The 57,300-nt window shown below is 46.9% G+C and carries 55 protein-coding genes (2 of these 55 running past the window's edge); 26 read left to right on the top strand and 29 right to left on the bottom strand.

The annotated features are described in order from the left end of the window. The 9 genes from ABUE20_RS06080 to ABUE20_RS06040 all read left to right on the top strand — a co-directional run. Window positions 1-1,356, top strand: the 3' portion of a protein-coding gene (locus tag ABUE20_RS06080; protein ID WP_408618967.1) for an alanine/glycine:cation symporter family protein. 123 nt of this gene lie to the left of the window's left edge; the window shows 1,356 of its 1,479 coding nt (coding positions 124-1,479); its start codon lies off the left edge, out of view; the stop codon is at window positions 1,354-1,356. Between the two features lie 237 nt (window positions 1,357-1,593). After that, window positions 1,594-2,733 carry an alpha-hydroxy acid oxidase gene (locus ABUE20_RS06075; RefSeq protein ID WP_408618966.1) on the top strand — a complete coding sequence of 380 codons (1,140 nt, stop codon included), beginning with the start codon at window positions 1,594-1,596 and terminating at the stop codon, window positions 2,731-2,733. Between the two features lie 460 nt (window positions 2,734-3,193). Continuing rightward, window positions 3,194-3,640: a hypothetical protein gene (locus ABUE20_RS06070; RefSeq protein WP_408618965.1), complete on the top strand. Its 447-nt coding sequence runs from the start codon at window positions 3,194-3,196 to the stop codon at window positions 3,638-3,640. 139 nt (window positions 3,641-3,779) lie between these two features. After that, on the top strand, window positions 3,780-4,175 hold the full coding sequence (locus ABUE20_RS06065; protein ID WP_408618964.1) for a hypothetical protein: 396 nt from the start codon (window positions 3,780-3,782) through the stop codon (window positions 4,173-4,175). Window positions 4,176-4,337: 162 nt separating this feature from the next. Further along, a complete protein-coding gene (locus tag ABUE20_RS06060) occupies window positions 4,338-5,633 on the top strand; it encodes a hypothetical protein (protein ID WP_408618963.1) in 1,296 nt (431 codons plus the stop codon). Then, a complete protein-coding gene (locus ABUE20_RS06055) occupies window positions 5,626-5,796 on the top strand; it encodes a hypothetical protein (RefSeq protein ID WP_408618962.1) in 171 nt (56 codons plus the stop codon). Before ABUE20_RS06060 ends, ABUE20_RS06055 begins: the two co-directional genes overlap by 8 nt. Before the next feature lie 660 nt (window positions 5,797-6,456). After that, complete coding sequence (locus ABUE20_RS06050; RefSeq protein ID WP_408618961.1) at window positions 6,457-6,804, top strand: DUF3024 domain-containing protein; 348 nt, start codon at window positions 6,457-6,459, stop codon at window positions 6,802-6,804. A gap of 621 nt (window positions 6,805-7,425) precedes the next feature. After that, window positions 7,426-8,244 (top strand): reverse transcriptase domain-containing protein, encoded by an 819-nt coding sequence (locus ABUE20_RS06045; protein ID WP_408618960.1) that lies wholly within the window; start codon window positions 7,426-7,428, stop codon window positions 8,242-8,244. 214 nt (window positions 8,245-8,458) lie between these two features. Next, window positions 8,459-10,297 (top strand): asparagine synthetase B family protein, encoded by a 1,839-nt coding sequence (locus ABUE20_RS06040; RefSeq protein WP_408618959.1) that lies wholly within the window; start codon window positions 8,459-8,461, stop codon window positions 10,295-10,297. 488 nt (window positions 10,298-10,785) lie between these two features. Here the strand turns inward: ABUE20_RS06040 and ABUE20_RS06035 are convergent, their stop codons facing one another. From ABUE20_RS06035 to ABUE20_RS06015, 5 genes are all read right to left on the bottom strand, one after another. After that, window positions 10,786-11,754: a hypothetical protein gene (locus tag ABUE20_RS06035; RefSeq protein ID WP_408618958.1), complete on the bottom strand. Its 969-nt coding sequence runs from the start codon at window positions 11,752-11,754 to the stop codon at window positions 10,786-10,788. A gap of 230 nt (window positions 11,755-11,984) precedes the next feature. Further along, a complete protein-coding gene (locus ABUE20_RS06030) occupies window positions 11,985-12,506 on the bottom strand; it encodes a phage tail protein (RefSeq protein WP_408618957.1) in 522 nt (173 codons plus the stop codon). A 44-nt stretch (window positions 12,507-12,550) separates the two neighbouring features. Further along, window positions 12,551-13,078, bottom strand: a complete 528-nt coding sequence (locus tag ABUE20_RS06025) for a phage tail protein (protein ID WP_408618956.1) — start codon at window positions 13,076-13,078, stop codon at window positions 12,551-12,553. Between the two features lie 52 nt (window positions 13,079-13,130). After that, window positions 13,131-13,655 (bottom strand): phage tail protein, encoded by a 525-nt coding sequence (locus tag ABUE20_RS06020; RefSeq protein ID WP_408618955.1) that lies wholly within the window; start codon window positions 13,653-13,655, stop codon window positions 13,131-13,133. Between the two features lie 103 nt (window positions 13,656-13,758). Then, window positions 13,759-14,067, bottom strand: coding sequence for a DUF6916 family protein (locus tag ABUE20_RS06015; protein WP_408618954.1), 309 nt, complete (start codon window positions 14,065-14,067; stop codon window positions 13,759-13,761). A gap of 352 nt (window positions 14,068-14,419) precedes the next feature. Here ABUE20_RS06015 and ABUE20_RS06010 point away from each other — a divergent pair, with 352 nt between their 5' ends. Then, entirely contained in the window at window positions 14,420-14,917 is a 498-nt protein-coding gene (locus ABUE20_RS06010) for a DinB family protein (RefSeq protein ID WP_408618953.1), read from the top strand. 157 nt (window positions 14,918-15,074) lie between these two features. Beyond that, complete coding sequence (locus ABUE20_RS06005; RefSeq protein ID WP_408618952.1) at window positions 15,075-15,539, top strand: ASCH domain-containing protein; 465 nt, start codon at window positions 15,075-15,077, stop codon at window positions 15,537-15,539. Between the two features lie 111 nt (window positions 15,540-15,650). On the opposite strand, the gene ABUE20_RS06000 is transcribed toward ABUE20_RS06005, so the two are convergent. Genes ABUE20_RS06000 through ABUE20_RS05970 form a run of 7 tightly spaced genes read right to left on the bottom strand, consistent with a single transcriptional unit; the run spans window position 15,651 to window position 22,710 of the window. Next, window positions 15,651-16,406 carry an SDR family NAD(P)-dependent oxidoreductase gene (locus ABUE20_RS06000; RefSeq protein ID WP_408618951.1) on the bottom strand — a complete coding sequence of 252 codons (756 nt, stop codon included), beginning with the start codon at window positions 16,404-16,406 and terminating at the stop codon, window positions 15,651-15,653. Between the two features lie 55 nt (window positions 16,407-16,461). Next, window positions 16,462-17,445: a zinc-dependent alcohol dehydrogenase gene (locus ABUE20_RS05995; RefSeq protein ID WP_408618950.1), complete on the bottom strand. Its 984-nt coding sequence runs from the start codon at window positions 17,443-17,445 to the stop codon at window positions 16,462-16,464. An 8-nt stretch (window positions 17,446-17,453) separates the two neighbouring features. Beyond that, window positions 17,454-18,746 (bottom strand): hypothetical protein, encoded by a 1,293-nt coding sequence (locus ABUE20_RS05990; RefSeq protein ID WP_408618949.1) that lies wholly within the window; start codon window positions 18,744-18,746, stop codon window positions 17,454-17,456. Further along, window positions 18,736-20,067, bottom strand: a complete 1,332-nt coding sequence (gene hisD, locus ABUE20_RS05985; protein WP_408618948.1) for a histidinol dehydrogenase — start codon at window positions 20,065-20,067, stop codon at window positions 18,736-18,738. The genes ABUE20_RS05990 and hisD overlap by 11 nt, the downstream gene beginning before the upstream one ends. Before the next feature lie 20 nt (window positions 20,068-20,087). Then, a complete protein-coding gene (locus ABUE20_RS05980) occupies window positions 20,088-20,852 on the bottom strand; it encodes an ABC transporter ATP-binding protein (protein WP_408618947.1) in 765 nt (254 codons plus the stop codon). A 2-nt stretch (window positions 20,853-20,854) separates the two neighbouring features. Continuing rightward, window positions 20,855-21,712, bottom strand: coding sequence for an ABC transporter permease (locus tag ABUE20_RS05975; protein WP_408618946.1), 858 nt, complete (start codon window positions 21,710-21,712; stop codon window positions 20,855-20,857). Between the two features lie 11 nt (window positions 21,713-21,723). Continuing rightward, on the bottom strand, window positions 21,724-22,710 hold the full coding sequence (locus ABUE20_RS05970; RefSeq protein ID WP_408618945.1) for an ABC transporter substrate-binding protein: 987 nt from the start codon (window positions 22,708-22,710) through the stop codon (window positions 21,724-21,726). Window positions 22,711-23,208: 498 nt separating this feature from the next. Here ABUE20_RS05970 and hutI point away from each other — a divergent pair, with 498 nt between their 5' ends. From hutI to hutH, 3 genes are all read left to right on the top strand, one after another. Then, entirely contained in the window at window positions 23,209-24,426 is a 1,218-nt protein-coding gene (hutI, locus tag ABUE20_RS05965; protein ID WP_408618944.1) for an imidazolonepropionase, read from the top strand. A gap of 63 nt (window positions 24,427-24,489) precedes the next feature. Next, window positions 24,490-26,187: a urocanate hydratase gene (hutU, locus tag ABUE20_RS05960; protein ID WP_408618943.1), complete on the top strand. Its 1,698-nt coding sequence runs from the start codon at window positions 24,490-24,492 to the stop codon at window positions 26,185-26,187. Window positions 26,188-26,198: 11 nt separating this feature from the next. Continuing rightward, window positions 26,199-27,731, top strand: a complete 1,533-nt coding sequence (hutH, locus tag ABUE20_RS05955; protein WP_408618942.1) for a histidine ammonia-lyase — start codon at window positions 26,199-26,201, stop codon at window positions 27,729-27,731. Window positions 27,732-27,817: 86 nt separating this feature from the next. On the opposite strand, the gene oxlT is transcribed toward hutH, so the two are convergent. The 3 genes from oxlT to ABUE20_RS05940 form a co-directional block, all read right to left on the bottom strand. Further along, the gene (gene oxlT, locus ABUE20_RS05950; protein WP_408618941.1) at window positions 27,818-29,092 is read right to left on the bottom strand and encodes an oxalate/formate MFS antiporter; all 1,275 of its coding nucleotides are present in this window, start codon (window positions 29,090-29,092) and stop codon (window positions 27,818-27,820) included. A 564-nt stretch (window positions 29,093-29,656) separates the two neighbouring features. Next, window positions 29,657-30,964 (bottom strand): guanine deaminase, encoded by a 1,308-nt coding sequence (gene guaD / locus ABUE20_RS05945; RefSeq protein WP_408618940.1) that lies wholly within the window; start codon window positions 30,962-30,964, stop codon window positions 29,657-29,659. Window positions 30,965-31,322: 358 nt separating this feature from the next. Beyond that, complete coding sequence (locus ABUE20_RS05940) at window positions 31,323-31,877, bottom strand: helix-turn-helix domain-containing protein (RefSeq protein ID WP_408618939.1); 555 nt, start codon at window positions 31,875-31,877, stop codon at window positions 31,323-31,325. A 118-nt stretch (window positions 31,878-31,995) separates the two neighbouring features. Here ABUE20_RS05940 and ABUE20_RS05935 point away from each other — a divergent pair, with 118 nt between their 5' ends. Then, window positions 31,996-32,664, top strand: coding sequence for an AzlC family ABC transporter permease (locus ABUE20_RS05935; protein WP_408619062.1), 669 nt, complete (start codon window positions 31,996-31,998; stop codon window positions 32,662-32,664). Further along, window positions 32,661-32,978 (top strand): AzlD domain-containing protein, encoded by a 318-nt coding sequence (locus ABUE20_RS05930; RefSeq protein WP_408618938.1) that lies wholly within the window; start codon window positions 32,661-32,663, stop codon window positions 32,976-32,978. Before ABUE20_RS05935 ends, ABUE20_RS05930 begins: the two co-directional genes overlap by 4 nt. 131 nt (window positions 32,979-33,109) lie before the next feature. Here the strand turns inward: ABUE20_RS05930 and ABUE20_RS05925 are convergent, their stop codons facing one another. Then, entirely contained in the window at window positions 33,110-33,343 is a 234-nt protein-coding gene (locus ABUE20_RS05925; RefSeq protein ID WP_408618937.1) for a hypothetical protein, read from the bottom strand. A 480-nt stretch (window positions 33,344-33,823) separates the two neighbouring features. Between ABUE20_RS05925 and ABUE20_RS05920 the strand changes: the two genes are divergently transcribed. The 6 genes from ABUE20_RS05920 (at window position 33,824) to ABUE20_RS05895 (ending at window position 41,605) form a co-directional block, all read left to right on the top strand. Beyond that, on the top strand, window positions 33,824-35,407 hold the full coding sequence (locus ABUE20_RS05920) for a methyl-accepting chemotaxis protein (RefSeq protein ID WP_408618936.1): 1,584 nt from the start codon (window positions 33,824-33,826) through the stop codon (window positions 35,405-35,407). A 1,032-nt stretch (window positions 35,408-36,439) separates the two neighbouring features. After that, window positions 36,440-38,023, top strand: a complete 1,584-nt coding sequence (locus ABUE20_RS05915; protein WP_408618935.1) for a methyl-accepting chemotaxis protein — start codon at window positions 36,440-36,442, stop codon at window positions 38,021-38,023. Window positions 38,024-38,260: 237 nt separating this feature from the next. Then, complete coding sequence (locus ABUE20_RS05910) at window positions 38,261-39,115, top strand: SDR family oxidoreductase (RefSeq protein WP_408618934.1); 855 nt, start codon at window positions 38,261-38,263, stop codon at window positions 39,113-39,115. A gap of 147 nt (window positions 39,116-39,262) precedes the next feature. Beyond that, a complete protein-coding gene (locus ABUE20_RS05905; protein WP_408618933.1) occupies window positions 39,263-39,793 on the top strand; it encodes an LNS2 domain-containing protein in 531 nt (176 codons plus the stop codon). Between the two features lie 518 nt (window positions 39,794-40,311). Continuing rightward, complete coding sequence (locus tag ABUE20_RS05900) at window positions 40,312-40,929, top strand: LysE/ArgO family amino acid transporter (RefSeq protein WP_408618932.1); 618 nt, start codon at window positions 40,312-40,314, stop codon at window positions 40,927-40,929. Between the two features lie 259 nt (window positions 40,930-41,188). Further along, window positions 41,189-41,605 (top strand): hypothetical protein, encoded by a 417-nt coding sequence (locus ABUE20_RS05895; protein WP_408618931.1) that lies wholly within the window; start codon window positions 41,189-41,191, stop codon window positions 41,603-41,605. A 155-nt stretch (window positions 41,606-41,760) separates the two neighbouring features. On the opposite strand, the gene ABUE20_RS05890 is transcribed toward ABUE20_RS05895, so the two are convergent. The 9 genes from ABUE20_RS05890 to dsdA form a co-directional block, all read right to left on the bottom strand. Beyond that, window positions 41,761-42,498 carry a phosphatase PAP2 family protein gene (locus tag ABUE20_RS05890; RefSeq protein ID WP_408618930.1) on the bottom strand — a complete coding sequence of 246 codons (738 nt, stop codon included), beginning with the start codon at window positions 42,496-42,498 and terminating at the stop codon, window positions 41,761-41,763. Further along, window positions 42,470-43,981, bottom strand: a complete 1,512-nt coding sequence (locus ABUE20_RS05885; protein WP_408618929.1) for an ArnT family glycosyltransferase — start codon at window positions 43,979-43,981, stop codon at window positions 42,470-42,472. The genes ABUE20_RS05890 and ABUE20_RS05885 overlap by 29 nt, the downstream gene beginning before the upstream one ends. A 194-nt stretch (window positions 43,982-44,175) precedes the next feature. Next, a complete protein-coding gene (gene gstA / locus ABUE20_RS05880; RefSeq protein ID WP_408618928.1) occupies window positions 44,176-44,775 on the bottom strand; it encodes a glutathione transferase GstA in 600 nt (199 codons plus the stop codon). A gap of 70 nt (window positions 44,776-44,845) precedes the next feature. Further along, on the bottom strand, window positions 44,846-45,664 hold the full coding sequence (locus tag ABUE20_RS05875; RefSeq protein ID WP_408618927.1) for a shikimate 5-dehydrogenase: 819 nt from the start codon (window positions 45,662-45,664) through the stop codon (window positions 44,846-44,848). Window positions 45,665-45,750: 86 nt separating this feature from the next. Then, complete coding sequence (locus ABUE20_RS05870; protein WP_408618926.1) at window positions 45,751-46,194, bottom strand: hypothetical protein; 444 nt, start codon at window positions 46,192-46,194, stop codon at window positions 45,751-45,753. A 5-nt stretch (window positions 46,195-46,199) separates the two neighbouring features. Next, entirely contained in the window at window positions 46,200-46,442 is a 243-nt protein-coding gene (locus ABUE20_RS05865) for a hypothetical protein (protein WP_408618925.1), read from the bottom strand. Window positions 46,443-46,560: 118 nt separating this feature from the next. Then, window positions 46,561-47,286, bottom strand: a complete 726-nt coding sequence (locus ABUE20_RS05860) for a DUF2589 domain-containing protein (RefSeq protein WP_408618924.1) — start codon at window positions 47,284-47,286, stop codon at window positions 46,561-46,563. A 50-nt stretch (window positions 47,287-47,336) separates the two neighbouring features. Continuing rightward, complete coding sequence (locus ABUE20_RS05855) at window positions 47,337-47,954, bottom strand: DUF2589 domain-containing protein (protein WP_408618923.1); 618 nt, start codon at window positions 47,952-47,954, stop codon at window positions 47,337-47,339. A gap of 162 nt (window positions 47,955-48,116) precedes the next feature. Beyond that, window positions 48,117-49,454 carry a D-serine ammonia-lyase gene (gene dsdA, locus ABUE20_RS05850; protein WP_408618922.1) on the bottom strand — a complete coding sequence of 446 codons (1,338 nt, stop codon included), beginning with the start codon at window positions 49,452-49,454 and terminating at the stop codon, window positions 48,117-48,119. Window positions 49,455-49,848: 394 nt separating this feature from the next. Between dsdA and ABUE20_RS05845 the strand changes: the two genes are divergently transcribed. Continuing rightward, entirely contained in the window at window positions 49,849-51,171 is a 1,323-nt protein-coding gene (locus ABUE20_RS05845) for a Na+/H+ antiporter family protein (RefSeq protein WP_408618921.1), read from the top strand. Between the two features lie 472 nt (window positions 51,172-51,643). After that, window positions 51,644-52,072 carry a DoxX family protein gene (locus ABUE20_RS05840; protein WP_408618920.1) on the top strand — a complete coding sequence of 143 codons (429 nt, stop codon included), beginning with the start codon at window positions 51,644-51,646 and terminating at the stop codon, window positions 52,070-52,072. 52 nt (window positions 52,073-52,124) lie between these two features. Here ABUE20_RS05840 and ABUE20_RS05835 read toward each other — a convergent pair whose 3' ends face one another. Continuing rightward, window positions 52,125-52,916 (bottom strand): helix-turn-helix transcriptional regulator, encoded by a 792-nt coding sequence (locus tag ABUE20_RS05835; protein WP_408618919.1) that lies wholly within the window; start codon window positions 52,914-52,916, stop codon window positions 52,125-52,127. Between the two features lie 107 nt (window positions 52,917-53,023). On the opposite strand from ABUE20_RS05835, the gene ABUE20_RS05830 reads away from it, so the two are divergent. After that, a complete protein-coding gene (locus ABUE20_RS05830) occupies window positions 53,024-53,794 on the top strand; it encodes a class I SAM-dependent methyltransferase (RefSeq protein WP_408618918.1) in 771 nt (256 codons plus the stop codon). A gap of 47 nt (window positions 53,795-53,841) precedes the next feature. On the opposite strand, the gene ABUE20_RS05825 is transcribed toward ABUE20_RS05830, so the two are convergent. The 3 genes from ABUE20_RS05825 to ABUE20_RS05815 form a co-directional block, all read right to left on the bottom strand. Then, window positions 53,842-54,540 carry a dienelactone hydrolase family protein gene (locus ABUE20_RS05825; RefSeq protein WP_408618917.1) on the bottom strand — a complete coding sequence of 233 codons (699 nt, stop codon included), beginning with the start codon at window positions 54,538-54,540 and terminating at the stop codon, window positions 53,842-53,844. A gap of 98 nt (window positions 54,541-54,638) precedes the next feature. Further along, on the bottom strand, window positions 54,639-55,391 hold the full coding sequence (locus tag ABUE20_RS05820; RefSeq protein ID WP_408618916.1) for a molybdate ABC transporter permease subunit: 753 nt from the start codon (window positions 55,389-55,391) through the stop codon (window positions 54,639-54,641). Then, a complete protein-coding gene (locus tag ABUE20_RS05815; protein ID WP_408618915.1) occupies window positions 55,392-56,330 on the bottom strand; it encodes an extracellular solute-binding protein in 939 nt (312 codons plus the stop codon). It lies immediately after the preceding gene. A 546-nt stretch (window positions 56,331-56,876) separates the two neighbouring features. Here ABUE20_RS05815 and ABUE20_RS05810 point away from each other — a divergent pair. Then, on the top strand, window positions 56,877-57,300 hold the 5' portion of the coding sequence (locus tag ABUE20_RS05810; protein ID WP_408618914.1) for a sodium:solute symporter family protein. 1,379 nt of this gene lie beyond the right edge of the window; 424 of the gene's 1,803 nt are visible here — the first part of the coding sequence; its start codon is at window positions 56,877-56,879; its stop codon lies beyond the right edge, outside the window.

Here is a 57,300-nt window from a genome sequence, read left to right as displayed (position 1 = left end):
GAGATGTTTAAGTTAATTAAAGAAAGTGATGCGTCGAAAGCGGGTGTTTCGCCTTTTCAGGCGCTCTGGATTTCGGTAGGGAGCCGGGTCGGAACCGGGAATATTGCCGGGGTGATTACCGCAATTGCGCTGGGTGGTCCGGGTGCTGTTTTTTGGATGTGGGTGGTCGCATTTATTGGCGCAGCCAGTGCATTTATTGAATCGACGTTATCGCAGATCTATAAAGTGAAACATGCCGGACAATATCGGGGCGGCCCGGCTTTTTATATCGAAAAAGGGATTGGTTCTAAATGGTTTGCACGGCTGTTTGCTGTGGCCGCGATCATTGCTTTAGCCATCCTGTTACCGCAGATCCAATCCAGTACCTCCGCGATTGCCGTCGAAAGTGCATTTGGGGTAAATCCGTATCTCACCGGCGGTATTTATGCCTTGCTGCTGGGTTTTGTGATTCTAGGCGGCGTGAAACGCATTGCCAAAACATCGCAGGTGATCGTGCCGTTTATGGCGTTCGGCTACATTGCTATCACGCTCACGGTATTAGCTGTGAACTATGATGCGATCCCATCGGTGCTGCAATTAATCTTCAGCAGTGCTTTTGGTTTAGATTCAACCTTCGGTGGCATTATCGGTTCTGCGATTGCTTGGGGGGTTAAACGCGGGATTTATTCGAACGAAGCCGGGATGGGCACCGCCGCGCATCATGCCGGGGCGGCCGAAGTCTCTCATCCGGTTAAGCAAGGATTGATTCAGGCCTTTTCAGTGTATATCGATACCTTGTTAGTTTGTTCCGGAACCGCGTTTTTAGTCCTTTCAACAGGTATGTACAACATCTTTGCCAAAGATGGCTCTTACCTTGTGAATCATGTTCCGGATGTAAAAATGGGGCCTGCTTATGCACAATCGGCCATCGATTCGGTCTATCCGGGATTCGGCTCCGCCTTTTTAGCTATTTCGTTATTGTTTTTTACTTTTACCTCCGTGATCGCATTCTTTTATATTGCCGAAACCAACCTTGCTTTTTTAATCCGAGACCAGAAATTTAGTTTAGGAAATAAAATCTTAAAAGTGGTGATCATTGTTTCGACCTTTTATGGCGCTACGATTAGCACCTCAGAAGCTTGGGCCATTGGCGATGTCGGTATGGGGCTGATTATCTGGATTAACTTTATTGCGATTCTTATTTTGGCCAAACCGGCGGTGATAGCTTTAAAAGATTATGAATCTCAGCGAAAGCAGGGGCTCAATCCGGTATTTCATCCATCGAAGTTAGGTATTAAAAATGCTGATTGCTGGAGCGAGGCTACAGCAAAACCCAACGATAAAGTACCATCAGCAGCGGTAGAGCTACTCAATTAACCGTATTGAACGCAGATTGATCTATCAATTTTGATCAGAACTCTCATCCGTGGGAGTTCTTTTTTTATAAAGAGCATTCTAGTTCTATCAGGCTGGGAGCAACTCGTCGGACGGTATTGAGCCGTATCGGGCTGATTTTCCATGTATTTGATTGTATAGACAATCAAAAATCGGACTTCTAATATAGAGGCTATTGGCCAGCTTATCGTGGTAAACCCATCGCTATAGGGACGTATGATGTTACTGAATTTAAATGATTATCGCCAAGCCGCACGGCGAAAACTCCCCAAATTTGCCTTTGATTATGTCGATGGGGGCGCTGAAGATGAAGTGACCATGACCGAAAATCAACGCGTTTTTGATCGCTGGCAATTTATTCCTCCGGTTCTGCGCGCTTCTACCGAACGTGATTTGAGTGTGAATTGGTTGGGGCAGCGGTTTGAATTGCCGCTGGCTGTGGCTCCGACCGGGTATAACGGGATGTTGCATGTCCACGCGGATGAACTGCTGGCACAAGCGGCGGCCGATGCGGGCATGCCGTACATTCAAAGTACCGTCTCAACCAGTTCGGTCGAGCAGGTCGGGGCGCTGGGTCATCAGAATCATTGGTTTCAGCTGTATGTTCTCAAAGATAAACGGGTGACGGAAGATCTGCTAAAACGCGCGAAAGCCAGTGGTTGTAAAGTGTTGGTGGTTTCAGTGGACGCCGTGCATTTTGGCAATCGGGAACGCGATAAACGCAACTATGCGCGGCCAATGAAACTCTCACTGAAAAGCTATCTGAATATTGCCTGTAAACCCAACTGGGTTCGACGAGTTATTTTACCGCAGGGTATCCCCGGTTTTGGAAACTTAACACCGTATCTCCCCCCGCAATATCAAAAAGGCGTCGGTGGGGCCGCGTATTTTGCTGAGCAGATGGAAACCCACTTGGACTGGGATTCTCTGGCGTGGATCCGCGCATTGTGGGATGGCCCGATGCTGGTGAAAGGCTTGGTTGCCCCTGCGGATTGCCAAAAAGCGATCCAATTAGGCTGCGATGGCCTGATGTTATCCAATCATGGTGGACGGCAATTAGATGGAACCGTCAGCCCCGTTTTAATGCTCTCTACCATTCGGCAATTGATTGGCCCTGAGCCGCTGGTTTTTATCGATAGTGGTTTTCGCCGGGGCACCGATGTTGTGAAAGCACTGGCGCTGGGAGCGAATGGCGTGTTACTGGGCCGACCGCTGTTATATGCGATGGCCAGCGGTGGCCCACGGGCCGTCTCGCATGCGATTCAACTGATACAATCCGAAATTGATCGGACATTGGCCCAGTTGGGCTGCCGTCAGCTAGCCGATCTGAGCCCGGAACTGCTTTACGCTCGCCCCTAATATGATAAAAATATCATTTAAAGCCATTGTCAAAAATCCCCGCTCTCGTTATGGTTAGTTGATGACTCGACTCAAATAACGATCATCTTAGATTGACACTGGTTTTAGCCATCAGTGCGGTAGTGTGGCTATACAGTTGTATCGGTTTTGTTCAAAAACTGCGCGCATTTTGCTGCAAAGCACGCGCACTTTGTTCTGATAATATTTTAAAAAATATATTTAAATCAAAGGACTATGAATAAAACAAGGGAGTTATTGCGCAAGGCTTGAGTAGATATTGCGCGCGCTCATTTTGCAACCTAGGTATATCGAGAGAAATCGGTATACCTTATTGATAAATATGGTTTTATTGGGTTTTGGGATAAAAGTGCGCAGGTAGTTTTTGAGCGTGCGTAATATACAGCTGTTAGGACTACTTATTACAACATAGAGCAATATTAATTATTGAGATAGGCAGAACATGGATATATTGCAAGGTGTGGTTTCTAAGCTAAAAAGTACGATAGAAATCAGTGGTGGAGGTCGCAATAGAAGTGTGACAACTACTCATGTAACGATTTTTCATTTGGATGGACAGCCCGTAAAGATTAAATCTCGCGAAGCTGTATTAGTAGATGATAGTGATAATATCACTGTCGCAGGCAAGGTAAGTAATGGAGTCTTTAACACCTATGCATATATAAATAATACGACAGGTGTTTCGGGCAATATAGGATTGGCGATTCATTATTTTTTTGGGATAGTTTTTCCTTTTGTTGGAGCATTTGCAATAAATACATTTTCAGACCCATTCTTTGGTGTTATGCCCAAAATTCTGGGTGCAGGTTTTATTGGCGTAGGACTGTATATGTTTTATAAAGGGACTCAAATCTCAAAGGCATCTAAACTATTGCGTGTGGCGCGGTAGTCCTAACAAACGCTTCAAGACGGATTCGCAACGCTCGGCGGTTTTAGTTTGATTTGGCTGGGGTGTTTATGGAGCAATAATTGAGTATTGTAGTAGCGTTGCTCACCGCTTAAGCGGGCGTTAGTGGGCAAGGAGAGTCATGAATAAAGCCATACACTTTAAGACATCAATGTTCGATGTTTCTAAAGAAAGGGAGAATCCCATAAACCCGATCTACGGAATATCCCTGCTTGCTTGGCTAAAATCAGAGTTGGCGGGGAGCATCGAAATTTCTGAACCAGATGCCGAAGATTGGGGCTGGTACAGTGAATTAGATTTTGAAGGCAACAGCTACTTAATTGGTGCTTGTGCCTACTTGGAACAAGGCGATAATCCAGAAGACGAAATAGAGTGGGTGTTTCAGGTTGACAAGCATCGAAGCTTCAAAGAAAAGCTCCTTGGCAAGAATAAAATGAGTGTTTCGGATAGTTGTTTTGTATTTTTTAAAAAACTACTAGAAGAAAACCCAAATTTCAATGAGGTTCAAGTTGCATAAGCCACTAACAAAGCCAAGCACATTCGTGCAATGCAAAAAGCGCATTGCACTGGACCTCGCTACGCTCGGCCTGTGTTGGCGGCGTTAGAAAGAAATATAAAAAGTTTTACGATGTTATATATTGCTTTAATAATTTAAGTATGGGTAAACAAGGAATTAAATATGACGGCTGAAATTGCGGTATTTAATAAAAGTGGGGTTTCGCTAGCTGCTGATTCAGCTGTTACGGTAACTTCTGGTATAAAACAAAAAATTTATAATGGAGCTGAAAAATTATTTGCGTTAACTAAATATCATCCTGTTGGCATAATGGTTTATGGAACAGGATCTTTGTGTCATGTCCCTTGGGAGTTGATTGTAAAAACATATAGAAAAAGGTTAGGTAATAAATCATTTAGCACATTAGATGGCTACGCTGAAGATTTTTGGACATTTTTATGTGAGTCTGACACATTAATTCCTCGTGATTTACGTCGCGATAGCTTATCTGGAACCTTTGTACAATCAGCTATTCATATAGCTAACTTATTGGAAAGAGAATGTAGTTCTTATGCTGATATAAATGGTAGTTTACCTGATACGATTACGAGTTTACAAATATTAGAAGAGTGCTGTGAAAATGTTATATCTGAACTTGCTGTAAGTGACTATTTTAATGGGTTTGATAGTAGTTCTATAGATGAATTAAAAGCTACAGCAAAACCATTTGCTGATGAAATATTGCCCAATGTTTTCAATATTACTTTAAGTGATAATTTAAAACAAAAATTTTGTGATGTATTTGCATACATTGCATGTAAACAAAATAATTTGGGCGTAAATACTGGTGTAGTATTTGCTGGTTATGGCGAAGATGAATATTTCCCTGTAATTTTAACGTATAAGGTACAAGGTTATATTGAGGACAAGTTGAGATATGCACCAATACCGGAAAAAAGTGCAGCTGCAGGGTTGTCAGGCATCGTAGCCTATGCTCAAGAAGAGGAAGTCGTTACTTTTTTAAATGGTGTAAATCCAATCCTCAAAAATAGGATTGAAAATATATACAAAGAAGCTACAAATTTGCATCTTGATAGTGTAAAAAAATTAATTGATGAGCTATCTCAAACAGAAGATGAAGCATTGAAAATGAGAGTTGTTGACTGCTTAAATTCGGTATGGGATGATGCAAACCAAAAAATAAATGTTGCTATTCGTGATGAACATACAGATAAAGTTATCCGTATGATTGAGTTTTTGAGTAAAGAAGACTTAGCCTATATGGCTGAATCTTTAGTGAATATCACGGCTTTTAAAAGAAAAGTTTCTAATGATAGCGAAACCGTTGGCGGTCCCATCGATGTTGCTATAATATCTAAAGGTGACGGTTTTATATGGTCAAAGAGGAAGCATTACTTTTCGCAAGACCTTAATCATCATTACTTCAACACATTTCTAAAAGGTAAATACGATGACTGATACTCTGCTAAAAGGAAGCATGGAGCTTAGGGAGTGGCGTAAGGTTTTCAACCCGTCAAAACTCAAACAAGAGCAGGACGATTCTCAGCAAGTAAAGAGCAGTTCGTTAGTAACGCTGAAACCAAAGACTAAAGAAGTCAAACAAGCGTCTTTTACCCTATAAGCACAAGCTCATTGTGTGAAGCCCCTAGTAATTAAGGGGATTTTGTTTGCAAAATCCATGAATAGCTTTTCTTATGCCTATCAAATATTCTATAGTATCAAGCGCTTAGCTCTGTCTGCTATGGTGATAGTATTCTTGCTAACAGGGTGAAAGTCCCTGTCAGGTAAGGTTTAACTCACCACCTGTATCAATAATAAATAGGCCGCCCACCTGATAAAGCCAGTATTCATGCGGATCTTATGATCTGAGAGGAAGTAAAATAGCCGAGACCTTCACTTTGCATTTTCATTCATTTTGTTGGTAAAGTTGTGGCGGCCTCGATTATTTGAATTATCTTTAAGACGGGAGGCTAAAGGATCCTGTTAGAACAGGGTTTATAAGGTGGGTGGCCTGCTTATTTTGTTGTGGGTGTCCTAATAATTCTTCAGCAGTATAAGATTTAATTTTCTGTTAGTGTGGCTGTCCTATTAATTTTTAATTTTGCTATACGATCTACTCCAAGTCCCCACAGATATGAACTTAAATATCTATTCTGAGAGCTCCAACAAGATTGTCATCATTTCATTCATTGAAATGGAGTGCGCAATATACAACTGTTATGTACTTTTCGTCTTAATAATTCGGTAGACTAGCGATAAATCATTTTGAACAGGGGTTTCTATGGCATTCTCCGAATTTGAGCAAAAGTGCTATGAGAAAGTAATTGGGTCATATATTGAAGCGCGAAGACCAGAGCCGAGTATAAGAAGGGAATTAGACCTCAGGTATAGGCTTTCTGGTCAAAGCATAGAAATTTTCGAGGTTCGTCCGCACTGGCAAGAACCTTCTGAAATCATCGAAAATCCAGTAGCAAAAGCAACATACGTTAAAACAACAGGGACATGGAAAATTTTCTGGATGAGAGCAGATTTAAAATGGCATGGTTATGAGCCAAATTTGTCTGTTAAAACGTTAGATGATTTTATCAAGGTTATAGATAAAGACGAATTTGGTTGTTTCTGGGGTTAGTTAAGCAGGTACATAACAAACGGCTCCAAGCGACAACCAACGACCGCGCCAGTTTTGGCACAAATCCCGCTCTGGTTGTTTGCGTCTGAGCCGGGCGTTAGTGCGTCAAGCGAAGCTTGATGCATCTAACAGGGTGAAAGTCCCTGTCAGGTAAGGTTTAACTCACCACCTGTATCGAGTGTTGCGCCTGTGGCGGAGCCGATTTTTTTTACGGCGAACAAAACAGGTGAAGCGTACACAGAGAATTATGTAGACCATAGGGGAAATCGTGTCCCTGAAGTGCTGGTATCGCTTCGATAAAGCCAATCTGACTGACGAGGTTTGTAACGCCACCGAAGTCCATGCAAAGCAACCGTTATGAGTGAGGTTGTGGCGAGTCAGCGGAGTTATTAAGCCGTGGTATACATAAAGAGATGCATCAGGAACTTGAGAGAGCCAAAGGATCCCATAAGGAAATGGTAGGGAAGTTAAGCCAAAAGCAAGACCAACGATAATCCTTTGGCAGTCAGACCAGTTCATAGTAGTCCGAGACGGGAAAGCCGATCACATGGCGAAGGGACTGGCAGTTATATCACGTGTTTAGCAGACACATAGACCGGACGATGTAGGGCTGGATACACTATGACAACCGAACTAAACGCGATCACATTAAAATCACATAGCCACCCCAAACACAGATTTCAAAACTTATATGGATTACTAAGAGAAGATTTACTGTATGAAAGTTGGGGGCAGCTCAATAAATATTCTGCACCAGGCATTGATGGTGTCACATTGCCTCAATATAAACAAAAACTGGTGAAGAATGTCACCCGATTGGCAGAAGCATTGAAGCAAAAGCGATATCGGGCTGACGACATAAAACGAGTCTATATTCCTAAAGGCAATGGCAAACAACGGCCACTCGGTTTACCGACCGTGGAAGATAAGTTAGTGCAGCAAGGCGTCAGTCAGATACTGCAAAGTATCTGGGAAGCGGATTTTCTGCGTAACAGCTATGGCTACAGACTGAATAAAAGTGCGCATCAGGCGGTACACAGTCTCACACTGAATCTCCAGTTCAGCGGATATGGGTATATCGTCGAAGCCGACATTAAAGGCTTCTTCAATAACCTAGACCACGATTGGTTAATGAAAATGCTAAAACTGCGTATTGATGATAACGCGATATTAAGCCTTATCAGTCAATGGCTGAAAGCACGCATCAAAACACCGGATAGACAGTATGAAAAGCCGATCAGCGGTTCGCCGCAGGGCGGGATTATCAGTCCGATATTAGCGAACATCTATCTGCATTATGCCCTTGATTTATGGTTTGAAAAGCAAGTAAAACCAAGAAAAAATAATAATAGGCCACCCACCTTATCCCACCTTATAGAGCCAGTACTCACGCTGTTTTTATGTCATTTAGAGGAAGATAAGTCGTTAAAAGTTGTTTAGTAAAGTAGTGGCGATTCAGTTGTTAAATTAAATATAGCTTACAGTGTTAATGACTGAGGTTATTCGCCTGATGATGGCTTTTCATTATTCTTCATTTGGGGGAAAATTATGTGTGCGGATCATTCGAAAGGTTCGTTAGCAGAATAAGAATGATGGGCGATTTCGTTGTCGTTAGCCCCCGATCCAGTTTATGCCATAAAATAAGGGATACCATATGTTTGCGGGTACGTTCCCCTTTCGGGATCACGTTTTTCATAGCAACCCCGATAGTGTTGGTAAAGCGCTCTCTCCATACTTGCCACCTCAGAAAACGGGCTATTGGCAATCGGCTGCGGGTTGGCTTTATGAACAATCCCGTGATGAAACCGATACAGCCATCCCCTTGGTCTCACCGGATGGTCAATGGGGGATTGCATTTTGGGGGCGGCTAGATAATCGTGAGCAGTTGATTCATGCGCTTAGCCTGCCGATGCATTGTGATGATGCCGCACTGATTCTGGCGGGATGGCGTCAGTGGGCTGAACAACTACCGCAGCATTTGATTGGTGATTTTGCTCTGGCGGTGCTCGATACCCGTTCCCACCTGCTGTTCTTGGCGCGGGATCCCATGGGAGTTAAACCGCTTTATTATCGCTTCGATGAGCAGGGCTTGGTTTTTGGTTCATCGGTGCCGGCGATCAATGCCATTCATCCACAACGACCCACACCGGATACGGAATGGATGGTCCGTTATCTGTGGGGGCTTTCTTTTCAGCCGCAAACGACCGCCTATACCGAGATCCAGAAACTCCCGCCCGGGCACAGCTTGACCCTGAAACTTCATGGCACCCCCCAGATCAGCTGTTGGCATCAATGGCGTGATGATGCGCCTATGGCCACGCGGCGCGACCCGCACTGGGTGAATGAATATCGTGCGGTGTTAGAGACCTCTATTCGTTGCCGGATGAGAGCATGTGAACGATTTGGCAGCGAAAGTAGCGGGGGTATTGATTCGTCGACGATCACCGCCTATCTGGCTAAATATCTAGCGCTTCCTACCGAGCAGCTCTATTGCTTCGGTTTCACGCTCAGTGAGCTGGAAGCGGAATATATATTGGAAACCAGTCGCTACTGTGGTGTTGCGCATAACTATTTGGTGACAACGCTGAATTACCTGGAAACATCGGTGCTCGAGCGTACGCTCCAGGTGCTGGGTTATCCCGATGAGCATGCCAATGCCGTATTGCATATTCCTTTTTATCGTGAATGTGCGCTACATGGTATTAATCGGTTGTTCTCCGGGTTCGGTGGCGACGAGGTGGTAACCAATCCCGGTAACCTGTTACCTTACGAACTGCTTGATGAAGGGCTTTATGCCGCGCTGTGGGACATTACCCCGGGTCATTATTTGAGCCGCCCTTTGCGCTTTGCCAAGCGATCATTCATACGAAAGAATCCAGCCTTCCATACCGGCCTGTTGTCGGCATATCAGCAACGTTGGCCAGATTGTATCATTCGCGCCGAAGTGGCTGAGCGCTTCGGTATCCGGCAGCGTTATATGGATAATGCCCGGTTTGACGCCCCCTTTCGGCGAATTAATGATTTCATTCTGAGGCATCATCTACACAGAATGCAGCTCACTGCACGATTGGAAAATTGCACCTTGGTTGCGGCCTCTTACGGTATTGATTATTGCTGGCCGCTATGGGATGTCCGTTTGGTTCAGCAGTATCTATCGACCCCGGCGATAGAAAAAGTTGGCCCTCACGGTATGGGGCGCTATTTACACCGCCGGGCTATCGATGGTACCGTGCCGCCTAAGGTGGCTTGGAAACCGACGAAAAATATGGGTAACGTTGTGACCGAGAGCGTTTCGGCCTGGCGCTATGGTCAACCGGAAGAGTTACTTGATTTAGATCCGCGTTTAGCTGAACTCATTGATCTGCCCAAATGGCATAAACAAGTCGATTCATTTGCACGAAGTGATGCCATTATCGATGACACACAGGCGTTTTCCTTGAAACGCAATGTCAATGCGGTAAGACGGCTTAATTTGTGGCTGCGATCACTCTGAATAGGCTGGAATATGATGATCGACTAAAGCGCATGGGGTGAGAGGAACCTTTATCAAATTGAAAATCACCCCAAAATCACCCACAATCTCGTTAATCTATCTATACTACTAAGTGGGATTCACTTGCGTTTTCTAATGATGCTTCACCCGAGAAGAACGGAGCGCGGATTAGAAAACGTTATTGAATTTTTATCTGGAGGAATCCATATATGGTAGGAGGCAAAGTGCAACACGATAAGCAAGCTATTCAAGCGGATACTATTGACGCTCAGTATACAACCAAGAAACGTCACTACGAGGCGCCGACGATAATCCCCATATCGGTCAACATGAGAACAGAAGGAAAACAACAGACGAGTGTTGAAGGGAGTATCAATAGCGGGACGGGTAGTTAATTATAGGGGCCATTATGGACTCCTCCATGACTGAACATAATAAATGACCCTCTTCTTTATACATTTTTCACGAAGCGGGTCTTAGTTCTCGGCTCATGTGGCTGTTGATGTCTTGAGTCCTTCCAATGTCTGATAGGGCTTTGCTAGCCATTTCTCTGCATAGTGCCGCAGTTCATCTGTTATTGGGGCTTGGTCGGTCTGATAGGCTTGGGTGTGGTTATAGCGTATGTCGGGAGCTTTGGCATCATATCGCAGCGCCGACTTCATCGCTTGGATCTCATCTGAGTTCACCGCCATATTGAAAAAAGAGAAGATAGCATCGGCGCGTGCAGCAATTTCGGCGTAATTAACACAGAGCAGTGGATGATGGGCCGCGTAGCCGATGGCGGCGTTGAACAACGCCGATAAAACCCAGGCCCCGTATTCATGAAAACTAAGCCCTTCTGCCGCTTGATCGAAGGGATTCCCTTTAAGCCACTGTGGGATCATATGCATCCCGCATCTTCGTTGGTGTGATACCAGTATTGCCAGCGGCTCGCGGTATAAAAACAACTTGGGCACATGTGGGTAAGCCTGTTCAATGAGTGGCCACTCGGCGATGTTCCATGCATCAAATTTGATAAACAGTCGTTGCTCGCTGGTGGAACGGCGTTGGCCCATGATGGATAGCACCGTCTTTAGCCGATGGATGCGAATCTCGCGGGGGATGTCTGGTTCAAAGGCATTGGCTCTCAGTGCCATATCAATGACCGGAGCTTCGGCGATCACAATATTGCTGCTTAGCCGAGCTAGCATCTGCGCCATCAGGGTGGAACCACAACGTGATGTATGAAAAATAAACCCAGTCGGTTCCCCTACAGAATGTAATGTCGCGGCAATTTCACTCAGTTGCTGCCAAGTACTCCACCTCGGTTGTGCCTTGGCGGTTCGTAGGGTGTCGCTGAAAAAAGGCTCGGTAAAACGCTTATCGGCTAAATAGCGCCATAACACACGGCCTTGGTTTCGTTGGTATCGGACCGTTTGGGGGTACCACATGTGCCAATCTAATCCCATGTTTTTCATGTGGTAGCCCCTTGATATCCCTTCTGTTTAATAAAATTTTTTTGTGCCTAAATAGTTGTTCCTCACGGTGCTCCATCCAAGGAGTCGCAGCTATTCCGATACATTGCCCCTCCGCGCCGGGAATGATGAGGAGGACAAGGTTGGAAAAGGCTTCTATGATCTGGTTTTAAGAACACTTATTTAGCACTTTTATCTTGAACCGTAGTTAATCTCCCATCAGACGCTATTATTTAGTTTCTGGAAGGATAGATGCCCTCAAGCGCAATGCAGAAGGGGAGCGTCAGGTATGGTTGTAAATTAAGATGAGTCGTATTTTTCCCTGTCTCCCCGACCATAGATGAACTCATTTCGGTGGCGGTATAAGGGATGTCCTTATACTCAGAAATACCGTCTGCATTGGCCAGATAATGTCCTTGGGGCGCGGTTTCCTCTCCGGCTAAACGGTAGGCACTCGCCAAATGCGAATGGGTCGGTAACATACTCTCACCCAACCCGACCTCGTCGAGCCCCGGCAGCTCTGCTATAACCCGATTAGTTAAGCCCGGCCCTTTCCCAGAATGCATCGGTGCGCGTCCGGTTAGGTTTGGTAAAGCGAAAGTGGTGCTACCGTTCCCGCCCCAATAGTCTGATATCACAGAGAATAACGCCGGGTTTTCGCCGACACTCATTATCTGGCCATTACAGTATGCCCAACCATTGGGTGGGAAGTTATAGGTAAAAATTCTTATCTCTCCGATGAATGGCTCTGCCATATTGCCTCCTTGTTTTTCAGATGAGTATTGGTTTTAAAAAGGCATTAGTTTCTGGGTGGATAGGCACCTCGCATGGCGATAATAAAGTTAAGCACCAGAGAAGGCATGATGTTGTAATGCTGCGGTTTATTACTGCCTGTTTTCCCGATCACCGAGTCGGGAAAATTCACTACCATCGAGGCCGTTTGTCCCTGACTATAAAATCCAGGGTTCGCTACTGCAGGAATATTATTCGAGGGAAAAGTATCCCTGGCAACATCGGTAGAAGCATTCATGCTGTGTCGGTGTGGCGGGATCTGTGCTTCTGTTAATTCAGCGGATTCCATCCCATATCGCTGACCGATTTGCCGGGTTGTCAGGCCTGTACCCTGACCAAAATGAACGGGGATCCGGCCTCGCATATCCGGCAAACCAAATGTCGAGCGCTCATCCCCGCCATAGATACTACTCAATAAGCTGGCCAAAGCTTCATTGTTCACGATATTCATAATCTGGCCATCGCAGAAGGCCCAGTGGTATGGAGCATAATTTCCGGCAAACATGCGTATTTCACCCAAAAATGGATCGGCCATAACCGTCTCCTTTTGAAAAAATATTCATAAGCTGATTGCAATCCAACGGCGGCTAATTCCGGGTTGGATACTCTCCTTTAAGTGCGATACAAAAATTGATCACCAAGCTAGGCTGTAAATTGGCATGGGCCTGCCCTCCGCCGGTTTCGCTGATACTATTGACGATTAATGGCACTAGATTGGTGGGGGGGCCATAAATAGCGCCATTGGCTTGAGCCAAAACCCGTCGATCCGGAGCCAAGAGCCCCTTATCGGCCAGCTCTTCAGTAGCATAGAACGCGTGCTGGTGTGCGGGCAGTTCGTCAACTGTTAATGTGACCACTTCTTGCCCGCCAAAGGCTCCCCGGGTCTGGGCATAAGTTGCTCCCCTGGCTGGGTTGAGATGGATCGGGGTTCGTCCGCGTAGGTCAGGAAGTTTGAACACGCTCCTGCCATCACCGCCAAAGGTTACGCCAAGTAATGAATAGAGTGCCGCGTTATCGGCGATGGGCATCTCTTGTCCATTGCATAGGGCCCAGTCTTTTGGCGGGAAATTAAATCCGAACATTCGGATTTCTCCCAGAAAAGGCTCTGCCATGATCACCTCCTTTTGCTTTTCCGATGTTGTTGATATGCCGTAGAACGTTCATCGTGAGCGGACGTTCCTGAGCGTCGGCACAGAATCCTAGTTTAGGCCGCCATTAAGATTGTTTGAATGTCAGTGTGGCGTTGTACTCGAAGGTGTCCTCTTTGGGACCCCCTGGCACCAGAAAAAGGCTGAATTCTCCTAGGGTGTCATTCTTCATCGGCCACTGTTTTTGCATTAAATAGCCTTCAGCTAGCGGCGCGACGAATGTCATGCCATAACCCGCAAAACCGCCCCCGATGGTAGAAACTTCTGAGATGTGTTTTAAGGTGAGTATTTCTGGTGGTTGTTCCGGATCGTATTCAACTTCGAAAGTCTTGTTTAACTGCGATTCGAACGCTTCGTGGGTCGGTAGCTCAGCCATGATCTGTCCTTGATGTACATGGGGAAATATGAATAGATGGGAGTATAGTTCGGCGCTATGGCAAATGCCAAAAATAACCGCTAAAACGGTAGGAATATCACGTTCTTGGGCTGCGGAACGTATGCCGATACAAGCTTTAAATTCCGCTCGTTAATCGAGTCATATCGTTGAACACAGAATATGCATAATGCGCATGACCAAACCAAGCGGGCGGAGCGTTTTCTGTATTGAATTTTTATCATGGCTTTGGCAATTTTATGGTAAAAATATTTGGTGGACAATCTGCCGCAGTTGCTGATGTCAGGTTCAGGTTGAGTTCTGCAAATTCCCAATGCATAGTAATGGAGACACAATGGATTTTTCTAAGGCGTTTCAATATAAAGAGTGGGCAAATAGTGAATTGCTTCATCTTGGAGAACAGCAGTTCTCAAGGCTTCCTGAAAGTGAGGCCACTTTTTTCATCAGGATCCTAAACCATACAACAGTCGTTGATAGCCTCTTCATCAGTCGAATTTTGGGTGAGTCTGAAAAATATAGTGCTGACAATACTGTTGAGACACCAACCTTATCGATGTTGCGGGAGACCATGAAGCAAAACGACTCATGGTTAGTTCAGTATACAAAAGCCGCATCCAAAGAAGAGCTAGAAAGGGTGATTCCGTTTAGGTTTGTTGATGGTGATACAGGACAGATGTCAGTCGAAGAAATTTTGCTTCATTTGTTAACTCATGGCAGTAATCACCGAGGTATGGCATCCAGAGTACTGGCAGCCAATAATCTAGAGCGTCCCAAAGACACATTTACACGTTATCTTCATCAATCAGAGCCTTCAAGAAGAAGTGGGATCTAAGGTAGACGTATTTAAGCGGAATTTGTCACGTGAGGCATTTTGAGTTCCAGATTGTTTGGTTCTATGCCTATCATCGTATTTCCCTTTGCTAAGGAAGGCTAACTTTCTGTTGAGGCTAACTGCGTTAAGTTAACTTTTGAATTAATTTGAGGATTTGATGAACGAACGATGTCAGGCTTATTTGGATCACTATTTAAATTCATTACCCTCTGAAATAGCCGCGCAGTACACCTCGTTTAGTTCGGACTATTTTTGTGCTGATGAGTACAATGCCAATGTTTGCGCTGAATTGATCCGGCGAGGAGAAAAGCGCGCGTCATGTAGCTTGGATGACGGGTACCACTATAAAGGTGAAGAACGACCTAAAGTCGGCCATTTGTTGGTGGTTACGAACTGGAGTGGCGAGCCTGTTTGTATCGTAGCCATTAAATCAGTCTCTAAGTGTAAATTCAAAGAGGTTACTGCAGAATTCGCGGCCGCCGAAGGTGAGGGGGATAAGACATTAACATGGTGGCGCAAAGTTCATTGGGAATTTTTCTCAAATGAATGCGCCGAGTTAGGGATCACCCCTCATGAAGATATGGTGTTAGTTTTAGAGCGCTTTCAGGTCGTTTACGCATAAAACATATCATTGCTTCTTAGAATAAAGAGTAAGCGATACACATATGATGAATGTCGTGTCCTGTAGATTTTTATTCCGAGTATCCGATTTAAAAGGTCGTGCCGCTCCTTGTCAGATAGACGCTAAATAACCGCCGTCAACATAGAGTACCTGACCACTCATATAGCGGGAGGCATCGCTGGCTAAAAAGATAGCCGTGCCGATTAAGTCGTCTAACTCGCCAAAGCGTTGCATCGGGATTTTCTCTAACATGGATTCACACCACTGCTCATCTTGATAGAACACATCGGTCATCTCGGTTTTAAAATAGCCGGGGCCGATGGCATTGACACGGATCCCCAGTTTGGCCCATTCGCTACTTAACGCTCGCGTCATGCCTAGCAGACCACTTTTAGAGGCGCCATAGGGGGTTGCTCCGGGGACGCCGACCTCACTGGTTAACGAGCACAGATTGATAATAACACCGTGGCCGTGCGGGCTCATGTGCTCGGCACAGGCGCGCGCGCAAAAGAAACTGCCTTTGAGGTTGGTATTGATAATCTGATCCCAGATGGATTCGGTCATCTTCAGCGAAGGGCAAACGTGTTCCGTGCCGGCATTGTTGATCAAAATATCGAAAGCAGGTTGGTTGGCAAAGAAAGTGTTGATTGCATGGATATCGGTGACATCCAAGGGCTGAGCCCGAACATGGGGATTGATTTTCGCCAGTGCTTGGCGGCTCTGCTCTAAATAATGGGGATCCCGGGCGGTAATGGTCACTTCAGCACCCGCCTCACAAAAACCACGGGCTAATGCCAGCCCGATCCCTTTACTGCCACCGGTAATAATGACGCGTTTGCCGCGTACCGAAAATAGGGATGATTGCATCTGCTAACTCCTTACGCATCAGCGCTAAAGCGCGAGGCGATCCACGCAATGTGGGTTATTGAGGACGACGATTCGGTTGGATCACGGCTTTCAGGTAATCGGCGCCGCCCTGACTCAGTTGTTCATAAATGCTGGGGATATCCTCTAACGCGAATGGTGGTGACACCAACTGTTTGAGTTTCCCGGCCAGTGGGGATAGATAGTCAATGGCCTGACGCTGCTCGCCATCAAAGACGCTGCAACCGATCAGCGTAATCTCTTTTTCAACCACCGTTAAAATGTCGATCATCTGATTTTGGTGCGGCAGACCCACGAGAGCAATGCGGCCACCGGGTTCAATCTGTTCGATTAATTGATTAATGACCGCAGGGATACCGGTGGCATCGATGGCATAGCGAAACGGTTGCTCATCGCTCAAAGCGATCAGCGCGTTTAATTTTTGATAGCGCTGGGGGTTGGGCTCACTCAATACGACCGGATGCTGAAAGATGTCACTCAGTAGTAATGCGGCCAGTCCGCCAATGGTTCCACCTCCGGCAATTTTGACCACTTCTCCTGCGGCGGCCGCGAGTTGATGGATCACGCGTAGCGAAACGCCCAGCGGTTCACTTAATACCGCCACTTCGGGCGGCAGTGATGCAGGTACTTTAAGTAATTGCCGCTCATCGTGTAGTACTTGCTCGGTCATTCCACCGGCACACACTTCGCCGACAAAAGCGAGCGATGCACAGTGGTTGTACTGTTGCCGCTGGCAAGCCGGGCATTTGCCACACCAAACCCGCGAATCGGCAACGACTTTATCACCGACCTGAAACGCATCGACATCAGCGCCGATTTCGAGCACAGTCGCGGTAAACTCATGACCCGGGATCATCGGGAGCTGTGACATCCACTGGCCGGTTTGATAGTTATGCAGGTCGGAGCCACAAATGCCGACGGCATCCACCTGTAAGCGCAGTTGTTTGGCTTCGAGGTTGGTTGGCGCGGCTATCTCATCAATGCGAATATCCCCAATCCCGTAAAGTTGTGCCGCTTTCATAAGGCTCCTTATGCCAACATATCTAATGGCGCGATCCAATCACCTAAACCATCACCGCCGTTACCGAGTGCGACGGCAATCGCCCAGCCTAAAGCCGAACTGGTCGGATTGTGCTGGCCAAAACCGCCGGTACGCAGATCGAGTACTAAAGTTGGACAACAAAATAATCCCAGCTGGATGATAGATTGCCAGTGCAAAGGGAGTAACTGACGTGCTTTCAGTTCAGTGAGCAGCGGACGCCAATAGTGATTAATTTTGCTCTCTAAAAATGCCTGACGAAGCTTACTGAGTTGCCAATTGTGATGAATGGCAATGAGCTGACGATCATGGTCCACGGCCACGGCAACCTGATAGTGTTGGGGAGCCAGTCCCGGTTCATACAGCCAATACGGATGGGCAAAAATATTGTGGAAAGTCGCTTTGACTTCAGCCAGCAACGCCGGGATTTGATCACCGGCAAAAGCGGGATCAAATAAGGTGAGCCGGGCATTTTGACCGGGTTCATCTTCAAACCAGACATTGGCATTATGAGCATCGCCATGTGCAACAATAACGCCCTGATCCGTGAGTTCGCTAGGCGCTAAATAGTGCGCCGCTTGGCGAAAGAGTGTGGCCACTGAATGCGGATAATGGATCCCATTGATGTGCCACTGATAGTTGGCAAACTGCTCCCAACTGAGTATTTCATCGCCCAGTTGCATCGGTTTATCCACATAAAAGCGCGCGACGCGACCGCCGAAACCGGCTTCGTGTTCGGTATCGATTAAGCGATTATAAAAGAGCTGGTGGATTGCCTCTTTTTGGATCTGCGCTGGATCACCGACGCGCAGAGTGCTGATGGCTCGCTCGAACGTCAATTGATCGAGTGCACGCTGCGCGGCGACCAATTTAGGAAGGGTGGCTGCATCGGGCGATGCTTCCCAGCGACGACAAACATCGGCAAAACGTTCAGTCTCCCGCTTGCGATATAAAAGCAACTGGCGTCCCGGCTCTTTACAGGCATACAACGGTAGATCGACCGGAAATCCATAGGTTTGCAGCAGCTCGGCCCGGTAATACTCCTCAATCGACTTCTCTTCGCCTTCCTCATGATGATATTTAAAAAAGAGCGATTCACCACGGCTTAGTTCCGCCAATCCATTCAGTGAATTAAGGCTGTATTGATCCCGATTGATGGTGAGCGAGACCGGTTGGGAACCGGTCATTTCGCGAATAAGCTGGCTGAGTTTATCGCTCGCGGCTTGCCACTGGCCTTGCTTGGCCAGGGTGTTGGCTTGGGCCGCAAGAGGTTCATGACTCATGTGAATCGCCTTTAAGCAATTGATCACGCAGCTTGGAAACGGCTAATGCGTGGCCGCTAAAGCCCTCATAATGCGCGAAGCGATTGGCGTGTTGAGCTAGTTCCGCATAGCCGGCTTCGGTGACATACCCGACCGAGATCCGCTTCATGTAATCGAATACAGAGAGCGGTCCGGCTGTTTTCGCTTTGGCATTGGTGGGTAATACGGCATTCGGACCCAACACGAAATTCCCCAGAGAAATGGGGGTGTAATTGCCCAACAAAATTTCTCCAGCATTGTGAATTTTGGGCATCACCGACATCGGCTCTTTGGCTAAAATTTCCAAATGTTCCGGCGCATATGCATTGACGAATTCAATCGCTTTTTCAAAGCTATCGGTCAAGATCACGCCGCCGTGATGGCCACATAATACGGCTTGCGAAAACTCCATGCGTTTGGGCTCAATCTGCTGCCAGTAATCGGGCAGTGCGTTGATCGCAGCATCGGCCACGGCTTTAGAGTGGGTGACCAAATAAGCTGATGAATCCGGGCCATGTTCCGATTCAATCAACAAGTCCAGCGCCGCTATTTTCCCATCGACCGTTTCATCGGCGAGAATAATACTTTCGCTCGGACCGGCAGGAACGCCCGGATCCAATAGATGCGTCAGTTGTTGTTTAGCCGCAACGACCCACGGGCTGCCGGGACCGACGATTTTCAGACATTTAGGAACCGATTCGGTACCAAAAGCCACGGCGGCCACCCCTTGAGCCCCGCCACATTTATAAACTTCTTCAATGCCGACTAATTGAGCGGCAACCAGCGTGGCCGCATCAACCGTACCATCGGGACCCGGTGGGGTGATGATAATCGGTTTTGGCACCCCAGCGACGACGGCCGGTACCGCGGTCATGATCAGTACACTCGGGAATGAGCCTTTGCCTCGTGGCACATAACAAGCCACGGCTTCAATCGGAACATGGCGGTCACCGGCAAAGGCTCCGGGTCGCATTTCTTTAAGCCACATCTCTTCGGGTTTTTGAGCTTCGTGAAAAGCGCGCACATTTTCAACGGAATAACGGATAGTCTCAATGACCTCGGGATCAAGGCTGGCGAAAGCCGCTTCAAATTCGCTCGGCTGCGCTTTGACCGAGAAGGTCGGAACGGTGACACCATCAAATTTGATGGCAAAATCGATTAAGGCCTGATCGCCATGGGTACGAACTTCTTCAATAATGGGGGTGACTTTTTCGCTAAAAAAGGACAGGTCTGATTCGGTACGTTGTAATAAGGCAGAAGGAATTTCGGCTTGTCCGCTCAGGTCATAGAATGAAACTTCCATGATGTAATGCTCCTCACTGGTTAAGCATGTTCTAAAGGTTGACTAATGCGTTCAAAAATCTGACTTTGAATATTGAGAAAATCAGGGTGATGGGTCACTGAAAAATCACGAGGACGCTCGATGGGAATATCGATACATTGGTCGATTTCAGCGGGTTTCATCACCACCACGCGATCAGAGAGATATATCGCTTCTTCAATATCATGCGTCACGAACATCACCGTCAGACGATGGGTTTCCCAAATTTCTAACAATAATTGCTGCATCTGGCGTCGGGTCATGGCATCCAGTGCGCCGAAGGGTTCATCCATCAGCAAAATTTTCGGGCGATAGGAGAGCGCTCGGGCAATGGCGACGCGCTGTTGCATCCCACCGGAAAGCTCTGCTGGCCATTTGTCGGCGGCGTGGGCTAGTTTGACCAGCTCTAAATGCTGCTGAGCGATCTCAGCTCGCTCGGTGTGTGCATAGCCGGCAGATTTCAGGGCAAATTCAATATTCTGCCGGGCCGTCAACCAAGGCAGCAATGTGTAGCTTTGAAAGACGACGCCGCGATCAATGCCCGGCCCTTGGATCGGTTGGTCATCGACCAGTACTTCGCCGCTATCAAATTCTTCTAATCCGGCGGCAATCGAGAGCAGAGTGCTTTTGCCACAGCCCGAAGCTCCGACGATAGACACGAATTCATTGCTATGCAACGTCAGGTCTATTTTATTGAGCACCAGATTGCGTGCGCCTTTGGCAAGCGGATAACTTTTGTCCAGCTGCCGAATTGTTAAACTGGCCATCTTTACCCCCGCTTATTGTATTTGAACAATAGTTTTTCGGCGGCTCGCATCACCTGATCGGTAATCAGCCCTAAAATGCCGAGCAACAGAATGTAGCCGATAATGGTATCGGTCTGAAAATAACGTTGGGACACGACGATTCGATATCCCAGACCGGAGGTTGACGCGACCAGTTCGGCCAATACCAACCAAGTCCAGGCCCAGCCTAAACTGATGCGCAGTGCATCCCAGATATTAGGCAACGCCGCCGGCAGCACAATGCGCCCTAAGATCGCCAAATCGCTCATGCCCAACGTGCGTCCCAACCCGATGTAATCTTTGGGGACTCGTTTTACGGCATCGATCATCATCAGCACTTGTTGGAAAAAGGTGCCGATCCAGATCACCAGAAATTTCTGAAAATCACCGGTGCCGACCCATAAGATGGTGAGCGGCACGAAGGCGACTACCGGCATGTAACGGATAAAGTCGACCAGCGGCTCGACAATCGATTTAAAAAAGCCATAGCAGCCAGCGAGAATCCCGATCACAATCGACATCGCCGAAGAGATCACAAAGGCGATCACAATCCGATACAAACTGCTCTGCACATCCGACCATAAGGTTCCGTTGTGGGCCAGCGTGACCATACGAGTCAACACGTGGCTTAAACCCGGTAAAAAGATAGGTTTGATTCGACCGGTCGCAGTTGCAAACCACCACAGCCCCAGCAGCACAATAAAAGTGGCCAGAGCCAAACCAATGGCTTGCCAACGTGTTGGCAAGCGGCCGATTGTAAACAAAGTATGGCGCTTTTTAGCGCCTTTTGGGGCAGTGACAAGCTCGGCATCAGTACGGCTTTGCGCGGTTGTCGTCGGCATTTTTGACCTCATTATTTCGCTTTTTTGACAAATGAGTCATCAAAGACTTGGTTAAATGTCACAGTATTGGGCACCAGCGAGGCCTCTTTCGCTGCTTTTAAAATATGAGGGAATGTCTGCGTACGAAAATCACCTTCCAACATGGTTTTGTTGGTGCTCAAATCGATATATTTGACGCCATCGAATGCGGTAGCCAGTTCCGCTGGTGTTGCACCCACCGCAGTGGAAACCACGGCGCGGTCATGTTTAGGATGCGCTTTATAATGCGCGACGGATTGTTGCCAAACCTGCACCAGTGCTGCCACTTGTTCCGGATGTTGATCGATCACGGATTGGCGAACAACTAACACGTCACTGATAAGGCCCGGATCGGAGGCACCGCTGTAAAGCATGTTCAGGTTAGGTAGATTCTTTTTCGCAACGGTCAGATAGGGTTCGTAAGTGACTGCGGCGGGAACATTACCGGTAATCAGGGCGCTACCGGCATTGGAAGCAGGCATTGGTACCGCAATAATATCTTTATCACTCATGTTGACGGAGCTGAGTGCGCTGTGGAGTAAGATATCGCTGGTGGTTCCTTCTTCATAAGCGACACGTTTACCTTTGAGATCTTTGAGTGATTTGATCGAGCTATCGACCAGCATCGCATCTGCCGTATTACTTTGATCCAATAGTAAGACCGCTTTCACCGGTAATCCTGCGGCAATCATTCCCATTGCGGTATGGGTGGCGATATTAGCGGCATCAATTTGGCCACTGGCCAGCGCGGCGTTGATATCCTTGTCTTCGGTGAAATTAACGATATCGACTTTGCTAAAGCCCTGTTTTTTGAACAACCCATCTTGGCTGGCAACATGCCAGAGCCCATAACCGAGCCAGGGTTCAATTCCCATTTTCAGCGAACCGATGCTATCGGTGGCGTGGGCACCCAGAGAACACAATAAGGTGACGGCACAGGTAAATTTAGAAACAGTTTTAGAAAGGTTACTAAACTTCATCGACTTTCACTCCCTGAACGATTAAATGGCAGATTTGCCCTAATGAGTAGATATGTATATACACTCAGGAATTGTGCCAGTTACAGTGGATTTTTAATTGATTGATTTTAAATGTAATTTATTGACCATCGGGAATGAGCTTTGCGTCGTGCATTAATATTGTGCAATGTCGTTGCGATTTTTGCGCACAAGTAATGCAATTTCTATTCTGAAAACGGAGTCGGGATAGCAATTTCAGCGTCAATGGAACATCGTGGCGCTATTTGTAGTATAGACAAAGCAAGTGACATCCATCGTCTTTTGAAATGCTTGGTTACCCTCGTTTATTTTTTATCTATCTGATTGAAAAATATTGAATTTAAATAAAATAAAAGCAGCGTGTTAGGGGCTTTTTTAGTTGTTATTTTTATCAAAAACAGAATAAAGACGGATAAACTTCTTGTCATTCTGAGCATTTTTTATTATTTGTATATACAGGTTGTATGTTGGGTAAATCATATGGATTGGGTCTTAACAAATGTGCATCTGGTCACGATGGAGACCGGTGCTATCGGATATCAGGTTCAGGGGCCGGTCAGTATTCTGATCCAATCGGATCAGATTGCGGCCATTGGGCCCTCCGGATTATTTGCCGAACGGGAGCGGCTTTGGGTTGACGGGAATGGCGCGTTAGTGACCCCCGGTTTGATTGATTGTCATACCCATCTTGTTTTTGCCGGAAATCGGGCGCAAGAATTTGAAATGCGCCTGCAAGGTGTTCCTTACACCGAGATTGCAAAACGAGGCGGTGGCATTTTGGCAACGGTGAATGCGACCCGTGAAGCCTCCTTAAGTGATTTGGTAACCTTGGCGCTGCCTCGGTTAGATGGCCTCATCCGCTCCGGAGTGACGACGGTAGAAATAAAATCCGGTTACGGACTGAACTTGGGGGATGAACTGAAATGCTTGGAAGCCGCGAATATTTTGGCTTCACAGCGCCGGATCCATATCGAACCTACTTTATTGGCCGCGCATGCTGTTCCTCCTGAATATCAGCATAAAGCGGATGATTATGTCGATTTTATTTGTGACACCATTATTCCTGAAGTGGCTCGGCGTAAATTAGCTACTGCCGTCGATGTGTTTTGTGAATCGATTGCATTTAATCTCGCCCAGACTGAAAAAGTTTTCCGCAGCGCAATCGATCATGGTCTGGCGATCAAAGGGCATACCGAGCAGTTGTCAAATATGGGCGGAAGTGCTCTGACGGCTCGGATGGGCGGTTTATCGGTCGATCATCTGGAACATCTGGATGTCGCCGGCGTTCAGGCATTAGCTAAATCAGGAACAGTGGCGACCCTACTTCCCGGTGCTTTTTATTTTCTGCGAGAAACCCAGTTCCCACCCGTCGAAGCATTGCGCCAGTATGGTGTTCCCATGGCATTGTCAACGGATGCCAATCCCGGAACCTCGCCGTTTTATGATCTTTCTCTGATCATGAATATGGGGTGTACGCTGTTTAAATTAACTCCTGAGGAAGCCTTGCGGGGGGTCACCTGTCATGCGGCGAAAGCGTTAGGGCTGGGCGCTGTGATCGGCCAGATCGCTCCCGGTATGCGAGCGGATTTAACGTTGTGGGATACCAGGCATCCGGCAGATATTAGTTATCAAGTGGGACAGAATAAAGTCATGGCGCGTGTGATCGCGGGCCAGTATGAGTCTGTGTGGGATTATTAGGTCTTAGCAGATTTTCTTATTCAATATTTTTCAGTGGCATACTGAAAGGACAAGGAGTAATTCATGTCGGAATCTATGAACGCCGGAAATCGGTTTGATCCGTCCCGGGAGATCCATGCACCGCGGGGCACGACGCTAAATGCTAAATCATGGCTCACGGAAGCACCGCTGCGAATGTTGATGAATAACTTGGATCCCGATGTTGCGGAGCATCCGGAATCGTTAGTGGTGTATGGTGGGATTGGTCGAGCGGCGCGTAATTGGGAATGTTTTGACAAGATCGTTGAAACGCTAAAACGACTCAATGAAGATGAAACCTTGTTAGTGCAATCCGGTAAGCCAGTTGGCGTGTTTAAGACCCATAAAGATGCACCGCGGGTGATGATCGCCAATTCTAACTTGGTTCCGAATTGGGCGAACTGGAAACACTTTAACGAGCTCGATAAAAAAGGGCTCATGATGTATGGCCAGATGACTGCTGGATCCTGGATTTATATCGGGGCGCAGGGGATCGTGCAGGGCACGTATGAAACCTTTGTGGCGGTTGCTAAAAAGCATTATGCCGGTGATACCCAAGGGCGTTGGATTTTAACTGGTGGTTTAGGGGGCATGGGCGGGGCTCAGCCGTTGGCCGCCACCATGGCCGGATTTTCGATGCTGGCGGTGGAGTGTGATGAGTCTCGTATCGACTATCGGTTGCGGACTGGTTACGTTGATAAAAAAGTCTATTCATTAGATGAAGCACTGGCTGAAATTAAAGCGGCAGATCACCCGATTTCGGTCGGCTTGCTGGGAAATGCAGCGGATGTGTATGTCGAGCTGGTGAATCGTAATATTACGCCGGATGTGGTGACGGATCAGACCTCGGCGCACGATCCTTTGAATGGTTATCTGCCTCAAGGCTGGACCCTGCAACAAGTCCGTGAAATGCGCCAGCAGGATGAGGCCGCCGTGGTTAAAGCCGCGAAAGCATCAATGGCGGTTCAGGTTACCGCGATGCTGGAATTACAAAAACGCGGTGCAGCGACACTGGATTATGGCAACAACATCCGGCAGATGGCTTTTGAAGAAGGGGTGAAAAACGCCTTTGATTTCCCGGGGTTTGTCCCCGCTTATATTCGGCCATTATTCTGTGAAGGGATTGGACCGTTTCGCTGGGCGGCGCTCTCCGGTGATCCGGAAGATATCTACAAAACGGATCAAAAAGTAAAAGAGTTGATCCCTGATGATCCCCATTTGCACAACTGGCTGGATATGGCCAAAGAACGGATTCATTTTCAGGGGCTGCCCTCTCGGATCTGCTGGGTGGGCGTGAAAGATCGGGTTCGTTTAGGTCTGGCTTTCAATGAAATGGTGCGAAATGGTGAGTTAAAAGCGCCGGTGGTGATTGGGCGTGATCATTTAGATTCTGGCTCGGTGGCGAGTCCAAACCGTGAAACCGAAGGCATGATCGACGGTTCGGATGCGGTATCCGACTGGCCTTTACTGAACGTGATGCTGAGCACCGCTGGGGGAGCAACCTGGGTGTCATTGCATCATGGGGGCGGCGTTGGAATGGGCTTTTCGCAACATGCCGGGCTGGTGATCTGTTGTGATGGAAGTGACGATGCGGATCGCCGTATTGGTCGGGTGCTATTTAATGATCCGGCAACCGGGGTGATGCGGCATGCCGATGCGGGTTATGACATTGCGAAAAAATGTGCAGCAGATGTCGGCTTGGATCTGCCGATGCTGAACGATGAATTGGCCAAATTGAAATAGGGTGAGCGGATATGTTCCAGTTAACAATTAATCCCGGAGCGATGACTCTGCCACAACTGCGTCGGGTCAGTCGTGAATCAGTGACGGTTTCACTGCCGGAAAGTGCCTATCCTGAAATTGAGAAAAGTACGGAGATGGTCAATAAAGTGATCACCGAAGGGCGCACCGTATATGGGATTAACACCGGTTTTGGGCTATTGGCCAATACCAAGATCGCGCCGGATGATCTGGAAACTTTACAGCGCAGTATTGTGTTATCTCACGCCGCGGGGATCGGTGAGTTTATGCACGATGAAACCGTGCGGCTGATGATGGTGCTTAAAATCAACAGTTTGGCTCGGGGTTTCTCCGGGATCCGACTGAGCGTACTGGAAGCGATGATCCAACTGGTCAATCATGAAGTTTATCCGTGTGTTCCGCAAAAAGGTTCGGTCGGAGCCAGTGGTGATTTAGCTCCGTTGGCACATATGTGCACAGTGTTACTGGGTGAAGGGCAAGCCCGTTATCAAGGGCAAGTCATTAGTGGTCAGCAGGCGCTGGATATTGTTGGATTAGAGCCAATTACGCTCGCTCCCAAAGAAGGGCTGGCGCTGCTCAATGGCACTCAGGCTTCCACAGCATTAGCTTTAGAAGGGCTGTTTGGTGCGGAAGACTTATATGCATCGGCGATTGTTTGTGGCGCAATGTCGGTGGAAGCGGCGCTGGGCAGTCGCCGTCCATTTGATCCAAAAATTCATGCGGTTCGGGGTCACCAAACTCAAATTGATGCCGCAGCGGCCTACCGGCATATGTTGGATGAAACCAGCGAAATCGGTCAATCTCATGCCGGTTGTGCCAAAGTGCAGGATCCTTACTCGCTGCGCTGTCAGCCGCAGGTGATGGGGGCTTGTTTGCGACAGATCCGGACCGCAGCCGAGGTTTTATTGACCGAAGCCAATTCGGTTTCGGATAACCCGTTGGTGTTTGCCGATGAAGATGACATTATCTCCGGGGGGAACTTCCATGCCGAACCGGTGGCGATGGCTGCCGATAATCTGGCGTTGGCCATCGCCGAAATCGGTAGTTTAGCCGAGCGACGGATGGCATTGTTGATCGATAGCGGATTAAGTCAGCTGCCTCCGTTTTTGGTGAATAATGGTGGGGTGAATTCGGGTTTTATGATCGCGCAGGTGACGGCTGCGGCGTTGGCCAGTGAAAATAAAACATTGGCCCATCCGGCATCGGTAGATAGTTTACCCACTTCGGCTAATCAGGAAGATCATGTATCGATGGCCACATTTGCTGCCCGTCGTTTGCGGGATATGGGTGAAAACACGCGGGGTATTTTAGCCGTTGAGTATTTAGCCAGTGCTCAGGGAATTGATTTTCGTGCCCCAAACCATGCTTCAGCACCGATAGAACAAGCGAAAGCGATGCTGCGGGAGCAAGTTCCGTTTTATGATAAAGACCGCTATTTTGCGCCAGATATTGCTAAAGCCAGTGAGCTGTTGTTAAGCGCGGTTCATAACCCGCTGATGCCACAGGGATTACTCCCGAGTTTATAAGGAATATTGCTGCTTTAAGCGCAAACCGCTACCGAATTTTCGTAGCGGTTTTTTTATAAATAGGGCAACGAATGTTGCCCCGCGGATCAACATGAGCGAGCAATAAAACGGCGGCGCATTGGTTTTAAGGCCAATAGCGCTAATGCAGCCGTGATAAAATCGGCACCGATAGCCAGTGCAAATACTGGAAACCAACTTCCTTGGCTTTGGTAAAGCAGTGCGGCCAGAGGTCCTCCCAAAAATGACCCCACCCCTTGAGCAATATACAGGCAACCATAGTTTGCTGTGGCATGGGTTGTTCCAAACGTATCGGTTAAGGTGGATGGGAAGAGTGAGAAAATTTCTCCCCAACCAAAGAAAACAACACCGGAGAGCAACACGAAAGCCAGAGCATGTTCTCGGCTTAACAGCCAGATTGTCATGGCACAACCTTCTAAGGCAAAGGCGATAAACATGGTGTTTTCCCGGCCGATATGATCCGAAATCCAACCAAATAATGGCCGAGTTAAGCCATTCGTAAACCGATCAATCGTCATCGCTAAGGGTAATGCCGCCATCCCGAATAATGTGATTTGGGTGATCCCAAAGTCTTCAGCGAAAGATGCCATTTGTGAAACGACCATTAATCCGGAGGTGGAGATGACCGACATCATGATAAACATCAACCAGAACAGCGGCTGTTTAAGCATTTCGGTGGGGCGATATTGTTTTTGAGTTTGCAATACATGAGTGGATTGTTCGAGCATTGCGGTACTATTTTGTGCTTCGGGAACTTTAAGCCCTTGACTGGCGATAAACCCCACAACGGCGAACAGTAGACCAAACACCCATAGGGTTTGTTCCAGCCCGTTGTTAGCCAGGCTTAACGAGATGGGAAAGGTGGTTGCAATCGCGCCCATCCCGTAACCAGCGGCGACCATGCCGGCGGCAAAGCCTCGATTTTGCGGAAACCAACGAACCATGAGCCCGACCACGCCCACATAGACAATTCCGGTTCCAAGCCCGCCGATACAGCCGTAAACCAGATAGAGCATGCTCAGGCTGGAGACCCATGATGTGAGCACCCAACTCATTCCGGAAAGAACGGTCCCGATGGCGATCAAGCGTCGCGGGCCAAACGAATCAATCAGTCGCCCCTGAAAAGGCGAGAAGAAGGTTTGTAAAATAATGAGTAAGGAAAAAGTGATCTGTAATTCGGGAAGTGTCACGCCGAGTTTAGCGGCCATAGGTTTGGTTAATAAGGTCCAAACATATTGAGGGCTGGCAATCGCTGCCATGCAAATCAGTCCTAATACGAGCTGGATCCATTTAGTTCTGGCAGGATTTGCCGTTGTACTGATAGGCATATCGATCATGGTCATGGTGAATCTCCTTTTTCTGCCGGACGTACCGAAAGTAATGTATGGAAAGGTCTGTCAAATCAGTCAATCTCATGATTTAGGCAAGGCGCAGATGGGCTGTAGAAATAATTAGGGAAAATCAACAGTCTCTGTCATAAATAAGAAATAATTGTGCCAATTTGATTTTTTCGAGAGGCTGGATCAATCCTTATATCAAAGGGGTCGGGGCGGTTTTGAGCATGAGAATGTGAGCTTTGAGTGCAGGATCAGATCCTCGATGGTGCAAATGCACTTTTTGTATACAATCGCCTGAGATAGGGGCTAAAGCAACGGATACATGCGTCAGCGTGAAGCGTTCGTGGATGGCGATCGCTAAATGATGACTCAGGCCAATGGATCTAAGTCATGACGCAGGGCGGACCTGCTCGTAAAGCTACCGGATCATGTTGTTGCGCGCAAAAGCTTAGGTCAAGGCTCCACCGCATCTTTGCGGATACGGTGGTTCATGATTGAAAGGATCGGTTGATCGTTAGACATCGTTCGAACGATGAATGTAAACAAAGCCCTCTCTAGGTTGGGTTTGAATTAATCTAATCGCACATGTAGAGACTGCTTTTCTCCCATAATCCAAGTGCCGCTAACCATGCGGTCATCGCCGAGCATCATCAGTGCAAACAGAATTTCTTCGATATTTTTACAATGGCTGAGCCGATATTTAAGAAATGGTGTCGCGACGAGATCTAAGGTGATGAAGTCGGCTTCCCGGCCCGGAAGAAAACTTCCAATTTTATCATCCAATGATAGCGCTTTGGCTCCGCCTAATGTGGCGAGATAGAAGGCTTCAAAGGCAGATAAACTCACCCCGCGCAGTTGCTGCACTTTATACCCGTCGCTGAGGTTTTTTAGCATTGAAAAACTGGTGCCGGCCCCCACGTCACTGCCGATGCCTACTGGAATGTTATGAGCTTGTATGCGGCGTAGATCAAATAGCCCGGAACCTAAAAATAAATTTGAACTGGGGCAGTGCGCAAGGATCGATCCTGAATCAGCGAGTCGGGTACAGGCCGATTCGTCTAAATGGATCCCATGAGCAAAGATGGAACGCGGTCCCAATAATCCGGCTTGTTGGTAAACATCCAGATAATCTTTGGCATCGGGGAATAATCGGTGAACCCAGGCCAGTTCGTCTTTGTTTTCCGAGAGATGAGTCTGTAGATATACATCTGGATAGCAAGCCCGCAGTTGCTGGGCCCGGAGTAGTTGTTCCGGGCTGCTGGTGGGGGCAAAACGAGGGGTGATGGCGTAAAGTAACCGGTCAACGCCATGCCAGCGTCGAATCAATGCTTCCGTTTGGGAAAAACCGGTTTCTGGGGTGTCACACAAGCTTGGGGGCGCGTTGCGATCCATCAGTACTTTGCCACTGATGATTCGGAGTTTTCGCGCCTGAGCACATTGAAAAATGGCATCGACCGATTGGGGATGAACGGTGGCAAAAATCATCGCGGTCGTGGTGCCGTTATCGAGTAGTTGATCGAGAAAGATATCCGCGACCCAGGCGGCATAGTCCGGATCAGCAAATTTCTGTTCGGTTGGAAACGTATAAGTATTGAGCCAACTGAGGAGTTGCTCACCGTAGGCGGCGATCATTTCGGTTTGCGGGTAGTGAATGTGAGTATCGATGAATCCCGGCATCAATAGTTGGTCCGGCAGTGTCTGAATGGGAACCGTTGGCGGCAGTTGCGATTTGATCGAAGCGGCATCCCCTGCGGCGACGATCTTTCCATCTCGGATCCATAAGATCCCATCGGCATGATAGTGCCAAGCCTGAGATCCCTTGAGTCGGGGATCGGCTACAAAATAGAAGAGTTGTCCCTGAAAAGCCTGTTGTGTCATAAAAGCTCCTGCTTATCAAAAGCATTTTTATCGTTATGGATCCAGGAGCTGTTGATCTTTCATGATTCCTTTTGCAGCCCTCTGAGCTTTATTTAGGTCAGGCAAACAGTGTGCCGTATCACGATGACTGGCTTTGAGTTGCTCAAAATGGGTTTCATTTGAACAGGATTCAACCACGAAAGGTCAACAGTTCCTAACAGGTCATTCACGGATGGGGGGCGCAGTATGGCTGTGCCGTGAAATCAACATCAACCCGTCTGTCCCTTTGGTAACGAGTTGATCTGGCTATGACTATCTAATGAAAAATCTCATGATGCAAGGAAAATAGTTGTTATTTCATTCGTTTGGAAACATCCGATTAGTTTTGTTCCAAGACCAATACGGCTACGGTGTCGGGTTCCAGAGCCTCAAAAATGTGGGGAAGATCCCCCGGATAGGAGATGTAGTCTCCGGGATATAATTGGATGGGATCCTCGGTTAATCCGACTCGTGCACGCCCCTGAGAGATGATGATATGTTCAATGACTCCATTGGGATGAGGCTCTGATTCTCGGGGAGTTCCGGGTTGTACCTGTAGCAGATAGATATCGCGTTTCGCTGACGGAGGACAGGTCGATAATAGATTGGCGACATAGTCGCTTTGCTGTGAAGTAACCGTGATACCTTCTCCCTTACGACGAACTTGTACAGCAGGTTTTTGAGGATCGATCAAACGGGTCAAGGGAATATCGAGTGCCATAGAAAGGGACCATAGTGTTTCCAGACTCGGATTGCCGCTGCCACTTTCGAGTTGGGATAATGTTGATTTGGCAATCCCCGCTTTTCTGGCTACTTCGGCGATCGAAAGGCCAGCCTTCCGACGTTCTCTTTCTAAGGCTGATGCAATGAGTGCTATCGGGGCGCTGTTTCCCATCTTTGGCGTAACCTCTCGTTATCCAGTGAGTGTTCGTTATATAAAACGATCGTTTTGTTTGACGTGATGCTCGTTCTTGTTCATTATATCATACATTCGTTTTTTATAAGGAGCTATGATGTTTTCGAGCTATGCCGGTCTGCGCCAGCGAAAGGTGATTCGAAATATTCTATTTGTCTGTCTGGCGGATGGGCTGGTCGGCGTGTCTTATGGCGCCGTTTCCGTCAGTTCCGGACTCGATTTGTGGGTGCCCGTCTCGCTCTCGATATTGGTGCTGGCCGGATCATCTGAGTTTCTGTTTATTGGGATTGTGAGCAGTGGGGGGAGTATGTTTTCTGCAGCATTGGCCGGATTATTAGTCAATGCTCGGCATGTCCCGTTTGGGTTATCCGTTCGGGATCTGATTGGTCGGGGGCCGTTGGCTCTCTTGGGGTGCCACGTGATGAATGATGAAAGCGTGGTTTTTGGCATGAGCCAGCCGTCAGCTGGAGAACGAAAGTTATCATATTGGCTGTGTGGCCTCGGTATTTTAGGTCTTTGGCCACTAGGGGTCTTTTTAGGGGGAACGTTGGGAAGTTTAATCCAAGATACGGCCTCGCTGGGGTTAGATGCCATGTTCCCGGCTATTATTCTGGCGCTGGTCTTGCCTCACTTTAAGTCGGCATCCGATATCATTACGGCCGGAGTTGGTGCAGGTATCGCCGTGGTGTCGGTGCCATGGGTCCCGGTAGGTGTTCCTGCATTGTTATCACTGGCTGGAACCTGTATTGGGAGAAAACGTCGATGAGCCAACATTTGATTTGGGGCATTTTGTTGCTGGCGGCAGGAACTTATCTCTTTCGGTTAGCGGGTCCTTTGCTGGGAAATCGATTCCAGTTTTCGGAGCCAATGCAGCACATGACGACTCGTTTTAGCACCGTGTTGTTATTTACGGTGGCAGTACTGGCGACATTTTATGATGGCAAGCTCTATGCCGGTCATGCGCATGTGATCGGTGTGATGGTCTCTGCCGTATTGGCTTATAAACGCTTACCGTTTTTAGTCGTAGTTCTGTCTGCGGCATTAGTGACGGCAGGATTGCGGTGGATAGGACTGCCTTAACATATTCGGGTGCTGAAGATTTGGATCACGAAGGGACCTCTGGCAAAGGATGTAGGAATAGAGCATTTTTGCCAGAGAGGTTGAGTGACTTAATCCATTGTAGCCATGGATCTTGGATGGGACGTGATGAGCTAATCATCGAACATTGGGCAACCGTTGCCGTGATGTCCGGAATGCATCCATTGGGACATTTCATGCCAATGTTCGCTCATCCATCCCGGATGCTGAGCATAACCGTGATGGCCAATGGATGTGCTGTATCCAGCCTGAATGCCGGGTTGATTATCGGCAATGGCACTGACACTGTATACGCCAACGACCACGCCAACTACGGCGGCACATGCGGCGATAGTAATTGATTTCATCTGATGCTCCTTTTGGGTTTCTCTACTTTGGGTCTGTTGTTCATTCATGGTTGTAAAAATAATCATGAAGGCTCAACGTCCGTTAAATTATGGCGCCTATGAATTCCATTATTTTTTGATGTATATCAAAGCTATTTTAACCATACAAAACTTTACAAAAATTGACCGATTGGCTGACATTTCATATCGGGATGAGCCGAGCTTGAACAAGTCTTTCCTGCATTTAAAACCGCTTATATTCCAATAATTGATGCACTGTATTTAAATTAATAAAACATCATTTCACTTTTGAGCCATCGATCACGACGGATGATAGGATGAATGCCTCATACTGTGGGTTCTAAGGACTGTGGACCTTTCGATGACCCCATCGGGCCGCACTGAGTCTGGTTGATTCGGCGTTAATCGCCGCATAACGGCACGGGATAATGTCAGCCTTGCCTAAATCAGGTTTGGTATCCCTTGAGTTAAGGACAAAACATGAATCTCACGAAACAGATGGTAATCCTCGTTGTGGCTAGTTTTTTAGGACTTGTGCTGACGGCCGTGTTTGGACTTCATTCGCTTAAAGATAATTTGGTTGAAAGTCGAAAACATGAAATTCAGTCCATATTGATGTTTGCCAGAGATCAGTCATTGAGTTACGTACATGCAGCTGATAAAGGGGAAATCTCTCGGGAAGAGGCCGAAAAACGAGTGGTCACCTTGTTATCTGCGATGCGACATGGCAGTTCCTATATCTGGGCTAATGATAACCATGCCATTGCTCGGGTGCATGTGAATCCTGAAAAGATCGGTCTGTTTCAAAAATTTTATGCCCAGCATATACAGCAATTACAGCATGAAATGGTGCCTTTTAGAGTTGTGACGAATGTAAAACCAGGCACGCAAACTGAAGTTCTGAAAGTGAATGGGTATATTAAACTGCCGGAATGGAACTGGGTTATCGGATATGGCGTGTATATGGATGATGTCGATTCGGCTTACTACAACTTTGCGAAGACCTTTTTGCTGGTGGCGATCCCTATCTTTATCATCGTGTTGTTTATTGCATTGAATGTGGCCCGCTCAATTTTAAGAAAACTCGGGGGCGATCCAGATTACGCTTTGGAAGTGACCCGACAGATCGCGGACGGTGATCTCTCGGAAGTGATTGAAGGCAAATACCGGGAAGAGAGTTTGCTCGGATCGATTGCGGTGATGCAGAAATCCCTGCGGCAGATGGCCATCGGGGTGCAGACCGGATCCAATCAGCTGAGTCAGGCGGCCTCCGATTTGACGCAACAGATTGCAACCATTACCAAAGCATCTAAAGGCTCATCCGATGCCTCGATGTCGACAGCGGCGTCGATTCAGGAGTTGTCGAGTTGTATTCGGGAGATTTCACATAATACGGAACGTACCGAAACCAATTCGGAACAAGCCCTTGAGGTTTGTACCAATGGCGAGACGGTGGTACATCGGACCCGTGATTTTATTCAGCAAATTTCGGCAGAAATTAGCCAGTCGATGCAGGACTTTATTCAGTTACAGGAACGGTCCAACCGGATTGGCAATATCGTGAATTCGATCCGAGATATTGCGGAACAGACCAACCTTCTGGCACTGAATGCGGCGATTGAAGCGGCCCGGGCCGGCGAGCAGGGTCGGGGATTTGCCGTGGTAGCGGATGAAGTTCGGACCTTGGCGGCCAGAACATCGCAAGCAACCACTGAAATCACCGATACCAATCAGGAAATTCAGAATGAAACCCAGGTGGTGGCGGATGCGCTGCAATCGGTGGTCAGCAAAGTTGAAAGCAGTGTGGCCAGTTCTACCGAAGCGACCCAGATGTTTAATAGTATCAAAGTCAGCTCCGGGGATACTTTAGATATGATCCGGGAAGTGGCGGTATCAACCAATGAACAGGAACTGGCGGCTGAAGAGCTGGCGAAACATATTGAAGCGATTTCCAATATGGTGAAAGAAACCGCAGATTCTATCGAATCATGTCATCAGACGGTATCAGAGTTACATTCGTTGGCGACAGAATTGGATGAATCGACTCGTGGATTTCGAGTCTAAAGCACGTTTTCAAAGGCGGTGAGTTCGGAGACGTCGGCGCAGTGGTGCAAAATCATTGCGCCGTTTTAGTTTAAATGACCGAGAGATTAGACGCGTATCATCGTCGACTCTTGTTTTCACGAGCTTTAGTTGAGTTTTCGGTGCAATTGCGTGGGATTGTTTTTTTATACTCGATGCGATCACGGAGCGTGAGTTTTATAAGTTATGTTTCGCATGAATTTTGTGAGTGAGATTTATTTTTTTCAGTGCTCATAATATTTTTATTATGAATATATGAGTGATTTTAATTTGACTAATTAGTAATCATTTTAGTTATAAAATGACCTCGGGTTAAAGGATGTATGGATATTACATCTTTACCAGAATGACCTATTATTTTTAGGCACGCTATCGATTTAAATAGATCATATAGATTGAATAATAGGTTAATTATTCAGCATTGAGCCATGGGGAAACGGATGTTCGAAATGCATCCATGAAGACATTCATACCCATGTGGACTCATCCTTTTTAATGAGTGAATATACTCGAACCACAAACGATGTTTGCTCTCTGGGCGGGGCGGACGAAGGGGTATTTGATCTCTGTATACCTCATGCATATCACTTTCAGCAGTGCGCCGGTAGTGCTGCTGAGAGCCTTTATCGTTGCTTTCCTTGCACGGCTTCGGGTCTGTTACAGGTTATTATGGCACCGGAGCCTCACATTATTTTTTGTAGATCTCGCCGCTGTTTTAACCATCCCAATCTTTACCAATGAGCAGATATGAAAATAGAATGAAGTCTGATCTTAAATAGGATGGGATTATGTTAGCGACACTTTTAATTTTTTTAGTTAATATTAAATAAGAAAATTATAAAACCATATTTTATTTTTTGAGTGATGGATCACGACGAATTATAGAATGAATGCATCATACTATAGAGTGGTTTTATCTATAGTTTTTGTTTAAAACAGTTTTAAAACTTATTAAATGAGTTTTAAGTTAATTACTAGATAAAGACAGGGCGTCAATTGATTTAAGGATAAAGTATGAATCTCACGAAACAGATGGTCATCTTGGTGGTCGCGACCTTTTTAGGGTTTGTGTTGACAGCTGTGTTTGGACTTCATTCGATTAAAGATAATTTGGTTGAAAGTCGAAAACATGAAATTCAGTCAATACTGACGTTCGCCAGAGATCAGTCGCTTAGCTATGTGCATGCAGCTGATAAAGGGGAAATCTCTCGGGAAGAGGCCGAAAAACGAGTGGTCACCTTGTTATCTGCGATGCGACATGGCAGTTCCTATATTTGGGCCAATGATAATCATACGATGGCTCGGGTGCATGTGAACCCTAAAAAAATTGGTCAGCCTCAGAGTTCCTACACCATGCACATGCAACGATTGCAAAATAAGGTGACTGATTTTGTCGTTGAGATGAATGTAAAACCAGGTACACAGACTAAAGTTCTGAAAGTGAATGGCATTATCAAACTGCCGGAATGGAACTGGGTTATCGGATACGGCGTGTATATGGATGATGTCGATTCGGCTTACTACAACTTTGCGAAGACCTTTTTGCTGGTGGCGATCCCTATCTTTATCATCGTGTTGTTTATTGCATTGAATGTGGCCCGCTCAATTTTAAGAAAACTCGGTGGCGATCCTGATTACGCTTTGGAAGTGACCCGACAGATCGCGGACGGTGATCTCTCGGAAGTGATTGAAGGCAAATACCGGGAAGAGAGTTTGCTCGGATCGATTGCAATGATGCAAAAATCCCTGCGGCAGATGGCCATCGGGGTGCAGACCGGATCCAATCAGCTGAGTCAGGCGGCCTCCGATTTGGCGCAAGAAGTTGCAACCATTACCAAAGCATCTAAAGGCTCATCCGATGCCTCGATGTCGACGGCGGCTTCGATTCAGGAGTTATCGAGTTGTATTCGGGAGATTTCACATAATACGGAACGTACCGAAACCAACTCGGAACAAGCCCTTGAGGTTTGTACCAATGGCGAGAGCGTGGTTCATCAGACGAGTGATTTTATTCAGCAGATTTCGGCAGAAATTAGCCAGTCGATGCAGGACTTTATTCAGTTACAGGAACGGTCCAACCGGATTGGGGATATCGTGAATTCGATCCGAGATATTGCGGAACAGACCAACCTTCTGGCACTGAATGCCGCAATTGAAGCAGCCCGGGCCGGCGAGCAGGGTCGGGGATTTGCCGTGGTAGCGGATGAAGTTCGAACTTTGGCGGCCAGAACGTCTAAAGCGACTGCTGAAATTACCGATACCAATCAGGAAATTCAGAATGAAACTCAGGTGGTGGCGGATGCACTGCAATCAGTGGTCAGCAAAGTTGAAAGCAGTGTGGCCAGTTCTACTGAAGCGACCGAAATGTTTAATAGTATCAAAGTCAGCTCCGGGGATACTTTAGATATGATCCGGGAAGTGGCGGTATCGACCAATGAACAGGAACTGGCTGCTGAAGAGCTGGCGAAACATATTGAAGCGATTTCCAATATGGTGAAAGAAACCGCAGATTCTATCGAATCATGTCATCAGACGGTATCAGAGTTACATTCGTTGGCGACAGAATTGGATGAATCGACTCGTGGATTTCGAGTCTAAAGCACGTTTTCAAAGGCGGTGAGTTCGGAGACGTCGGCGCAGTGGTGAAAAATCACTGCGCCGTTTTAGTTTAAATGGCTGAGAGATTAGACGGGTATGGCAACGATTCTTTTGGAATATGGCGTGATTTTTATCTGATTTAGGGTGTGTGATTTACGGATGAAAGATCCGCTATGCTATGCATTGACTATTTGGGAATAGCACATGGAATGCCATGCAATACATGAAGGATCCAGCATGAAGATTTTGTTGGCGGGAGCGACAGGATATCTGGGATGTTATATCGCCAAGGAGTTGCAACGTCGTCACTGCTTTTTTAGAGTTATTGCGCGCAGCCCGGAGAAGTTACAGGCGCATCATATTGAAGCCAGTGAAGTTATTCAGGCCGAATTAACCCAGCCGGAGACGTTACGTCAGTGCTGCCAGAATATCGACGTTGTGATTTCAACGGTGGGGATCACTCGGCAAAAAGATGGGCTGAGTTATCGAGATGTCGATTATCAGGCCAATATGAATTTATTGCATGAGGCGTTGCTCAGTGGCGTTCGCAAATTTATCTATGTGGGGGTCCTGCGGGGGGAAGAGCTTCGGCATCTAAAAATATGTGATGCGAAAGAACAATTTGTGGAGCAACTAAAAAATTCAGGAATCGATTATTGCGTCATTCGGCCGAATGGTTTTTTCTCTGATATCTCTGAAATTTTTAAGATGGCCCAAAAAGGCCGTGTTTATCTATTCGGAAATGGGAGTCTACGTGCCAATCCGATTCATGGAGCCGATCTGGCGGTTGCTTGTGTGGATGCGATAGCGTCTTCTGAGACTGAATTTGCGATTGGTGGCCCGGAAACCCTGACGCAGCATGAAATTGCGACCTTAGCTTTTCACGTGTTAGGCCAACCACCTAAAATAACGTATATTCCTGATTGGGTTCGAGTCGCGTTTATGAAAAGTGTGACGTTTCTGACGCCCCAAACGGTTTATGGTCCACTGGAATTCTTTATGACGGTACTGGCGATGGATATGCGGGCACCGGAATACGGACATCATACCTTACGGGACTATTTTACCCATTTGCATCAGATGAAGCCGTGATCCGTTTGGGTTTAAACGGAGTAGATAGCATTCAAATGATGAGTGCTACCGCGACTTACCCGCAAATATTTGTCTTTATGGTGAGATGTCCATGCTAAGGTTAGCGACGCTGTTTGTTTTATCGCTCCCTCGTTTTAGTAGAACAAAATGCAAAAAATAGTCATCGTGTTTTTCATATTGCTGGCTGGATGTACGACATTACCCTCTTCCAAGGTCTTCGTTGCACCCAAAGATGGCAAAATTGTTGTCTTTGATATTGATGGGACACTGACGCCGACACCCATGAAAATTTGGTCGGTCCGAGCCGGAGCCGCCAAAGCCGTTCAACACTATGTGGATCAAGGATATCAGGTGACTTATTTAAGTGCCCGGATCCCGATGTTTCAAGCTGGGATCCCAAACTGGCTCCATCGTAATGGATTTCCGGACGGATATATTTTTGTTCCTAAATCATGGCATGAATCAAGAAATCCAACGCCATTTAAAGTCAGAATTTTAAAACAACTGATGATAGAAGGTTGGGTCATTGGAGCCGCTTATGGCGATTCTTCAACGGATTTTGCGGCTTATATTGATGCCGGGATCCCTCAAGCTGATATTTTTGCCTTGAAACGCGAGGGGGAGAGTCAATGTCAAATAGGGCGTTGGTCTCGCTGTTTAGATGGATGGGGAGATTGATTTTATGGAAATTTAGACAATGATTGTTCTGAATTTAGGGCTACCGATCGAATATGTATCTAATATTTGATTTTAATTCCAATCTATCTTTTGAATATGAGTCTCATAAGTGATGAATTATGAAATATCCAACAATGGATTAACATAAAAATAACTTTACTAATAGAATTATCCATATAAAATGAGCTGTAACCATTTGTTATTAAATATGAGTTTAATATTTTATTAAAATTTAGACTTTTAATAAAGGATACAATTTTATGAAGGTCATAAAAGAATATATATATGACATTATCTTAATTCAGTCACCATAGATCCAAATATTAAAATTTTGGAATAATATTATCGATACAAATTCTAGACCTAAATCATATAGAGAATAGATTTAATAAAATTTATTTTTCTATTGGAATGACCTAGGTTCTATGATTAATCGGTTTAATTATCTTATATAAAATATAAAGTTGATTTTATAATAGATAAATCTCTAAAAATGAATTGAATTAGGTAGAATAAAATTGAAACTTACATATTTATTACAAGGATTCCTGTTAGGATTGGCTTATGTGGCTCCTATCGGAATGCAGAATGCTTATGCTATTAATGCGGCCATTTATAAAAGTAGATGGAGTGCATTTACAACTGCATTGATTACTACTTTTTTTGATATATCTTTAGCATTAGCCTGTTTTTTTGGTGTTGGAATTATTCTTGAAAATTATATTATCGTAAAAGAAATTATATTAATTTTTGGTTCGGTTGCAGTTATTTACATCGGCTTCTCATTAATTAGAACAGTTCCAAATGATATTGAAGGAAACCATCTGAATGAGTCTGTATTTAAGGTTATACTTCAGTGCTTAATTGTTACCTGGTTTAATCCACAAGCTATTATTGATGGCACTTTATTGCTCGGTGGTATGCGAGCTACATTAATTAGTAATATCTCTTACTTTTTTATCATAGGAACCGCACTGGCTTCGGTAGTCTGGTTTGTATCACTTTCCACAATTATATCTATTAATAAAAAACGATTTAATAAAAAAATATTAAGAATTATAAATTTGATCTGTGGAACTATTATTGTGTTATATGGATTTAAATTAGTCTATAACTTGGTGCTTCAATTTATTTGAAATTTAATAGCATGATGAATAACTTACGGGTATTCCAAGTTAGATACTGATGTGCATCAAGTGGATTTTCGTCCATGTGGGCCTGTTCGTAACCGAGATGGGATCGTAAGAACTATGGGGCTGAAGTAGATGAATGCTATGTTATTTTGGTTATTGATAATTTTGAAAAAACTGGGTATATCGAGAAGCTCATTAACTTTATACTATGACTTATTTAAAGTTTTAATCTGTATCATTTGGGGTCTTCAGGAGTATTTATATGTCAGAGCGTAAAGTTTATTCTCCCATACAAGCGGCACTTGGGGGATTTTTAGGGGGACCTTTAGCATCTGCTTTTTTTATTAGAGAAAATTTTAATGTATTGGGTAATCAGAATGCGGTTAAAAAGACAACGCGATTTGGGACTCTGGTGATCGCTATTCTTATTGTGATTTTACCATTTTTACCAGATAACTTTCCCAGTATGGCTATTCCGACGATCACTATTGGTGTGACGAAGCTTTTGATTGAAAAATTACAATTTAAGAAGAAAGATGTGATCGATAGTCATGTCTTAGATTTTCATTCCAACTGGCGTGTTCTGTTAGTTAGCTTAATTTGCATGGCTATTTTTATGTTGATTGGCGTATTTTTTATTGTTCTGATGTACTCACTTGGAATTAAAGAAGATGTTTGAGTGTAATTTATATGGGGAAACACGCATTGAAGGATCGTGTTGCTTGATCACGTGACATTCAACGAGTTGAGCAACCGGAGCGATCGCTCGGTTTAAATGTGTCCCGAACGTTTTGGGGTCTGTGCGCATGTGGTTCAATCTCTATTTCATAGCCCCTAGTGTTTTATTTTTAGCAGTCGGAGTTTTTCAGATAAACGCGGTGTTATTTTCGTTCGAAAAAATTGAAATTGAAATGCACTGGCCGTCGTTAGACAAACGATGTAATCCACCCAGAAGGCAAATACGATATCACTTAAAAAATGCGCTCCCTGTAGGATCCGGATAAATCCCACGAGGCTTCCTAAACCAACCCCCAGCCAGAAGAGTCGGCGTTTTTTGAATACCCAAGCTAGAACGATGAAATAAAAAGCAATAGACGCATGCCCGCTTACAAATGAACAGTTATGCCGACACTCTCCGGAATAATGGAGGACGGGGGCAAAGTCATCATGGCCAGCAAATTGTTCGATTTGAATAGGGCGAGGGCGGCCAAAGGAATGATCTTTTAAGACTGTATTAACGAGCAGTCCCGGCCCGAGGATGAGGGTGATCATTAAAAACGACAGTCGTTTTCGCCAGTAGCGTTTCCCGGCATTTTGCTTGGGTAACACGCAGTAGATCAGCCCCCCGATAAACAAGACAATCAATAGCCAGTGGATATGACCAAAAATCAAATAAAGTCCAATGACTAGTGGGTGATGTTTCCAGATAAACTGATCGTGATGAGTATAAAACAGTCCACTAACCCAGAGATCAATCTGAGGAAACAGATAAAAAGGCAGGGTTGAGACGATAAACAGCAGTAGGTCCCAGCGCCAGATAGCATTAATGCTGTGCGGTAGAACAGTTTTCATAGCCTTTAAATCCTGTCACTCGATAGAGATAAACGGAACGTTGCAGATGAACATATTTCGTCTGGCTAACGATTCCTAGGGGTTGGATACTCTGGAAGCAGCCCTGAAGTTGCAGTGGTGACTGAGACATGAAAATGAATGAGTGAGCTTGCGCCTGAGCAATGTCATAGCGTAAATCAAATTGATCTCGAATTTCCCTGTGAGGGTTAAAACTGAACACATGGGTTGGTTGATGGGCAGGCCAATCACTCAAATAATAATGCGCATAAGATAAGAGCATTCTGGAACTGCTCACCCAGTTTTGCTGAGCGGCATCAGGAATTTTCTGTTGCACATGATGCATCAGTTCTCGCCAACCGAGTACACGTCGGTAAGGGGTATTGTGGCGGGTAGGTTCGATAGCTAACGCCTTTTGGAGCAACGGATAACTAAAGAGCACGACCGCACAGAAAATATTTAGCCCAAGTAAGGCGGCTAACCATCTATGGCGTTGCTTAATCTGCAACCCGGCTGCAATGAGAAGGGATGCCAACAGATAACTGGGGGCTGCCCAGTTGGCATTGGCTTTGGCTAAAAAGGCTTGAATACACATGAGTAGGAGCAGCGGCCAGCTCAGGGTGACCAGTAATAGCCAGTGCGGTTGGTGGCGCATGCGGAAGGTATAGATCAGTAGCAATAGCATGCTGATTGGACCAAAGACTAAAAACTGGCCTCCAAAGAATTCGAAAAACTTACCAGGATGGACGAGTTGGTGAGAGAGTTTTGAGATTTCAGCGGTATGGACAAAGCTGATGAAACCCGATTGCGCATTCCAGATAAGGTTCGGTAAAAAGATCACAATAGCCAGCAGTAGAGCGAGCCACGGGCCTTTGCCATACGCATTTGACCGGGAAGCGATTAGATAAATAGCCATGCCAATCATCACGAGGGCCAGCGTATATTTAGAGAGCAGTCCAAGTCCCAGTGCGATACCACACAGGCTCCACCATCTAAGCTGATTTTTTTGTAATGCCAGAATAAACAGCCAACAGGCTCCCCCCCAAAATAATAGCAAGGGGGCATCGGTAGTGACAAAAACGCTGTTGAAGGTGACTAATGGTGAGGAATAAAAAATCAGTGCCGCCCATAAGCCAACGCGCTGCGAATACAAAGCTTTGCCACACAGATAGACAAAATAGGCCGCGCCGGCATAAAGCAAGGGAGAACTGATTCGGACGGCCCATTCTGCATGGCCGAACAGGCGGGTAGTTGCGGCGATGAGCCAGGCGACCATCGGGGGTTTGGAGTAATACCCCCAGTCGGGATGCACGGCCCAAAAGTGATAGTAGGCTTCATCATAGAATAAGGCTAAATGCAGCGTTCCAAGCGGGAGCAAGCGACCGATGATGAGGAGTATAAACAGCATGAATAACCATCGTTCCTGTCGATGGTCCGTATTCAGTTGCGGCAGAGCCGAAGTGGTCTGATTGAGTTTAATGGTCATTGAAATACAAAATCCAAGTGAACGATACGCGCTTACATGCGTGAAGCCATGTCAATCATGATGACACATGTAAAATTCAGTGCAGTATGAGTTTTAGTATAGACAATGAAAATGACAAATTTTCTACAATATTAGGTTGTTTATCAAAAGGTAGGGCAATCAAGAGAGTGGCCTCTCTTGATTGAAAAAAGATGTTAAATCAAGCCTTCCATTGTGAGTGCTTTCTGAACCGAAGGTCGTTGGCTGATGCGCTGCATATAATTTTCGAGATCGGGCCATTCGGCAAGATCGAATTTGACCATCGTATGCCATCTCAGAATATTATAAAGATAAGCATCGGCAATTGAGAAATGTGGACCGAAGACAAATTCACCACTCATATGAGTACTCAGCCAGTCTAGTCGTTTGTGTAATAGGCGGATGGCCGAAATTCGGGCGTCATCACTTTGGGATGGATTAAAAAGTGACGCCATGGGTTTGTGTAATTCGGTGGCAATAAAGACCATCAGACTCTGCAATTGGTAACGTTCAATTCCGGAAGCGGGGATGAGTGCCGCTTCTGGTTTCAGGTCTGCCAGATATTGGTTAATCACCAAACCTTCGGTTAACACCGTACCATCATCCAATCCAAGCGCCGGAACATAGCCTTTGCTATTGAGGCTTAGGTAATCGGCTCCTGTTTCTGTTTTTTTCTCACGGAGATCAACTTTTTCCAGTTGATACGGCAATGAAAGTTCTTCTAACACGATGTGGACAGCAACAGAGCAGGCGCCCGGCGTATAGTACAATTTCATAATAATCTCCTGTTAATGAAAGCTTACAATCGCATGCGAATTCAGAGGTGGCAAGCAGTTCCTGAATGTCTTATGCCTCTCCTCGGGCATATGCTGCCGCTTGTTGGAAGAGTTGTGCACTGGGACGATGGTCGGTATACAGTGCAAATTGTTCAACAGCCTGGATCGCATAGATATCGGCTCCGCTAATCGACTTTTTGCCAAACCTTTGGGCGGCACGAATTAACGGGGTTTCTAGCGGCGTGGCGACGACTTCGAAAATTGTTTCTGCATCGGCAACTTGTTCATCAGTAAAGGATTGCTGCTCGCTACTGTTTCCTCCTGCCATCCCGATGGGCGTGGCATTAATCAGTAGTTGCGTGGGGGCTGTGAGCTGGGATTGCCAGCTAAAGCCACATTGCTCGGCTAGTGCCGGGCCCGTTTTGGGATTCTGAGCCACAATGGTCCCGTGTTTAAAACCTAAATCCCGTAGCGCACAGGCGACCGCTTTTGCCATTCCACCACTGCCTCGTAGGGCAAAGTGATAGTCGGTTGGAATATGATTGAGTTTCAGTAATTCGACGATGGCGATGTAATCTGTGTTATAGGCTTTGAGCGAGCCTTCGGTGTTGACGATCGTGTTGATGGACTGAATCGAGGCGGCGGAAGGGTCTAATTCATCGACCAACGGAATACAGGCTTCTTTATAGGGCATCGAAACCCCACAGCCTCGGATCCCCAAGGCTCGGATCCCATTCACCGCAGCGGGTAGATCGCTGGTGGTAAATGCTTTGTAGATAAAGTTAAGACCAAGGGCTTGATACAGGTAGTTGTGAAAACGAGTGCCGTAATTGCTGGGACGAGCGGCCAGAGAGATACATAAGGTTGTGTCTTTATTGATGGTGGTCATGATCGTTCCTGATAAAAGATCAAGTAGAATCATTACTATCTCTATTTCACCATCAAGAGGCAAGCGGGGATCGCTACCGTGTGAGTTTATTTACATTTAGAACGGGAAATAGGGTCCTGAGTGATGATTCGGATCCCGTCTTGTTCGTTAAAATGGACCGAGAGTCTCACGGGGCGATTGACGGAAAACCAGCCATTTTTTTTATTCAGCGTGAGTTTGCATTCAGAACGAGGTTTGGCGGGGTCGTCGGCTTCTAGATAAGCATCTAGTTCCAGAGACAGATTCTCTAGTTTAAAAAAGCGGCAAGGGCATAACATGTATAAAGGCATCCACTGGATCTGGTTCACAATACCGTCTTCGGTGACTTGGGGCATTTGAATTCCAACCACTTTAGCCATGAGGGTTTCATCTGCTGCTGCGGTGAAATAATCCTGTAACGGCGTGAATTTCTCGGCCTCTAGATGTGCTTTAGCCCGGAGAATATCACGCAGTAATAACTCAGTTAGTGAAGGGGTTGGGGTTTCGGCCATACAGTCTACCTGCGATTGAGTTTGGGGTGTTCTCCCTCAGTTTTAAGACCCTGAGTGAGCATTTGGTAGTGGGTGTATTTTTCCAGACTCTGTTGGTAGAGCGGATAACTTTTGACGGCTAAAGCCACGGAACTATGGCAGAGCGGACAGCTAAAATGTGCGCCGTGCAGCAGCAGTTCCGGTTCAATCATAATCATACTGGTGCGGCCGTGTTCACGACAGGTTGGGCAGGGGATTTCGATATTCATGCAGATTCCTTGTGCTAAGGCCTGAACTGGGCCTGCTCTTTGCTGAGGGGATGAAGATGCCTCACTGGCTATTCAAACCCGGAGCAGAGCTGACCCTGTACCAAGGCCTTTAATGTCATTAAGCGTCTTTGGTGATCATGATTGGCGCGATATTATCGGTGTAAGCCTGAATGATCACCCCGATCCCTTCCGGTAATGGGAGTTGTCCGGCATGAACTTTCACATCGTATGTAGCCTTATTACTTTTTTCATATTTCTCAGTATTAGAGCTACTTTGTTCGGATGATTTTGAGACGCTGCCGCTAACGCTGGCTGAGAACGGGCCGTAACCTATCTTTGCCTCAAAGCTACCCTCGGCACTCATTTTTTCTTTCTGTTCCTGACTTTGTTCATTTGAGAAGCTGGATTTCACTTCCATATTAAAGGCGATATTGACATCATCAACCGCCAGCGCATTGAGGGGTAACAGGGTCAATAGCGGTATCGTGATCGATGACTCGGCCACATCGGTCGTCACATCGGTCTGATTGCCGTCATCCTTCTTATTGGTGGTAATGATGGGGCGTTTTAGTTTTAATTCGACCATCACTGGCTGGTACTCATAGTTGGTCGAACTGCTGCCGCTATTCCCACTGTTACTGCCCCCACTGCCGCTTCCTCCGCTGCTGTTTTGGGTTGGCTGCTTGCTAAAACAGGTGTCGAGCATAAATTTAACCTGTGTCATCGCCATTTTATTATTGGCCTCGGCGGCGGCCATCAGTGGTCCTCCGATCAAATCTCCCATCGGAAGTCCGCTGAATTGCTGGGCCATTGAAACTAACCCGGGTCCTGAACTCACTGCCATAGTGACTCCTCCGTCTGTTTATTTAGCACTTTTACATTGATGTTATTTCATTAACCGGGAACCTGGGCTCTGAGGGCTCGTTCGTAGCCATCGACGATGTATTTCAACCCATCCGGTGTTTCCATTGCGGCAATTTTGACTTCCAGTTTCGCTTTGCCTCCATTGCCTAAACTAGCGCCTTCATCAGCCATCTCTTTCGCCTTCAGTGTTCGTTTGGGAAATGAGACCTGGAGTGCGTCACCATTGACACTTAAATCCAGTTCGGTGGAAAAACTCATTTCTTGCAGTTCGACCTGAGACAGGGGGATCAGAGTAATCAGTGGAACATTCACGGTTTGCACGGCAGGACCATTTTTGGTCACAGTCGGATATTGCATGGCCACCATCTTGGGTTTGAGAATGGGAATATCCCCGCCCCAGTCATGACTCATGAATTTTTTAGGGGGCTCACCTGCGGGGGGGCTATTTTGGGGGGCTCGCCGACCGGCTTTGGCTTCAACTTTGGCATCGGAGCGACCGATATCCGCCATATGTGCAATATCTTCGTCGTCATCGTCAGCCGGCTCGAAAAAACGCTCTAGTAAATCCAGGTTTTTCTGGATCAGGGCTTCTCCTGCTGACGCAGTTGCCACATGGATTGAGTGAACAAACTCTTCCAGATTAATCATGCAGTTCTGTCCGGCTAAGTAATATAGGGTCAGTATTCGCTAGATAGCCGAAAAACTATCGGAGAAAAGCAGGATTTTTCAGGGTAAATTCAGCAATGTGTAACGGTTTCTGGCATGGACCAATGGGGAAAACCACAGGCCCAAAGGCCCGTGGCGGATTGATTATACATTTCTGGATTGGAGCAATGCTTCGCCCTGAGCGATGTAATGTTGCATTTCTGCTTCTGGGACCATACTCCCGCCGGTCGCCCAGATTAAATGCGTCGCTTGCTGGTGCTGCTGAGCGGTTAAGCCAAGCTGTGCGGTGAGTTCGGCTGCGTGACGGTTCCAGATCACCGGTCCCCAAGCACCGGCCAGTGCAGAAGGTTCTAACTGGATTTGTTGCTGTTGTTGCATCAGCGCGAGCAGTTGATAAAGCGTTTCATCGGCGACGGTGTAACATCCATCTAATAGCGGCTGCATCATCTCACAGACGAGCTGAGAAGGGCGGCCGACGGCCAGTCCATCGGCGGCGGTATGATTATCCAGTCCCAAATCGCGGATACTGATCTCTGCATGGCGGTGACTGGCTAGTCCGAGTAAGCAACAGGGGGAATGCGTCGGCTCGGCAAAGAAGCAATGCACGGCATCACCAAACCGTTGTTTCAGGCCAAAGGCAATGCCTCCGGGTCCCCCACCGACGCCGCAAGGCAGGTAGACGATCAATGGATGTTGTCGATCGACTTGGATTTGGGCCTGCTGGAGCTGAAGCTGCAAGCGTTCGGCGGCAACACTGTACCCTAAAAACAGATCATGTGAGTGTTCGTCATCGATGAAATGGCAATGGGGATCCTGCTCCGCTTGCTGACGTCCATGGGCAACGGCGACTGCATAGTCATCGGCATATTCTTTGACCGTCACCCCTAAATCTCGCAGTTTTTGTTTTTTCCATTCCCGGGCATCGGCTGACATGTGAACGGTGGTTTTAAATCCTAACTGTGCCGACATAATGCCTATCGATAATCCAAGATTACCCGTGGAACCCACGGCAATTTGGTACTGGCTAAATAACCGTTGATAGTCTGGATGGGCCAACTGTCGGTAATCACTTTGCGGTGTAAAAGAGGTCTCCCGGCAAGCAATCTCCTCAGCGGTTTTTAACACCTCATAAATGCCTCCCCGAGCTTTGATTGAGCCGGAGATCGGCAGCTGGTTGTCTTGTTTGAGCCAGAGTTGTTGCGGGGCCTCATCACAGTCAGCAAAACCGGTCAGTGCTTTAGCAAAATTCGGAATAGGGGTGAGGGGTGATTCGATGAGCCCTTTCGCTGCTTGTGTTTGAGGAAAGACCTGTGCGATATAGGGCGCAAACCGTTTCAGGCGTGCTGAAGCTTGGGCAATATCCTGAGCGTTGAGCGGTAATGAACGGAACATTTCGGCTGAATGGTCCTGCTTCGGGTTGAGCCACCACGTTGGAATATAGTTCTGTAACTGTTCAAGTAGAGCGGATGGAAGTTGCAACATAATGATATAACCAGATAAATGATACAGATGACGCGCAATCTTTGTACCAGTTTAAAGCTATTCGGTTCCCTTTTGTGGCCTTGCAAGGCGCTTGACTGCTGTGGAAGAGTTCGGCAATAAATGCACTGTTTTGGATAAAATGCCTTATTTTGGGGCTTTCTACTTGGCTAACCGCTCAAAAAACGTTATATAAGTGCGCTTTCATTAGGGATTGTTGAACTTTCGTGATGACGGGGTCGTCATCTGCGTTTTGTTGTGTCCTGTGCGCTTAATCCATTAAGCGTCATAAGCGGTGGTTTGCTCAAAAAGTGGTTAATTTGAACAAAATTAAACCACAAAAGTTCCACAGTCCCTAAAACTGAATTCGCTGGACAGGTAGAAATAGGAAGCGTGAATGAATGCTGTTGTAATTGGGGTCGCTCTGATGTTGATTTTGAGTGTCGCCCGTTTAAATGTGGTGATTGCTCTGTGTGTCAGTGCGATTGTAGCTGGGCTCTGCGGAGGGCTCTCGCTAACCGAAATGACTCAGACCTTTGAACAGGGGCTGGGGGAAGGGGCGGAGATTGCGCTGAGTTACGTGATGCTGGGTGCTTTTGCCGTGGCTATTTCCCATTCGGGGTTAACTGACTGGATTGCTCACCAGATTATTAAACGATTGGGTCAGTCGCCCTCGGATCAGCACCTGAAATGGGTGCGGATGATGGTCTGTACGGTGTTGCTAATGATGGCTATTTTTAGCCAGAATCTGATTCCGGTCCATATCGCCTTTATTCCGATCCTGGTGCCCCCTCTGTTGCATGTGATGAATCACGTGCGTTTGGACCGGCGTTTGATCGCTTGTGTACTCACCTTTGGTCTGGTCACGCCTTACATGGTGTTACCCGTTGGCTTCGGGGGAGTCTTCCTCAATAAATTACTGGCCAGTAATTTAAGTGTGAATGGCCTTGATATCGATCCGTCTAAAGTGGCCCCCGCGATGTGGCTACCGGCTACCGGGATGGTGGTTGGACTGCTGATCGCAGTATTTATTAGTTATCGTAAACCTCGGGATTACGTGGCTCAGGATACTCCGATGGAACATCCGACGATCCAGGTTCCCAGCCGTTTTGCGCTGGCTGTGTCGGTGATTGCCGTGGTGTGTGCCTTGTTGATTCAGTTGTATACCGATTCAATGATTTTTGGCGCATTAGGGGGACTGGCCATCTTTTTTGTTTCTGGACAAGTGAGCTGGAAGCAATCACAGCATGTCCTTTCCGGCGGGGTTGAACTGATGGCGATGATTGGCTTTATTATGATTAGTGCTGCTGGTTTCGCCGCTGTCATCCGAGCCACCGGTGATGTGCAGTCGCTTGTTCAGACCTTAAGTGGCTGGTTGGGGAGTAGCAAAGCTATTGCCGCTGCCAGTATGTTGCTGGTGGGGCTGATTGTCACCATGGGGATTGGGTCTTCATTTAGTACGATTCCGATTATTGCCACATTATATGTGCCTTTGGCCCTGCAACTAGGTTTTGACCATACCGCAGTCGTTGCACTGGTTGGGACAGCTGCTGCACTGGGGGATGCCGGTTCACCTGCTTCAGATTCAACATTAGGGCCGACTGCAGGATTAAATGCGGACGGGGGACATGATCATATTCGCGATAGCGTGATCCCAACCTTTATTCACTATAATTTGCCGTTGTTGGTGACCGGGTGGATTGCCGCCATGGTCTTATAGGTTTAAAAGCGTCATTCTGTACAACCCCCTCTGACTCCCCCTTGAAAAGGGGGAGAATAGATTGGTGTAGCGCCTCCCTTGAAAGGGGGAAAATAGGCTGGTGTGACTTTCTCCATCGTGGTTGAATACTTTCCCTTTTGAAGTGGAGAATAGATTGGTGTGGCTCCGCCCTTGAAAGGGTGATAATGGGCTAGAGCGACTTTCTCCATCGTGGTTGAACACTCCCCTTTTTGAAGTGGAGAATAGGTTGGGATGGCTCCGCCCTTGAGAGGGTGAAAATGGGCTGGTGTGACTTTCTCCATCGTGGTTGAACACTACACACCTCCCCTTTTGAAGGGGAGGTCGGGTGGGGTTGTTAAACTTGAACAAGTATGATTTATATATCTTCTGCTGACTATTTTTTGATAGCTATCAATTTTTCCCGGATGAGCTTTGATACATTATCTAAATCAAAATAAAAAAGGCTCTTATTATGATTACGGCTTTACTGAACTGGATTAACCGTGTATTTGATCGGCCCGATTTGGCTAAATTATTACTGCGTTTATCGATTGCCATGCTGTTGTTTCATGGATTTCATAAATTAGAGTATGGAATTGGTGGTATTCAGCAGATGCTGGTTGCTTATGGTTTACCCGCTTATGTTGGGGATGGGGTCTATGTCGGTGAAATCATCGCCCCTATTTTAATCGTGCTCGGGGTCCTTTGTCGTCCTGCAGCTATTTTTATGATGGGAACGATGGTTGTGGCCTGGTTGATGGTTGATATCGATGCTACCTTTCAAGTGGATCGCGTTGGGGCTTGGGCGATTGAAAATCTGATGTTTTATTTCATGATGGGGGCGGTTTTATTGTTTTGTGGCCCCGGCCGTTATTCGTTGGGAAGCCCAACCTGGCGCTGATCACCGATCGCCCTACCGAACTTCGGCGATTTTTGGGATGAGGTTCGCTGATTCAGTTGGTTACGGACGTATCATCCAACCGGCTTAAACAGACCAGTTTTAAGGACGGATCGCTACTTAGCTGTAAACTGGTTTGCAAATAGCCGCATTGACCCAGAGTTGGATGATCAAAATAACGTTCTCCACCATCTCGAAAACTTGCATGTTGGCATTGCCACAACTGTTTAAATTCAGCGCTTTCTTGACAGAGTTGTTCGGTGAGTTGGAGTAGCGATGGATCGTGACTGTTTAAACTAAAATCTGTTCGAAATTCTGCAACGATACGCTCGGCTCGTTCTGTAAAATCGGGGATGAGACGTCGAGCCGACACATTTAAAAATAGATAGCGCAGTAAATTGCGCTCATCACCGTTCTCATCCAGCCATCCGATGAATAACTCACAGGCCTGTGGGTTCCAGCTTAAAGCCTGCCAGTGACGATCTAACACATAACAGGGGCCTGAAAACTGCTCAGGAAGGTGCAATAGCGCTTGGGAAAGAGGCTTGTGGGTCTGGCTTGGCAGATATGGGTCGTGTTTTTCAGCTAATTCAAAGAGTGTGGCCCGTTCTGCCGCGGTCAATTGGAGTGCTTGAGCTAATCGGGCGAGTACCGTGACCGATGCACTTTGGCTTCGTCCCTGTTCTAGCCAAGTTAACCAGGTGGTACTGACCCCGGCTGCCATCGCCAGTTCTTCACGTCTTAATCCGGGAGTTCTCCGGTGTTGATCGTTACTGGGTTGAGGCGCCGGAAGCTGCTCGCGGTGAGCCCGAATAAATGCACCGAGTAAATTCGCGGATGGCTGCATATTAGTTTTTATACCCCTATAACGGGTGAACTGGTTAAAGGTTACCGTATTACACCATACTACCCGTGAATTTTTACCCATTTTTATAAAAACAATCGGGAGTCGTTATGGAGCCTTATCATCATGAGCAATTAATTTGTCAGCAGTTTGGTTCACAGGCACAGGCTTATTTAACCAGTGCCGTGCATGCTAGCGGAGATGATTTAACCCTGTTAGTGCAAAGGATCGGCTCAAAACCAGATGCTCAAGTTTTAGATTTAGGCTGTGGTGGTGGCCATGTCAGTTATCAGTTGGCTCCTCATGTGGGACGGATGGTGGCCTATGATCTTTCTGAGTCGATGTTGGATGTGGTGCGCCAGCGGGCGGCTGAACTACAGTTGACCAATGTGCAGACCCAGCAGGGGAATGTCAACCAGTTACCCTTTGCGGATCAATCCTTCGATTATGTGGTGACTCGTTTTAGTGCGCATCATTGGGTGCATTGGGAAGCGGCATTGCGGGAGATGCGACGGGTATTAAAGCCTTCGGGACAGGCGATTATCATTGATGTGGTGAGTGATGGCTCGAGTGTCTGTGATAGCTGGTTGCAGGCGATTGAACTATTGCGCGATCCATCGCATGTTCGGGATTATGCGACGGGGCAGTGGGTCGATGCTTTAGCTCGCAGTGGTTTAACGCTGAACTTTTGTCAACATTTCCCGTTATTTTTAGATTTTCAGCAATGGCTGGAGCGGATGCAGCCCGAGCCGGAATTGCAAAACGCCATTCACTGTTTATTGGCCATGGCGCCTTTGGACATCCGTGAATCGTTACAACTGGATCCTCAGGGGAACTTTACTTTGCGAACCTTATTTGCGGTGGCGGTACGAGAAGCTTAAATGATGTCTCCGCTTGGAACAGGCCACCTAGATGTGGCCTGCTTGTATTATGAATAAAGTTGCTTGGCTAAGAACATTAAGGTTCGTCCTTGGGCCAGTGGTGCTGAGGGTTGGTGATACATATAGGGTCGTCCCCAGCAGTTAAAGCCGTGGCCTGCTTCCGGGTAATCATAAAAGGTGGCCAGCGGATTATCGGCAAATGTTTGTTTGATGTGTTGGACATCGGCGGTGGGAATATGTTCATCCAACGCTCCGTGGTGGAACAGGATCGGGGCGCTGATTCGGCTAGCTGCATCGAGATATTTGGCAATGCCGCCCCCATAGTAACAAACCGTTGCGTCGACATCGGTTGCGGTGGCGGTCCGATAGGCGAGCATGCCTCCCAGACAATACCCCATGACCGCTACTTTGCCAGTCACTTCCGGGCGTGATTTTAACGTTTGAACGGCGGTGACCATGTCTTGTTGGGCTAAATCGAGATCTACGTTGCTGTAACATTCGAAGGCTTTGGCATTGCCTTCTTCATCGTAGTTCAGTGAGAGTCGGGGCGTGAGTCGCCAGAAGACATCAGGGGCCAAAACGACAAATCCGGCTAGTGCATATTGATCGGCAACGGTGCGAATATGTTCGTTGACACCCCAAATCTCCTGGATCAAAACGATTCCCGGACCTTGGCCGGATGGGGGGAGAGATAGATAGCCGGAAAAAGGTTGGTCAGTGTAAATAGGAAGCCATGTTTGATTCATGATGAGGTCTCTTAGAAGATTGTATGATACTTAACATCACATAATTATCATTCTATTAACGTTTGTGCAATATTGACGGCCACAGGGGGAACCAAGCATTAAAACGGTTGAGGCTTGGTTTTTCGCCGGATGAGACACCAGAGTGGCAGAGGAAGCGCTGTGATTAATAAGAGCCACAGCAACGTATAGACGGCCGCCACCCCACTATCTTGCAGGTTGATGTAGAGTTTGACTGGGATCCCTTGCGGAAAGTAGCAAAAGACCATCACGACGCCAAATTCACCGATGATGCGACTCCAGGCCAGCGCAATGCCGGTGGCTAGTCCCCGTTTGGAAAGCGGGAGTGAAAGGCGTAGAAAAATCTGCGTCCAGCTCGCGCCTAAAGTCAGCGCAACTTCTTCAATGTCTCGGGGGATCTGTTCAAAGGCTGAACGGGCGCTTAAGACATACCAAGGCAAAGCAGCATAAATTTGTGCGAGTACAAAAGCGGGCGGATTGTTATTAAGCGAGAGCCCTAACGTTGTGAGTAGCTGGCCTAATGTGCCATAAGGCCCATAGGCGGATACCAGTAGCATGCCCATCGCCAGTGGCGGGGTGAGCAGTGGAACCAAAACGGTAATTTCGGCCAAATTTCGCCAGCGGGATTGGGTGCGAGCCAACCACCACGCCAGAGGGGTTCCTAGTAAAATGATACATCCCAGAGCGATCCCTCCCAAACCCAGTGAAACCAGAACCGATTGACTGTCACCGTAATCCAGATGGAAATTATTCCAGGGGGTAATTAAAAAAAGGGTGATAAACGGCGCTAGCAATAATGCCAGCGCCGGTCCTGACAAGGGCAGAGAACGCAACTAAATGTCTCCGCCTTTCGGAGCGCTATAGCCACTTTTTTGCATCAATGCCTGTCCTTTGGCACTTTGCATGAATTTGATAAAGGCCGCACCTTCTTTAGGTTCTGGGGCATTTTTCAAAATTGCTGCATAGTAGACCAACGGTTGGGTGTGCATTGCCATCGTTTTGCCTTGCGCATTTTTAATGCTAAAGCCCGCTTTGTCATACCATTGTACCGACATATCCGGGTTGCTGAGATTCATCTGATCCGGCAGTGAGATAAAAGGTAACCCAGCAGAGCGAACGGCGGCTTCATAACCTGATGATGCATCGATTTGTCCAGCTTCAAGACGAGTCAGCAGCCCCCCTTCGGTGAACACTTGTTTGGGATTTTGATAACTTCCCAGAACTTTTTGCATGAGATCCGGTTGGTGATAGTAAAGTCCAGCCAGCTGCATAGTGAAGATGATGTTACGCCCTTGTGGGTCGGTTTTGGGATCGGTGCGACCGAAATGAACTCCGGGTTGCTCCAAAACGCTCCACCACGCTTGTTGATCTGGATGTTGCGCTGCATTGGCAAATTGAGCGGCATATTTACCTTTTGGATTGTATGCGATCACCATGCTGGTACTGGCTACCGGCACGGCATGATCAACCAATCCGGCTTTTTCTAAGATTTGAATTGGCCCCGGGGTGATCGACACAAACACATCGGCTACGATTTTTTTCGAAGCCAACAGGTGAGCCATCCCATAGGCTCCTTGGCCTTGCCCCTGAAAATGAACGTTATTTTGCTGGGCAAAGGCTGGGCCGAGGACTTTATCCATGACCACTCCCATTGAACCGGCATAGGTGACATGAATATTTTCGGCGGCCTGAGCGCCGCTTTGCCATAAAAGGGCGGCCACGGCCAGTGCCAGATATTTGGGTCGAATAAATTGCGATTTTGTCTGATTCATAAAAGCTCCATTTGGTCATCTAAGGCGATAGTTTTACGGGTTACGAAATCAGTGACTCACGATGGATAAGAGGTATTGTTGCGTATTGATCGCTTCTGTTTGTGACAATGATGCCTGTTACAGGCGGCATTTAGTCGTGATGATCGAACGAGAACAGGTCAACAAATACTAATAATTTATTGTTTTTATATGAATATTTAAATTGAAAACGAAAGGTTCATTTAATGATTGTCATTCAAGTCTTTGTGATTCGTAATATAGTAAAACACATAACGATAGTAGCGCTATTGTTAGTTTTTTTTCCAGTACTTTCTTCTTTGGGGGTCTGTTGTCGCTATGGGGCTCACGGCTGCCTTACAATAAAGTCCGCTTTTAAAATGAGTGCTGCACTTCATTAACGGTAAACTTTTCTGCATAAAAGTGAGATCTGTCACATATTCGTCATTTTACTAGATATGCCACCTGAGTTTGGATTTAGGTCACGGTTCATCTGCAATTTTAAAATTATCATTCGTTTAAATTAAAACAACGTTTCAAGGAAAAGAGATGAACTACGATTACATCGTCATTGGCGGATATTTCTTGCTGATGGTTATCATCGGCGTGATCTTTAAGAAAATGGCCTCGAAAAGTAGTAGTGACTACTTTCGTGGGGGTGGGCGAATGCTCTGGTGGATGGTTGGTGCAACGGCGTTTATGACGCAGTTTTCTGCATGGACATTTACCGGTGCTGCAGGGAAAGCCTTCAGCGACGGATTTACGATTCTAGGGGTATTCATCGGTAATATTCTAGCTTATGTGGCCGCCTATTTTTATTTCGCTCGTCGTTTCCGGCAGATGCGAGTCGACACGCCCACTGAAGGGGTCCGTCGTCGTTTCGGTCCAGTAAATGAACAATTCTTCACTTGGGTGATTATCCCATTAAGTGTGATTAACGCCGGGGTTTGGTTGAATGGTTTGGGTGTTTTCG

The organism is Celerinatantimonas marina (genome assembly GCF_046054165.1).
Lineage (GTDB): Bacteria > Pseudomonadota > Gammaproteobacteria > Enterobacterales > Celerinatantimonadaceae > Celerinatantimonas.
Note: the sequence above shows the minus strand (reverse complement) of the source record. Positions and strands in the feature narration are given on the sequence as shown.

What these genes read in the sequence shown, in the direction of transcription:
- ABUE20_RS06075 (WP_408618966.1), top strand. Translation starts at nt 1,594, where the DNA reads ATGTTACTGAATTTAAATGATTATCGCCAAGCCGCACGGCGAAAACTC.
- ABUE20_RS06070 (WP_408618965.1), top strand. Translation starts at nt 3,194, where the DNA reads ATGGATATATTGCAAGGTGTGGTTTCTAAGCTAAAAAGTACGATAGAA.
- ABUE20_RS06065 (WP_408618964.1), top strand. Translation starts at nt 3,780, where the DNA reads ATGAATAAAGCCATACACTTTAAGACATCAATGTTCGATGTTTCTAAA.
- ABUE20_RS06060 (WP_408618963.1), top strand. Translation starts at nt 4,338, where the DNA reads ATGACGGCTGAAATTGCGGTATTTAATAAAAGTGGGGTTTCGCTAGCT.
- ABUE20_RS06055 (WP_408618962.1), top strand. Translation starts at nt 5,626, where the DNA reads ATGACTGATACTCTGCTAAAAGGAAGCATGGAGCTTAGGGAGTGGCGT.
- ABUE20_RS06050 (WP_408618961.1), top strand. Translation starts at nt 6,457, where the DNA reads ATGGCATTCTCCGAATTTGAGCAAAAGTGCTATGAGAAAGTAATTGGG.
- ABUE20_RS06045 (WP_408618960.1), top strand. Translation starts at nt 7,426, where the DNA reads ATGACAACCGAACTAAACGCGATCACATTAAAATCACATAGCCACCCC.
- ABUE20_RS06040 (WP_408618959.1), top strand. Translation starts at nt 8,459, where the DNA reads ATGTTTGCGGGTACGTTCCCCTTTCGGGATCACGTTTTTCATAGCAAC.
- ABUE20_RS06035 (WP_408618958.1), bottom strand. Translation starts at nt 11,754, where the DNA reads ATGAAAAACATGGGATTAGATTGGCACATGTGGTACCCCCAAACGGTC.
- ABUE20_RS06030 (WP_408618957.1), bottom strand. Translation starts at nt 12,506, where the DNA reads ATGGCAGAGCCATTCATCGGAGAGATAAGAATTTTTACCTATAACTTC.
- ABUE20_RS06025 (WP_408618956.1), bottom strand. Translation starts at nt 13,078, where the DNA reads ATGGCCGATCCATTTTTGGGTGAAATACGCATGTTTGCCGGAAATTAT.
- ABUE20_RS06020 (WP_408618955.1), bottom strand. Translation starts at nt 13,655, where the DNA reads ATGGCAGAGCCTTTTCTGGGAGAAATCCGAATGTTCGGATTTAATTTC.
- ABUE20_RS06015 (WP_408618954.1), bottom strand. Translation starts at nt 14,067, where the DNA reads ATGGCTGAGCTACCGACCCACGAAGCGTTCGAATCGCAGTTAAACAAG.
- ABUE20_RS06010 (WP_408618953.1), top strand. Translation starts at nt 14,420, where the DNA reads ATGGATTTTTCTAAGGCGTTTCAATATAAAGAGTGGGCAAATAGTGAA.
- ABUE20_RS06005 (WP_408618952.1), top strand. Translation starts at nt 15,075, where the DNA reads ATGAACGAACGATGTCAGGCTTATTTGGATCACTATTTAAATTCATTA.
- ABUE20_RS06000 (WP_408618951.1), bottom strand. Translation starts at nt 16,406, where the DNA reads ATGCAATCATCCCTATTTTCGGTACGCGGCAAACGCGTCATTATTACC.
- ABUE20_RS05995 (WP_408618950.1), bottom strand. Translation starts at nt 17,445, where the DNA reads ATGAAAGCGGCACAACTTTACGGGATTGGGGATATTCGCATTGATGAG.
- ABUE20_RS05990 (WP_408618949.1), bottom strand. Translation starts at nt 18,746, where the DNA reads ATGAGTCATGAACCTCTTGCGGCCCAAGCCAACACCCTGGCCAAGCAA.
- hisD (WP_408618948.1), bottom strand. Translation starts at nt 20,067, where the DNA reads ATGGAAGTTTCATTCTATGACCTGAGCGGACAAGCCGAAATTCCTTCT.
- ABUE20_RS05980 (WP_408618947.1), bottom strand. Translation starts at nt 20,852, where the DNA reads ATGGCCAGTTTAACAATTCGGCAGCTGGACAAAAGTTATCCGCTTGCC.
- ABUE20_RS05975 (WP_408618946.1), bottom strand. Translation starts at nt 21,712, where the DNA reads ATGCCGACGACAACCGCGCAAAGCCGTACTGATGCCGAGCTTGTCACT.
- ABUE20_RS05970 (WP_408618945.1), bottom strand. Translation starts at nt 22,710, where the DNA reads ATGAAGTTTAGTAACCTTTCTAAAACTGTTTCTAAATTTACCTGTGCC.
- hutI (WP_408618944.1), top strand. Translation starts at nt 23,209, where the DNA reads ATGGATTGGGTCTTAACAAATGTGCATCTGGTCACGATGGAGACCGGT.
- hutU (WP_408618943.1), top strand. Translation starts at nt 24,490, where the DNA reads ATGTCGGAATCTATGAACGCCGGAAATCGGTTTGATCCGTCCCGGGAG.
- hutH (WP_408618942.1), top strand. Translation starts at nt 26,199, where the DNA reads ATGTTCCAGTTAACAATTAATCCCGGAGCGATGACTCTGCCACAACTG.
- oxlT (WP_408618941.1), bottom strand. Translation starts at nt 29,092, where the DNA reads ATGACCATGATCGATATGCCTATCAGTACAACGGCAAATCCTGCCAGA.
- guaD (WP_408618940.1), bottom strand. Translation starts at nt 30,964, where the DNA reads ATGACACAACAGGCTTTTCAGGGACAACTCTTCTATTTTGTAGCCGAT.
- ABUE20_RS05940 (WP_408618939.1), bottom strand. Translation starts at nt 31,877, where the DNA reads ATGGGAAACAGCGCCCCGATAGCACTCATTGCATCAGCCTTAGAAAGA.
- ABUE20_RS05935 (WP_408619062.1), top strand. Translation starts at nt 31,996, where the DNA reads ATGTTTTCGAGCTATGCCGGTCTGCGCCAGCGAAAGGTGATTCGAAAT.
- ABUE20_RS05930 (WP_408618938.1), top strand. Translation starts at nt 32,661, where the DNA reads ATGAGCCAACATTTGATTTGGGGCATTTTGTTGCTGGCGGCAGGAACT.
- ABUE20_RS05925 (WP_408618937.1), bottom strand. Translation starts at nt 33,343, where the DNA reads ATGAAATCAATTACTATCGCCGCATGTGCCGCCGTAGTTGGCGTGGTC.
- ABUE20_RS05920 (WP_408618936.1), top strand. Translation starts at nt 33,824, where the DNA reads ATGAATCTCACGAAACAGATGGTAATCCTCGTTGTGGCTAGTTTTTTA.
- ABUE20_RS05915 (WP_408618935.1), top strand. Translation starts at nt 36,440, where the DNA reads ATGAATCTCACGAAACAGATGGTCATCTTGGTGGTCGCGACCTTTTTA.
- ABUE20_RS05910 (WP_408618934.1), top strand. Translation starts at nt 38,261, where the DNA reads ATGAAGATTTTGTTGGCGGGAGCGACAGGATATCTGGGATGTTATATC.
- ABUE20_RS05905 (WP_408618933.1), top strand. Translation starts at nt 39,263, where the DNA reads ATGCAAAAAATAGTCATCGTGTTTTTCATATTGCTGGCTGGATGTACG.
- ABUE20_RS05895 (WP_408618931.1), top strand. Translation starts at nt 41,189, where the DNA reads ATGTCAGAGCGTAAAGTTTATTCTCCCATACAAGCGGCACTTGGGGGA.
- ABUE20_RS05890 (WP_408618930.1), bottom strand. Translation starts at nt 42,498, where the DNA reads ATGAAAACTGTTCTACCGCACAGCATTAATGCTATCTGGCGCTGGGAC.
- ABUE20_RS05885 (WP_408618929.1), bottom strand. Translation starts at nt 43,981, where the DNA reads ATGACCATTAAACTCAATCAGACCACTTCGGCTCTGCCGCAACTGAAT.
- gstA (WP_408618928.1), bottom strand. Translation starts at nt 44,775, where the DNA reads ATGAAATTGTACTATACGCCGGGCGCCTGCTCTGTTGCTGTCCACATC.
- ABUE20_RS05875 (WP_408618927.1), bottom strand. Translation starts at nt 45,664, where the DNA reads ATGACCACCATCAATAAAGACACAACCTTATGTATCTCTCTGGCCGCT.
- ABUE20_RS05870 (WP_408618926.1), bottom strand. Translation starts at nt 46,194, where the DNA reads ATGGCCGAAACCCCAACCCCTTCACTAACTGAGTTATTACTGCGTGAT.
- ABUE20_RS05865 (WP_408618925.1), bottom strand. Translation starts at nt 46,442, where the DNA reads ATGAATATCGAAATCCCCTGCCCAACCTGTCGTGAACACGGCCGCACC.
- ABUE20_RS05860 (WP_408618924.1), bottom strand. Translation starts at nt 47,286, where the DNA reads ATGGCAGTGAGTTCAGGACCCGGGTTAGTTTCAATGGCCCAGCAATTC.
- ABUE20_RS05855 (WP_408618923.1), bottom strand. Translation starts at nt 47,954, where the DNA reads ATGATTAATCTGGAAGAGTTTGTTCACTCAATCCATGTGGCAACTGCG.
- dsdA (WP_408618922.1), bottom strand. Translation starts at nt 49,454, where the DNA reads ATGTTGCAACTTCCATCCGCTCTACTTGAACAGTTACAGAACTATATT.
- ABUE20_RS05845 (WP_408618921.1), top strand. Translation starts at nt 49,849, where the DNA reads ATGAATGCTGTTGTAATTGGGGTCGCTCTGATGTTGATTTTGAGTGTC.
- ABUE20_RS05840 (WP_408618920.1), top strand. Translation starts at nt 51,644, where the DNA reads ATGATTACGGCTTTACTGAACTGGATTAACCGTGTATTTGATCGGCCC.
- ABUE20_RS05835 (WP_408618919.1), bottom strand. Translation starts at nt 52,916, where the DNA reads ATGCAGCCATCCGCGAATTTACTCGGTGCATTTATTCGGGCTCACCGC.
- ABUE20_RS05830 (WP_408618918.1), top strand. Translation starts at nt 53,024, where the DNA reads ATGGAGCCTTATCATCATGAGCAATTAATTTGTCAGCAGTTTGGTTCA.
- ABUE20_RS05825 (WP_408618917.1), bottom strand. Translation starts at nt 54,540, where the DNA reads ATGAATCAAACATGGCTTCCTATTTACACTGACCAACCTTTTTCCGGC.
- ABUE20_RS05815 (WP_408618915.1), bottom strand. Translation starts at nt 56,330, where the DNA reads ATGAATCAGACAAAATCGCAATTTATTCGACCCAAATATCTGGCACTG.